Origin of the sequence: Abyssibius alkaniclasticus, assembly GCF_020447305.1 — a bacterium.
Lineage (GTDB): Bacteria > Pseudomonadota > Alphaproteobacteria > Rhodobacterales > Rhodobacteraceae > Abyssibius > Abyssibius alkaniclasticus.
Genome location: NZ_CP095732.1, coordinates 1473728 through 1531398, shown reverse-complemented (window position 1 = coordinate 1531398; position 57671 = coordinate 1473728). Strand labels below are relative to the sequence as shown.

Genomic DNA, 57671 nt, shown 5'->3' with positions numbered 1-57671 from the left:
AGGGCGGCTTTCAGGAAGTCGAGCAAATGGCGCTGTTCAAGGATATGGTCGCCTATCAGGAAGAGGTGCGCGACGCATCGCGCATTGCCGAAGTGCTGAACCGGGTAATCACCAAAGCGCGGCGCATGTCGGCCCCGGCGCAGATCAATATTCCGCGTGATATCTGGACGCAGATCGTGGATATCGAGCTTCCGGAAATTGTAGAATTCGAACCTTCTACAGGGGGCGCGCGCGCAATTGCCGCCGCCGCGAAACTTCTGTCTGAAGCGCGGTTTCCCGTTATTCTGAACGGTGCCGGCGTTGTTCTGGCGGGTGCAATCCCCGATGCTGTGGCACTTGCCGAACGACTGGATGCCCCGGCAGCTTGTAACTATCAGCACAATGACGCCTTTCCGGGCAGCCACCCGCTGGCCGTGGGCCCGCTTGGCTATAACGGCTCCAAAGCTGCGATGAAACTGATTGCGCAGGCCGATGTTGTTTTGGCACTTGGCACGCGTTTGAACCCGTTTTCAACCCTGCCGGGCTATGGAATGGACTATTGGCCCAAATCCGCCAAACTCATCCAGGTCGACATCAATGCCGACCGTATTGGCCTGACCAAAAGGGTTGATCTCGGCATTGTCGGCGATGCGGGTGCCGTGGCGCGCAGCATTCTGGCGCAATTGGGCGCGGCGGCTGGCGACATTGGGCGCAAAGAACGCAAAGACCTGATTGCGCAAACAAAATCGGCATGGGCGCAAGAGTTGACATCGCTCGACCATGAGGAGGACGACCCCGGAACAGACTGGAATGCGCGCGCACGCACCGCGCGGCCCGACTGGCTTTCGCCGCGCAAAGCCTGGCGTGCGATTACGGCCGCTTTGCCGAAAGAGGCGATCATCAGCTCGGATATCGGCAATAACTGTGCCATCGGCAATGCCTATCCCAGTTTCGAAGCGGGGCGCAAATATCTGGCCCCCGGCCTTTTCGGCCCTTGTGGCTATGGTTTTCCGTCGATTATCGGCGCAAAAATCGCCAACCCCGACACACCGGTTGTCGGCTTTGCAGGCGATGGTGCTTTTGGCATTTCCATGAATGAGATGGTCGCCATTGGCCGCGATGAATGGCCCCCGATCACGATGGTGATTTTTCGCAACTATCAATGGGGTGCAGAGAAACGCAACACGACCCTGTGGTATGCCGATAATTTCGTCGGCACCGAGCTGGACAGCAAGGTCTCATACGCCAAAATCGCCGATGCTTGCGGGCTAAAAGGTGTGCAGGTCGCAACGATGGATGCGCTTACCGAAGCACTTTCCGCGGCCCTGAAAGACCAGAAGGCAGGGCTCACGACCTTTATAGAAGCTGTTTTGAATCAAGAACTTGGCGAACCTTTCCGCCGTGACGCCATGAAAGCCCCGGTTTGCGTGGCCGGGATTGACGCTGCCGACATGCGGCCACAAAAGCGGGCCTGATCAATGGCAGGCCCGGCAGAACCCGGCCAAATTCTGGTGGTGAATGCCGGGTCATCCTCGATCAAATTCGCGGTGTTTGATGCGGGCTTTCAGCGCCACCTGTCGGGCATGGCGGCCGATATTCCTGGCACAGGCCGCCTGCAGATCGGGGGCGCTGAGCGCCCCGCGCGGTTTGATGATTATAGTTCAGCACTGAACATGATATTCGAATTGCTGGCGGAACGGGGAGTTCATCTTGCGAATCTGCGCGCAGCCGCGCATCGCGTCGTGCATGGGGGCGCAAATTTGTCGGCACCATGTGCCATTACCCCCGCCATTCGCAGTGAAATTGCAAATGCCGCTGCCCTGGCGCCACTGCATAACCCCGCAAACCTTGCCGCGATAGACGCCATAGCCGCACGCGCGCCAGATTTGCCCCAGTTTGCAAGCTTTGATACCGGCTTTCACACCACGAATTCACCCGAGGCAAGAACCTATTCACTTCCATCTGAATGGCGAAACAAAGGCCTGCAACGCTATGGATTTCATGGCATTTCCTTCAGTGCGCTGGTCGACAACCATCCAATGCCACTGCCCGCGCGCCTGCTGGCCTGCCATCTTGGCAATGGTGCCTCGCTATGTGCAATTAAAAATGGCTTGTCTTGCGCAACAACGATGGGGTTTTCGCCTGTTTCCGGGCTGAGCATGGGCAGCCGCACAGGTGACATAGACGCGATGGCCGTGCTGGCTATCGCCGATGAACTCGGGGTTGAAGGGACTCGTAAACTTTTAAACCATAAATCCGGGCTGAGCGCACTTGCTGGCAGCAACAACATGCGCCGCCTACTCGCTTCCGATGATACTGGCGCGCGCTTCGCCGTTTCCCACTTCATCCATTGGACAGTGCAACATGCCGGCGCGATGATCGCCACGATGGGCGGGCTCGACGCCGTTGCCTTCACCGGCGGCATTGGTGAAAATGCCCCGGAAATTCGCGCAGGAATTCTTGATGGGCTTGGCTGGCTTGGAATCAAGTATAACACTGAACTGAATCTGGAAAATGCGCGCAGGCTCCACAGTCTGGACAGCGCGGTGCAAGTCTATATCGTTCCAGCTGATGAAGAACTTCGTATCGCGCAGAACGCGGCTGCGTTAATGTAGGGGCCGATGGCACAACCAACCTTGAACACCTCGCCCAAAGTTGCCGACGAAATCCGGCAAACGACCTGCTATATGTGTGCCTGTCGCTGCGGCATCAACGTGCATTTGCGCGATGGCAAGGTCAGCTATATCGAGGGCAATCGCGACCATCCGGTAAACAAGGGCGTGCTTTGCGCCAAAGGGTCGGCGGGAATAATGCAACATTATTCACCCGCAAGATTGCAGACACCGCTGTTGCGCGTTGGCGCGCGCGGCGAAGGAAAATTCAAGGCGATCAGTTGGGATGAGGCGTTAAACCTGGCAACGGCCTGGATGGCGCCTTTGCGTGCCAAAGCACCGGAAAAGCTGGCTTTTTTCACCGGGCGCGACCAAAGCCAAAGCTTTACAGGCTGGTGGGCACAGGCCTTCGGCACCCCGAATTATGCCGCGCATGGTGGGTTCTGTTCTGTCAATATGGCGGCGGCAGGCATTTATACGATGGGCGGTGCGTTTTGGGAATTTGGCGCGCCCGATTGGGACCATACAAAGCTTTTCATGCTGTTTGGCGTGGCCGAAGACCATGATTCCAACCCGATCAAAATGGGGCTTGGCAAGCTCAAGGCGCGTGGCGCGCGCGTCATTGCCGTAAACCCCGTGCGCACGGGCTACAATGCGATTGCCGATGACTGGCTTGGCATTACGCCGGGCACCGACGGGCAGTTTATTCTGGCTTTGGTGCATTGCCTGTTCAAAGCCGGCAAAATCGACCTGCCCTATTTGCTACGCTATACAAATATACCCTTTCTCGTGAACCAGGACAGGAAAAGCAATGAATTTGGCCTGTTTTTGCGTGACGACAATGGCAAGGAGCTTGTATGGGACCGTGTCCGCCAGGCCGCTATCGCCTGGGATACGCCCGGTGCCCAGCCAGAATTACAGGGTAATTTAACGGTTAACGATACACTTTGCAGAACCGTTTTCTCACTTATGGCCGAACGGTATCTGGCCGATGAATACGCGCCGGAAACCGTTGAAAAATCTTGCGGAATCCCCGCCAAGCGCATTCGCCAGATTGCCGGAGAGCTTGCGCGCGTCGCCTTTGAGCAGGAGGTTGTGCTTGACCGGCCCTGGACCGATTGGCGCGGGCAGACGCATGACAAGATGGTCGGCCGCCCGGTTGCCTTTCATGCAATGCGCGGGATTTCCGCACATTCCAACGGGTTTCAAACCTGCCGCGCATTGCATATGCTGCAAATCCTGCTCGGTTCGGTTGAAACGCCGGGCGGGTTTCGCTTCAAACCCCCTTACCCGAAACCGTTCGAGGCGCATCCCAAACCCCATGCAAAGGCAAGCCCGGGCCAGCCGCTGGCCGGGCCGCATCTTGGCTATCCGCGCGGGCCGGAAGACCTGGCCATTGATGGTGAAAACCGGCCGCTGCGCATAGACAAAGCCTTTACATGGGAGAATCCGCTTTCGGCACACGGCCTGATGCATATGGTGATTTCGAACGCTGTTGCGGGCGATCCCTATGAAATTGATACGCTATTCTTATACATGGCGAACATGGCGTGGAATTCTTCGATGAACACGCAGGGCACAATGGAGATGCTGCGCCAACGGCGGGATGACGGTGAATATGCCATCCCCCATATCATTTACTCCGACGCCTATAGCTCTGAGATGGTGGCTTTTGCCGACCTTGTTTTGCCCGACACGACCTATCTGGAACGGCATGACTGTATCAGCCTGCTTGACAGACCAATCGGCGAGCCCGATCTGATGGGCGACGCCATTCGCTGGCCGGTGGTTGCGCCCGATCGCGATGTGCGCGGCTTTCAATCGGTGCTGCTCGATCTGGGTGCAAGGCTTGGCCTGCCCGGCATGGTCGATGATAGCGGCGCGCCCGTTTATAAAGACTATGCCGACTATATGCAGCGCCACGAACGGCGGCCCGGCATTGGCCCTTTGGCCGGGTTTCGGGGCACGGGCAAGGACAAGGGGCGCGGTGCGCCGAACAGCGACCAGATCGACGCCTATATTGAAAATGGCGGTTTTTGGGCCGACCATATTGCCCCCCAACACGCCTATTTCAAACCGTGGAACCAGGGTTACCAGAATTGGGCGGTTGAGCGCGGGCTGTTTGATGTGCAACTGCCCTATACGTTCAACATCTATCTGGAACCATTGCAAAAATTCCGCCTTGCCGCACAGGGAAAACACGCGCTGAAACCACCTGAACATATCCGCGACCGGTTGGAACATGCGATGGACCCGCTGCCGTTCTGGTATCCCCCCTTTGGCACGGCAGAAGGGTTCCCCCTGCACGCAATTACCCAGCGCCCGGCGGCGATGTATCATTCTTGGGGAAGCCAGAATGCGTGGCTGCGCCAGATTCACGGGCATAATCCGCTTTATATTCCAGCGACTGTTTGGAATGAACATGGGTTTTCGGCTGGCGACTGGGCGAAGCTGACCTCGCCCCACGGTGAAATCATCGTGCCTGTTGCGCGCATGGATGCGCAGAATCCGCACACATTATGGACATGGAACGCCATTGGCAAACGCCGTGGGGCATGGTCGCTGCAAGCTGGCGCTTCGGAATCTGAAAAAGGTTTTCTGCTAAACCATCTGATCAGCGAACTGCTGCCTTCCCAGGCCGATGGCCACCGCTGGGCAAATGCCGATCCGGTTACCGGCCAGGCCGCCTGGTATGATTTGCTCGTGAAAATTGAAAAAATTGAAGCCCCGGAAGGCCTGCGCAGCAAGCCCGACACCGGTCAGCAAACAAACCCGGTTGCAACATCTGCCAAATCGCTCGCCTATGGAAAGGAATGGACGTGACCACCCTGCCAAAACATAGCGAAAAGAAGCTTGGGCTGGTGATTGACCTTGACACCTGCGTCGGTTGCCATGCTTGCGTGATTTCCTGCAAGGAGTGGAACACAAGCCAGTATGGCGCGCCACTTTCCGACCAGAACCCCTATGGGGGCGACAATGGCGGCACCTTCCTGAACCGGGTTCACAGCTATGAAATTGCAAAAGAAAATGCGCCCAGCCAGGTGGTGCATTTCCCCCGTTCCTGCCTGCATTGCGAAGACGCGCCCTGCGTTACCGTCTGCCCGACAGGCGCAAGCTACAAGCGCGTTGAAGACGGGATTGTGCTGGTAAACGAGGCCGATTGCATTGGCTGCGGGCTTTGTGCCTGGGCCTGCCCCTATGGGGCCCGCGAGATGGATGCCGATGCCGGAGTCATGAAAAAATGCACCCTTTGCGTTGATCGGATTTATAACGAAAACATCCCCGAGATTGACCGGGTGCCATCATGTGTGCGCACCTGCCCGGCGGGGGCGCGTCATTTTGGTGATTTCGCCGATCCGCAAAGCAATGTCTCATTGTTAACTGCTGAACGTAATGGGGCCGCGCTGATGCCGGAACTTGGCACAAAGCCCGTAAACCGCTATCTGCCGCCACGCCCGCGCGACCAGATCGACATTCTTGCGCCTTTGCTTGATACCGAACCCAGCCAAGCAGGCGGTATTTTGGGTTGGGTTGACCGGATTTTGGAGCGTCTCTGATGCATCCGGCAAAGTCGATCATGGCGTTCACTTCGCTTTCTGGCCTTGGTTTCGGACTCATGGCGGTCATTGGCCTGGGGTATCCAGACGTTGCCGGCTGGGTCGCAATTGTGTATGGCGCCCTGGCGCTTGGCCTGGCAGGAATCGGCTTGCTTGCCTCATTGCTTCATCTGGGCAATCCGCAGCGGTTCTTGAAGGCATTCACCCAGTGGCGCACGTCTTGGCTAAGCCGCGAAGCCGTTCTATCCGTGCTGACAATGGCGCTGTTTGCGCTTTATATTGTGTTGCTTCTAACAGATAAGCGACTGATATTGCTTGGATATATCGTATCTACCCTTGCGGCGCTTACCGTAGTTTGCACGGCAATGATTTACGCGCAGTTGCGCACGATTCCGCGATGGAATACATGGTTAACCCCTATACTATTCCTGGCCTACGCGCTGGCCGGTGGCGCTTTGCTTGCAGGCCAGATCTGGGCGTCAGTCTTTGGCACAGTTGTGGTTTTGGCCCTACAAATCGCGCATTGGGCGCGGGGGCGGGCGGCACTTGCACGGTCTGGCAGCAATGCGGGCACGGCCACGGCTTTGGGTGGGCTGGGAACAGTGCGAATGCTGGAATCGCCGCACACGGCGCGCAACTATGTCACCAGTGAAATGGTGAACCATCTTGCCGCGACAACGGCCAAGAAGCTTAAACTGGTTGTGATCGTGCTGCTTGTTGGCCAAGGCCTTGCACTTGCCACACTGCCCATTGGCCATGTTATGGCCGGGGGTATGGTGGTGTTGCATCTTGCGGCTGTTCTCGTTGCGCGATGGCTGTTTTTCGCAGAATCCGAACATGTGGTGCGCCTGTATTACAAAGATTAGCGAATATTCGTTTTTTGCAATTTTCGGGTGCTGAAATTGCAAAAACACGAAAATACCATTCGGTTTGTAATATTTTCTTCCAGCCTACCAGGGCGAGATTGTGTAATCTTCACTGTTTCGCGCCACGAATCCTGCAATTTTCAAACGCTCTTTCAACGCGTCTGGCAAAGCTGAGAACGCCGCCGCCATGACCGCAGCAAGCGCATCGCGATCCGCGCCCTTGGCGCAGATCAGTGGCAGGGCGGGTGTTGGCTCTGTCATTGCGAGCAGTCTGAGGTTGCGGCATTCCCCCATCACGTCTTGCGCCATGCGCCAGCTGACAGCATCTATCGCGGCGATTTCAGCATCGCCTGTAGCTACCGCGCGGATAGATGCGGCATGAGCGCCGGTAAGCTGAAATGCCCCCAACTTGATACGCGCAAGCTCGGCAGCCCGCAACAATGCCGCATAGCCCGATTGCGAGTTGCGTGCATTCACGGCCGCCCGCGCGCCATGAAAGCCGGAAAGACTGTCGCGCGGGTCATTTTTGCGCACGACAAGCGCCGAACGGTATTGCCCCGGCGCGCAGCCCGTCAACCCGTGATCAAGCGCGCCGATAACCTGCACATGGCGCCACAGCCCCAAACGGAAGGGCATGGCACAGGTCTGGCTAAGCAGCAGGCCCGGACGTTTCCAATGGCTGTGCAGATCACGCGGTCGCGACAGGCGTTTTGGCGCATCAAAACCCGCCTGGCGCAAGGCCGTGGCAAGATGGGCCCAAAGCGCGTCATTCTGGGCGCGACAATGCGGCCAGTCATACATCGGCAGGCTTGCAATCATTCGTGGCGCAGCGGGTGGGGCACGGGCTCTTTGCGGCGCAGCGCATAATTGCGGAAAACCTGCGCATAAGAGCGATAGGTATAGCCGTGATTGCGCCGCAGAAAATGCACCCGGTTTTTGGCATAGACCTCGGGCAGTTCATACCAGGGCAATTTCGGATGCGCATGGTGAACGGCATGAAGGTTGTTGTTCAAAAACAGCCATGCAAGCGGCCCACGGTCTTCAATGATCACCGTGCGACCGGAGGCGCGCAAATGTGCCTGATGCTCCAGAAATGTGCGGATTTTCAGAACCGACAGGCCGAAATAGGCGGCGAGAAAATAGCCGCCGAGCGGCAAAAGCGCAAAGCGCGCAAGCAATATGACCAGACCCGCCGACAGGGCGATATGCACAAGCCAAACCCGCAAGATGGCCCTGTCGCCCGCCGCCATTTCGCGCAGATCGGCGCGCATGAAGGCGTATTGCGAAACAAGCGGGCCGATCAACATGCGCCCCAGCAGGGTGTTGTTGAACATCAGCACAAGCCGGATTGCGCGCGGCAGGCGCGCCCAAACGGGCGGGTCCATATAGGCGCTTTCCGGGTCGTCATAGGGGTCGGTAAGGTTGGAATCGAGATGGTGGTGCAGGTGCTGGTCACGAAACCGCTCATAGGGAATGCACAGACCCAGCGGCAGATAGACAAGTAGCATCGACCAAAAGCGCGACGGTAGTGGATGGCCGTGGATAACCTCGTGCTGCAAGGATGAATGCAGTGTCAGCACGGGTATGAGCAGCAAGACCGACAGCCAGACCGGCAAGGGAAGCACAAAAACAAGCAATGCCCAGAGGCCATAACAGCCTGCGATGATTGCCAGCGTCAGCCATTCGACACCGCGGCGCCGGTTACTGTCCATATATCCTCATTGAAAACTTTCGCGTTATTTACGCCTGTTCACGTAAAATTGCAACCAAAACTCTCGCAGAGACGTGAGCCAGGTTTTGAAACTTTTTGGGGAATCCGCCGTATTTAACAAGACAGAGACATGGAGTTGGTCACCAAAATGAAAGGATCCGCCATGAAACGCCGTTACTTCCTTGGGGCCTCTGCCCTTGCCAGCACCGCCGCCATTCTGGGTCTGCCAATGCGGGCCTCTGATGAGGCTTTTGAAATCACCCTGACCGAGGCGGAATGGCGCGCGCGCCTGACACCCGAGCAGTTTGCCGTGCTGCGCGACGAGGCGACCGAACGCGCCTTTTCCAGCCCATTGCTGAATGAGAAACGCGTTGGCACCTATAATTGCGCCGGATGCGATTTGCCGCTTTACGATTCGGCAACCAAATATGACAGCGGCACCGGCTGGCCCAGTTTTTGGGATACCCTGCCCAATGCCGTTGGCTATAAAGAAGACAATACCCTGTTTTCGCGCCGCACCGAAGAGCATTGCCGCCGCTGTGGCGGACATATGGGCCATGTGTTCAACGATGGGCCGGCGCCAACCGGCAAGCGGCATTGCATCAACGGGCTCGCGCTCAGCTTTTCGCCTGCATGACAAGCACGGTCGGCGCGGGCATCAGCCTGCGCCGCAGTTACCTGCCGCCCTAGCAGCCCCGCCAGACAGGGTCGCGTTTTTCGGCAAAGGCGCGCGCGCCTTCCAACTGGTCTTGCGAGCCATAAAGCCGGTCGACGGTCGCAAACTGCCGCTTGGATATACGGTTGAGCGCGTCCTGAAACTTCATATCCTCGGCCTCGCGCACCACCTCTTTTATCGCGGCATAAACCAGCGGCGGCCCGCTTTCGAGCAGGCGCGCAAGCGCCCAGGCTTTTGGCAGCAAATCTGCCTGGCTGGTGATCTCTTTCAGCAGGCCCCAGCGCAAGGCTTCCTCGGCATCAAACCAGCGCCCGGTCAGCAGCAGGTCCATCGCCACATGGTAGGGAATGCGCTTTGGCAGCTTGATGCTGGCGGCATCGGCCACCGTGCCCGAGCGGATTTCGGGCAGTGCGAATGTTGCGCTATCCGTGGCAAGTATAAGGTCGCAGCTCAGCGCCAGCTCCAGCCCGCCACCGCAGCAAATGCCATTCACGGCCGCGATGACCGGCTTGTTCAAATTGCCAAGCTCCTGCAGCCCGCCGAACCCGCCAATGCCATAATCGCCATCCACGGCATCGCCGGTGGCTGCCGCCTTCAAATCCCATCCGGGGCAGAAAAATTTCTCACCCTCGGCGCGCAAAATGGCCACGCGAAGCTCTGGATCGTCGCGAAACGCCATAAAGGTCTTGCCCATGATACGGCTGGTATGCAGATCAATCGCATTGGCTTTGGGGCGGTCAAGCGTCACCTCTAATATGCCACCCTCGCGCCGGGTTTTGATGGGGGAATCACTCATGTCGCCTCCTGTCGTGTCCAGATAACCGCATCCGCGGCAACCGCGCCCTGGGCGCGCAGCATCAGCGGATTGACCTCAATTTCTTCGATACGCGTATCATGCAGCAGCAGCTCTGCCATAGCCTGCACCGCATCAAGCGCCGCTTCAACATCAGCACGCGGGCGGCCACGATAGCCGTGCAGCAATGGGGCAAGCCGCAGACGGCCAAGCGCTGCGCGCATATCATCCCGCGCGCATGGCAGTATAAGTGTTTGCGTATCGCCCAGCAATTCCGCTGCCGTGCCACCCATGCCAAGGGTGAGCGTGGCGCCATAAACCGCATCGCGCCGTAGCCCCACCAGCAATTCGGCCACCGCGCCGTCGACCATCTCCTCAACCAGAAACAATTGACCGGGCATTTCGCGGGCGGCATCTGGCAGTTCCGAAGGCATCAGGCCCAGCTTCACGGCGCCCGCCTCGGATTTATGCGCCAGCCCCAGACCCTTCAGCGCCAAACGGCCCTGCAATGCGCCTGCCGCGCCAAAGGCGCAATCCCGCACCACCACGCCCCGTGGCACCGCCACAGACGCGCGCGCCAGCATCGCCTTGGCACCCGCCTCATCCACCAAATGCAGCGGCGCTGCGGGCAAAGGCGCAATCGGGCGCCATGTTTCTGGCCGCGCAAATGCGCCAATTGCGGCCGCGGCGGCAATTGCCTTCAATGCGGCGCGCAGCCCGTGCAAGGGCGCAACACCTGCCGCCATAAGCGCCTGTGCGCGCGCTTCCGGCAAATTCTCGGGCAAGCTCGCCACGGCAAGGGCAGGCACGCCGGTTTGCTGCGCCGCGGCGACCCAGGCCTCGACCGCTGGCTCCCAGGCCTCCAGCGAACAGCGGGCCACATGGGGGAAATCGATGACCAGCATTGCAGCATCATACCCGCCCTGCATCATGGTGGCATAGGTTGCCTGCATCCGCGCACCATCGCCCCAGATGAATGTGTGATAATCAAGCGGGTTGGAGATGGTGGGCAGCGGGCCAAGAATTTCGCGCAGCGCAACAGCGGTTTCCGGATATGGCAGATCCAGCTCCAGATCGCGGCAAAGGTCGGCGACAAGGCCAGCCTCGCCACCCGAACAAGAGAGCGAGGCCAGCCGTGGCCCCGGCAAGGGGCCGAACATATGCAGCAGCTTGAGCGTTTCAAGCATGACATCAAGCTCATCCACTTCGGCCACACCGCACGCCTGCAGAAATGCCGAACTCGCCGCCCCGCCCCCGGCAAGTGCTGCGGTATGGCTTGCTGCCGCCGCCTGCGCCATTGGCGATTTGCCGGATTTTACCGCCACAAGCGGCTTGCCCAGCGCCCGCGCCCGCGCTGCCATTGCATAAAACGCCTCCGCATCGCCAATACCTTCGATGTAAAAGCCAATGGCGGTCACGCGGGCATCATCCAATAGCCCATCGGCAATGGCCGCCATTCCGGTTTGCGCCGCATTGCCCACGCAAGCGATATAGGCCAAAGGCAGCCCGCGCGTCTGCATTGTAAGATTGATGACGATGTTCGAGCTTTGGGAGATCAGCGCAACGCCGCGCGAAACCCGCTGCCCGCCATGCTGATCGGGCCATAGCAATGCGCCATCAAGATAATTAATCACCCCATAGCAATTCGGCCCCAAAAGCGGCATATCACCCGCTGCGGCAACCAGTTCTGCCTGCAAATCGGCATCACCCGTTTCGGTAAAACCCGAGGCAAAGCAGATAACACCGCCCGCACCCATACCCGCCAATTCACGCACAATTTCGATGCTTGCATGGCGGTTGACACCCAGAAACACAGCATCGGGCGCTTCGGGTAAATCTGCCAGCGTTCGAAAAGTCGCCGCCCCGCCAATGTCAACACGTGTCGGATGAACAGGCCAAACCTTGCCCGAAAACCCCATTTTGCGGCATTGCGTAACAACGTTTTCCGCCCAGCCGCCGCCAAAGACAGCTATGTGGCGGGGGCGAAACAGGCGTGCCAGTGAAGCAGAGGTCATGATACGACAGGTTCCAAGCCGGGGGCTGTCTGCCCCCGGACCCCCGAGGATATTTCAAAGCAAAAGATGGGCAAGAAAACACCCTGCCCCGAAAACCGGAACAGGGTGCCATCTCTCGCTGCGGTCATCGGCGTCCCCGCCTGTACCGCCATGCCAGCCTGCCCAGACATGGTTAATATTCCGTTACATCTTTTGCTCATAAATATCCCCGCCGGAGGCATCATCACTTTATGCACCGCGTGCCCGCAGCATTTCGCGTGAAATGATATGCCGCTGGATCTCGCTGGTGCCCTCCCAGATCCGTTCAACCCGCGCGTCGCGCCAGATGCGTTCCAGCGGCAGGTCATCCATCAGCCCCATGCCACCGTGGATCTGGATCGCCTCATCGGCCACCATCGCCAGCACCTCTGTGGCTTTGAGCTTGGCCATCGACATATCGGATTCCGTTACCGTGCCCTGGTCAAATTTCCAGGCGGCTTCTCGTGTCAGCAACTCGGCGGCTTTGAGTTCCATCGCCATATCGGCCAGCTTGAAGGAGACGCCCTGAAACTTGCCGATTTTCTGGCCGAATTGTTCACGTTCTGCGGCATAATCAACGGCATAACCCAGCGCGCGTTCGGCGCGGCCAAGGCATGTTGCCGCCACCTGCAGGCGCGTGGCCCCGAGCCATGTATTGGCAACCTCAAATCCCTTGTGGACCTCGCCCAGCACGGCCGATTGTGGCAGTCGGCAGTCATTGAACTCCAACACCGCATTCGTATAGCCGCGATGGCTGACATTGCGATAGCCATCGCGCAGCTCAAACCCCGGCGTGCCCTTGTCGACAAAGAATGCCGTGATCCGCTTTTTCGGGCCGCGCGGGGTTTGCTCTTCGCCGGTCGCCATGAACACAATGGCGAAATCGGCGATATCGGCATGGCTGATGAAATGCTTTGTGCCGTTCAGGATGAAATCATCGCCATCGGCCTTTGCGCTGGCCTTCATGCCGCGCAAATCCGAGCCCGCGCCGGGTTCGGTCATTGCCAAACAATCCCATTTCTCGCCGCGGATGCAGGGAAAAAGGTAGCGCTCGCGCTGCTCCGGCGTTCCGGCCAGCAGGATGTTCGACGGGCGGGCAACGCATGTCCAGTGCAGCGCGTAATTGGCGCGGCCCAGCTCTTTTTCATAGAGCAGCCATGTTTGCGTATCGAGCCCGGCGCCGCCCACATCTTCGGGCATATTGGCGGCGTAAAGCCCCGCCTCGATCGCCTTGGCCTGAATCTCGCGCACAAGCTCCATACGCAAATGGCCGGTGCGCTCCACCTCGGCCTCATGCGGGTAAAGCTCGCGCTCCACAAAGGCGCGTGTTGTGTCGACAATCATCTGCTGTTCTTCGCTCAGCCCGAAATCCATAATGATTACCTTATGCTACGGCTTCTGGCCCACGGCACGCCCGGCCCCTTCGGGGCGCGGCATTGTGGCATGGGCCTTGGCATAATCGGCCAGTTTTGCAACCACGTCCGGCAAAGGCTCGCTTGTGGCGCGGCTGTTCAGGTTTACATGCAGCAGCAAATGCTCGCCGGTTGCCAGCAGTCGCGCGCCTTCGAATAGACTGTGGAACAGGTGCAGCTTTTTGCCCGCACCCGCCAGCACCTGGGTTTCGACCCGCACCCGCGCACCCGCATGAACCTCGTCAATATGGCGAATATGGGTCTCGGCGGTGAAATAGCTGTTGCCAGCGGCAATATAGTCTGCATCGGCACCGATGATTTCCATGAACCGGTCCGAGGCCGCGGCAAAAACCTCCAGATAATGCGCCTCGTTCATATGGCCGTTATAGTCGGTCCAGCTTTGCGGCACCTGCCGGTTTTGGGTCTCGACCAGGCCCAGCGCGGGCGCTGTTCGCCCCATACGCCTGTCCTGCGCGACCAAAAGCGCGCCCGCGCCCCAATTGTTGCGCTTGAGCGCGCGCATCATGCCGACAAGATTGTCATCGCGAATACGCTCAAGTTCACGGATAGAGTGCATTCCCGATTGCGCATCTGACTGGCTGGCCAGAGTCTCCACCAACTCGTCCGTCAGTTCAGGCACATCCATCAGCTTGGTCCAGGGCCAGGCCAGGCAGGGGCCGAATTGCGCGATGAAATGCTTCATCCCCGCCTCGCCACCCGCAATGCGATAGGTTTCAAACAGGCCCATCTGCCCCCAGCGCAGACCAAAGCCAAAGCGGATCGCGTCGTCGATTTCCTCGGTCGTGGCGATACCGTCCTTGACGAGCCACAGCGCCTCGCGCCACACGGCTTCAAGGAAACGGTCGGCGATATGCGCATCTATTTCCTTGCGCACAAGCAGGGGCTTCATGCCAAGCTTTTCAAGGGTATCAACACAGGTCTGGCGTATGGCCGGGTCGGCCACATCGCTGCCCACAACCTCGATCAAGGGCAGAAGGTAGACAGGGTTGAACGGATGGCAGACAAAAATCTGCCCGGGCCGGGCCGCGCCCTGCTGCAACTCGCTTGGCTTGAAGCCGGAGGTGGAGGAGCCGATCACCGCATCCGCGCGCGCATATGCCTGAATTTCGGCAAACACCCTGTGCTTGATGTCGAGCCGCTCCGGCACCGATTCCTGCACCCAATCCGCCCCCGCAACCGCCTCGGCAATGCTGGTGGCAAAGCTGAGCCTGCCTTCGGGCGGCATGGCCACATCGGCCAGCGCGGGCAGGCTGCGGCGGGCATTGGCCAGCACTTCGCCGATTTTGCGTGCGGCTTCCGGGTCGGGGTCGGAAATCCGAACATCCCAGCCATTCAGCAGGAAGCGCGCCGCCCAGCCGCCGCCAATAACCCCGCCGCCGATGATTGCTGCCGTTTTTGTCATATCGTGCCTCCGGAAATGCAGCGCATGATGCGCGCAGGATCAAACCCGTCTTATGCTGGTGCCCGCTTGGTCAGCCCCAGCTTTTCGCGCACCGCTTCCGGCCCGATCACCCGTGCGCCCATGCGCTCGATTATCCCGACCGCGTTTTCGACAAGCTGCGCATTGGTGGCCAGGTTGCCCTTGCCCAGCCACAGGTTATCTTCCAGCCCCACGCGCACATTGCCCCCGGCCAGAACGGCGGCAGAGACATAGGGCATCTGGTTGCGGCCCAGCGAAAAGGCGCTCCAGTTCCAGCCATCTGGCACGTTGTTCACCATCGCCATAAAGGTGTTGAGGTCATCCGGTGCGCCCCAGGGCACGCCCATGCAGAGCTGCACAAGCGCCGGGAATTTCAAGATGCCCTCGGCCACAAGCTGCTTGGCAAACCACAAATGCCCGGTATCAAAGGCTTCGATTTCCGGCAGCACGCCAGACTCCGTCATCATCCGGCCCATAGCGCGCAGCATTCCCGGCGTGTTGGTCATCACATAATCGGCCTCGGCGAAGTTCATCGTGCCGCAATCCAGCGTGCAAATCTCGGGCCGGCAATCCAGCACATGCGCCACACGCTCGGTTGCACCGGCCATATCGGTGCCCGCCACGGTGGGCAGGGGCTGTTCGACATCGCCAAACACAATGTCACCGCCCATGCCCGCTGTCAGGTTCAGCACAACATCGGTGTCGCTGTCGCGAATGCGCTCGGTCACTTCGCGGAACATGGCCGGATCGCGGCTGGGCTTGCCGGTTTCCGGGTCGCGCACATGGCAATGCACAATTGCCGCCCCGGCCTTGGCCGCCGCAATCGCGCTTTCGGCAATTTGCTGGGGCGAGCGCGGCACATGCGGGCTGCGCTCCTGGGTCGATCCCGAGCCGGTAACAGCGCAGGTGATGAAAACTTCCTGGTTCATGGACAGTGGCATTGGCTTCCTCCGGTTCCTGGGGCAAGTATCGCGGTCTTGCGGCAAAACAATTTATCTTTTACGCATGAAAATTGATGAAACACGCAAATATGATCTTCCAGCCCAGCGCAAAGCCGCTGCATGTCGGCCTGCTGCTGCTGCCCGAAAGCTCGATGATGTCGCTTGCCAGCACACTCGACCCGATGCGCGCCGCCAACCGCTTTGCCCGCCGCCCGCTGTTTTCCTGGCGCATCGTCACGCCCGATGGTCTGCCGGCCACATTGACATGCGGGCTGGACGTGGCCAGCGGCGGAAGCCTCGCAACCCTTGGCGCGGTCGATCTGCTTTTGGTGATTTCCGGCTTCAACCAGGCCCGCCACGCGCCTGCCCCGATCTTGCGCCAGCTGCGTCAGCTTGCGCCGCGCCTAGCCTGCCTCGGCGGGGTCGAGGCCGGAACCTGGGTGCTGGCACGCGCGGGGCTGCTGTCTGGCCAGCAGGCAACAACCCATTGGGAAGACCTTGAAGACTTTGCCGCCGCCCATCCCGAGGTCGATGTGCAGGGCGCGCGCTTTGTCATCACCCATAACCGCATCACCGCCGGTGGTGCGTCGCCCGCGATGGATATGATGCTGGAACTGATCCGCGCCCGCTATGGCGTGGCACTGGCGCTACAGGTGGCGGGTGTGTTCATCTATGAATCCGCCGCCGGCGGTGCCGACCGCCAGCCGCTCATGGCCCGCGCCCGCCTTGAACGCCGCGACCCGCTGGTCGCCCGCGCGCTCGATGCAATGGAGACCGCGCTCGATGAGCCGCTTTCTGTCACCAAACTCGCGCAAAGCCTGGGCGTATCACGCCGCGCGCTCGAAACCCGCTTTGCGCGCAGCCTGAACATGGCTCCCGGCCAGGCCTGTCGCAACCTGCGGCTGGAAAGCGCCGCCCGGCTTGTGCGCGACACCGCGCATCCGATGGCCGAAATCGCGCTGCGCTGCGGCTTTTCCAGCCCCGCCGCCTTCAACCACGCCTTTTTGGCGAAATTCGGCCAGAACCCACGGCAGATGCGCGCGCGCAGCTAGCATCTTTTGCTCTTAAATATCCCCGCCGGAGGCTCCTGCCCCGCGCTGCTATCCCGCCTTGTGCCAGTTTTCCATCACCTCGAAGGCTTCCGCCCCCGTCTCCACAAAACGGAACAGTTTGATGTCATCGGCGCTGATGGTTCCGGCATCGGCAAGCGCCTCCCAGTCGATGATCTTGTGCCAGAATGCCTTGCCAAACAGCAATATCGGCAGCGGCTCCATGCGGCCAGTCTGCACCAGTGTCAGGGTTTCAAACAGCTCATCGAGTGTGCCAAACCCGCCGGGGAAGACCGCAACGGCTTTGGCGCGCAACAGAAAGTGCATTTTGCGAATGGCAAAATAGTGGAAGTTGAAGCAAAGCTCTGGCGTGGCATATCGGTTTGGGGCCTGCTCATGGGGCAGCACGATATTCAGCGCAATCGACACGCCCCCCGCATCAACCGCGCCACGATTGCCCGCCTCCATCACACCCGGCCCGCCACCGGTGCAGACAACGGTGTCGCGCCCATAGGATTTGAGCGACTTTTCCGTGCAGAGCCGGGCAAATTCGCGCGCCGCATCGTAGTATTTCGACAGATCGGCCAGCGTCTTCGTGCGCGCCTTGTCCTTGAATTCAGGGTCGGGAATGCGCGCGCCGCCAAACAGCACCACGGTCGAGGTGATTCCGCGTTCAGCCAAGGCCATTTCGGGCTTGAGCAGTTCCAGTTGCAGGCGCACGGCGCGCAACTCGTCACGGCACAGAAACTCGCTATCGGCAAAAGCAAGCCGGTAGGCGGACGCGCGGGTTTGCGGCGTGTCGGGCACGTTCTTCTGGGTGGCCACATCCTCGCCCGCATCGGGAAACCGCTCCTGTTTCCATCGAATTTCTACCATGCCACGTCCTTTCAACTGGTGCTTTGGGACCATTTCTATAGTCTGCCGCACAGCATTGCCAGCAAGGGGAGAAAAATGGTGCATCACGATGAAATTACCGCCGCGGCTTTGCGCATTGCCCCCCATATCCGCCGCACACCTGTTGCCATGCTTGAGGGGCTGGGCTTGGACTATCCGATCGCCGTGAAGCTGGAACACATGCAGCATACCGGCAGCTTCAAGGCGCGCGGGGCGTTCAACACCCTGCTGTCGCAGCCGGTGCCAGCGGCGGGGGTTGTTGCGGCCTCCGGTGGCAATCATGGCGCGGCGGTGGCCTATGCCGCCACCAGTCTGGGCCATGCGGCGCATATTTTCGTGCCGGAATTTGCTGGAAAATCGAAAATCGACCTTATCCGCAGCACGGGGGCAAAGCTCAGCGTTCTGCCCGGCACCTATGCCGAAGCCCTGGCCGCCGCACAAGCGCATGAAGCCGCCACCGGGGCGATGCAAATCCACGCCTATGATGCGCCCGGCACTGTGGCAGGCCAAGGCACGGTCATGGCCGAATGGGAGGCACAGGGGCTGGAGGCCGATACCGTGCTGATTGCGGTTGGCGGGGGAGGGCTGATCGGGGGCGCAATGGCCTGGCTTGCCGGGCGGCGCAAGCTTGTCGCGGTTGAACCGCGCCTTGCGCCCACATTGCACAATGCCCTGGCCGAAGGGCCAGAAACCACGGTTGAGGTTTCCGGCGTCGCCGCCAACGCATTGGGGGCCAGAAAAATCGGCCGCATCTGCTATGATCTTGCGACAGCGCACAACATCACATCGGTGCTGGTCGAGGATGACGCCATTACCAGGGCGCAAACCCTGCTTTGGCAGCGCGCGCGGATTCTGGTGGAACCGGCCGGTGCAGCGGCGCTGGCCGCGCTCGTATCGGGCGCCTATACCCCCGCCATTGGCGAAAAAGTCGCCGTATTGCTGTGCGGCGGCAATATCGCGCCGGATCCGCTGGCCAGCGCGTCGCATTGAACCCATCGCGCCAAGCCGTTATAGCGCATCAAAAGCGAAACATTCCAGGAGCGACCCATGTCAAATTCAGCACTCGAAGCCGCCATCGAAGCCGCATGGGAGGCGCGCGACACGATCAGCCCAGCCACAACCGGCGAAACGCGCGAGGCGATCGAGCATACGCTGGATGCGCTGGACAGTGGCAAGCTGCGCGTGGCCGAACCGCGCGAAAGCGGTGAATGGCATGTCAACCAATGGGCCAAAAAGGCCGTGCTTCTGGGCTTTCGCATCAAGGATATGGAGCAGCAATCGGGTGGCGCGCAGGGCGGCGGCTGGTGGGACAAGGTCGACAGCAAGTTCAAAGGCTGGGGCGACACCCAGTGGCGATCGGCCGGTTTTCGCGCCGTGCCCAACGCGATTGTGCGCAAATCGGCCTATATCGCCCCCGGTGTGGTGCTGATGCCGAGCTTTGTGAACCTTGGCGCCCATGTCGATAGCGGCACGATGGTCGATACATGGGCGACTGTTGGCAGCTGTGCGCAAATCGGCAAGAACGTGCATCTTTCCGGCGGCGTTGGCATTGGCGGCGTGCTGGAACCCATGCAGGCAGGCCCGACCATCATCGAGGATAATTGCTTCATCGGCGCGCGCTCCGAGGTGGTTGAAGGCTGCATCGTGCGCGAAGGCTCGGTTCTGGGCATGGGCGTATTTATCGGCAAATCCACCAAGATTGTCGACCGTGAAACAGGCGCCGTGATGTATGGCGAAGTGCCCCCCTATTCCGTTGTTGTCGCAGGCGCGATGCCCTCCAAAAACGGCATCAACCTTTACTGCGCTGTAATCGTGAAGCGGGTCGATGAGCGCACCCGCTCCAAAACCAGCATCAACGAGCTTTTGCGTGACTGAGAAGAAACCCAAACGCCCACAGCAGGTGTTTACCCTGCTGGTTGAAGTCGGCCGCAGCGCCGATGATGACCTGCCCAAGGGGGCGACGGGGGCGGCGCTGATGATTTATGCCAGCGGAGTGGACGAGCAGGAAGCGGTGAATGAAACCGTGAATGTGCTGCAAACCGCCGGGCTGCACCCGCTCGATGTTTCGGGCTATGGCACGCTGGAAGAGCGGCTGGCCGATGGGCATGATATTTCGGATGAGGAGCGCGGCTTGATGGACCGTGCCTTGGCCGAGAACGCTGTCATCGTTGTCCAAATGACCCCGTTTTTCGAGGATGAAACCCCGAACGGCCCGCATTAGGATGCTGATATGAGCCTTGACCCCGTCGACCTCACCGCCAAGCTGGTGCGCTGCGCCTCGGTCACACCAGAGGAGGGCGGCGCGCTGGTGCTGCTTGAGGATCTGCTTGGCAAGGCAGGTTTTGCCTGCACGCGCATCGACCGTGGCGGGGTTTCCAACCTGTTCGCCCGCTGGGGTGCGCCCGGCAATACCCGCGCCTTTGGCTTTAACGGCCATACCGATGTGGTGCCGGTCGGCAGTCGCGATGACTGGACGCATGACCCGTTTGGCGCGGAAATCCACGATGGCAGGCTTTACGGGCGCGGCGCGGTCGATATGAAATCGGGCGTGGCGGCCTTTGTGGCGGCGGCGGTGGATTTCGTGGCACAAACCCCGCCCGATGGCAGCATCACCATTACCATCACCGGCGATGAGGAGGGCGATGCGCTTGACGGCACCGTCGCCATTCTGGACTGGATGGAAGCGCAGGGCGAGCGTATGGACCATTGCCTTGTGGGCGAGCCGACCTGCCCCAACATAATGGGCGAGATGATGAAAATCGGGCGGCGCGGCTCGATGACAGCTTACTTTGTAGCGCGTGGCCAACAGGGCCATTCCGCCTATCCGCACCGCGCGCGCAACCCTCTGCCCGCGCTTGCGCGGCTGATGGACCGGCTTGCCAGCCATGAACTCGATGCAGGCACCGACCATTTTGATGCTTCCACCCTTGCGATAACCACAATCGACTGCGGCAACCCGGCCAATAACGTCATCCCCGCCAGCGGGCGCGCCACGGTCAATATCCGCTTTAACGATGCGCATTCATCCGACAGCCTCACCGCGTGGATGCAGGCTGAGGTTGACAAAATTTCTGCCGAAACCGGCATTGATTTTGACATGCAGGTGAAAGTTTCGGGCGAGAGTTTCATTACCGAGCCGGGTGCATTTTCCGAGCTTGTGGCCGATGCGGTGGCCGAGAATACCGGCATCCGCCCGGTCTATTCCACCTCCGGCGGCACATCGGATGCGCGTTTTGTGAAGGCCCATTGCCCGGTGGTTGAATTCGGGCTGGTCGGGCGCGGAATGCACCAGGTTGATGAAAGCGTCGAGCTTGCGCAAATCACCCAGCTCAAAGCCATTTACGCAGGCATTTTGCGCCGCTACTTCACCCGCTGATGCGCCCGCGCCTTGTTGTCATGCTGAAAGAACCCCTGCCCGGCCGCGTCAAAACCCGGCTGGGGCAGGAGATTGGCATGACAGGCGCCGCCTTCTGGTTCCGCCATCAGGTTGCGCGGCTGTTGCGCGAAATTGCCGATCCGCGCTGGCACTGTGTGCTGGCGGTTTCGCCCGACCGTGCCGGCCTGTCCAGCCGTGTCTGGCCCGCGCAATTTGCGCGCATTCCACAAGGTGGTGGCGATCTGGGGGCGCGTATGGCGCGGCAACTGGCGGCGCATCAAGGCCCTGTGCTGATCATTGGCGCCGATATTCCCGGAATCACCCGCGCCCATATTGCAAAGGCTTTCGCCGTGCTGGGGCGAAAGGACTTTGTTCTGGGCCCGGCGGGCGATGGCGGCTATTGGGCGATAGGCGCGCGCAATCTGGGCCGCCCCTTGCCGAAAACGCTGTTCAGCAACACGCGCTGGTCCACGCAATATGCGCTGGCCGACACGCTGGCCAGCCTTGGCAGCGCCAGCCACGGGCTTTGCGCCACGCTTGATGATGTCGACACTTTGGACGACCTTAGGCGCCTCAAACACTAACCGGCCATAGGCTGAAAGTAATATTCACCCAAATGGTTGACTATCTGTGACTCCGGAGTATATTCACCCATATGGTTGAACATGACGAATCCCAGCGCCTATCAGACATCCTGAAAGCGGCAAGTGATGTTACACGACGCGCCATTCTGACCCTGCTCGTGCAGCAGGGGCCGACGCGCGTCACCGCTCTTGCCGAGCATTTTGATACCAGCCTCAATTCGGTCTCAAAGCACATCAAGGTTCTGGAATCCGCCGGGCTTGTCAGCCGCAAAACGCTTGGCCGCGTGCATCTGATCGAGGCGAATATGGCCCCAATCCGCGAAATAGATCGCTGGTTCGGGCAGTTGCGCCTTCTTTGGGATATGCGGCTGGAACGTCTGGATGAAATCCTGCAACCCGGAGATAAAGATGACTGAACTTTCACTGCGTGTTACCCGCACCATCAACGCCCCGATCGAGGCCGTTTTCAACGCCTGGCTCGACCCGGCCATGCTGGTCAGATTCATGACCCCCGGCGAAGGCGTGACCGTGCCAAAGGCCGAAACCGATGCCCGCGTTGGCGGGCGGTTTGATATTGTCATGACAGCGGGGAAAAAGAACTGCCCCATAGCGGCACCTATCTGACCATAGACCGCCACAGCAAGCTGGTATTCACATGGGAATCGCCCAATTCCGACGCGGGCAGCACGGTTACGCTGAACCTTGCGCCAAGTGCGGCGGGCGGCACCGATGTCGAACATTTGCACGTAAAATTCCCATCCGAGGAAAGCCGAAACAACCATGAGGCGGGTTGGGGGGCCATTCTGGCCACGCTTGACGGCGTTCTTGCCTATAGCCTTACCTGAACGGCCGCAATCTCTGTTAGGCTTGGCGGCATACGACCAATAACACATGGGGGATATTATGGAACTGAACTGGTTGGCATTTATCATTGGTGGCATTGCGGCCTTTATGGCGGGCTGGGCGTGGTATAGCCCCATGCTCTTTGGCAAGGGCTGGGCGGCGGGCTCGAAGGTAGAGCTTGGCAGCGCATCATCCATGCCGGTCTTTGCGATGGTCGCACAGCTTGTGGCGGTGTTTTTACTGTCGTTTGTCGTCGCGATTACCGCCACGACCGATGCGCTCATAACCGCCATCGCAGCCATTCTGGCGGCATCGGCCTTCGTCGTCTCCTCGGGCGCATTCGTCAAAAAATCGACCTATGCGCTTTGCGTTGATGGCGGCTATATCATCCTGTCGGGTGTGATCATGATCGCGATCCACGCCATCATCTAGCCAGCCATGCGGCGATTTGCGTCTTGTCGTGCGCCGTGAAAATGGCATAGCTGGTTGGCGAAATCAGGGGGATACCATGATAGGACGCCTAAACCACGTAGCCATAGCCGTGCCCGATCTTGGCGCGGCTATCGCCCTTTACCGCGACGCGCTTGGCGCCGATGTTGGCGCGCCGCAAGACGAGCCTGAACATGGCGTAACCGTTGTCTTCATCACCCTGCCCAATACCAAGATCGAACTGCTTCATCCGCTGGGCGAAAACTCGCCCATTGAAGGTTTTTTGGGCAAGAACCCCGCGGGCGGCATCCACCATATCTGTTATGAGGTTGCCGATATTCTGGCCGCGCGCGACAAGCTTGCAGCCAGCGGTGCGCGCGTTCTGGGCGGAGGTGAGCCGAAAATCGGCGCGCATGGCAAGCCGGTTCTGTTCCTGCACCCCAAAGACTTCAACGGAACGCTGATCGAATTGGAGCAGCTATGAGCATTATTTCCTTCATCGTTCTGTTCGCCGTGGTCTGGTTCATGACCCTGATGATCGCGCTGCCCATTGGCCTGCGCACACAGGGCGAAGACAATGACACGGTCAAGGGCACGCCCGCATCGGCGCCGTCAAACCTGCGCCTGGGGCGCAAGATGCTCATCGTCACGCTCGTCGCCGTGCCCGTCTGGCTGGGGCTGAGCGCCATTATCGAATATGACGTGGTAACGGTGGCCGATTTTGACTGGCGCGGTGTGCTGTCGCGCTAGCTGCGCATCCAGCTTGTTTTCGCGGCAATATCCGGGCGCGGGCGTTCGGGCGGCGCGGCCCGCTCGGTGCCGATATGGATGAAGCCGGCCACGAATTCATCGGGTGTCAGCGCAAGACCCTGCTGCAAGAACGGCGCATCAAGCGCCATCCAGCCGGTCAGCCAGTTCGCCCCCCAGCCCGCAGCGGCAGCGGCATTCAGCAGCGACAGGCACACCGCCCCTGCCGAAAGCGTCTGTTCAACCTGCGGCACTTTTTCGCTGATCACCGGCGAGGATATGACCGCGACAACCAGCGCCGCATCGGCAAACTGGCTTTTGGATTTTGCGATCCGCTCGGCGTCATGCCCCATTTCGGCGGCGCGCATCTCGGTCAGCGCCGCAAGCCGCGCCAAGGCCGCCTGTTCCAGAATGATCAGCCGCCAGGGCTCTAGCTTGCCATGATCGGGCACACGCAGCCCGGCCTCCAGGATCGGGGCAAGCGCGGCCTCATCGGGCACCGGCAGGCCAAGCGATTTTGCGGGGCGCGAGCGGCGGCTGCGCAGAAAGGCAAGAACTTCGGGCATGGCATCTGGCATAGCTGGCTCCTGTTGATTTCGACTAGGCGCCAAGCTGGGCAAGGAACCGGCTGCGCAACGCGTCCAGACCTGTCCAATTGGCGGATTTAGCGGCAAAAAGCGTGGCCTGACTGGCCAGTATTGGCGCATCGCCAATAATTTTCAAATGGTTGGCGGCCAGCGTTTCGCCCGATGACGTGATATCGGCAATCGCCTCGGCAGTCTGGTTGCGCACTGTGCCCTCGGTTGCACCCTGACTGTCGACAAGCTGATAATCGGCAATCCCGGCCCGCGCCAGATAGTCGCGCACGATCACGTGGTATTTGGTGGCGATGCGCAACCGAAACCCGTGGCGCGCCCGAAACTGCGCGGCGATGGCGTCAAAATCATCGAGGCTGTCGCAATCGACCCAGGCGCGCGGCACGGCCAAGATCAGGTCGGCATGGCCAAAACCCATAGGCGCAATCACCTCAACGGCGCTGGAATGGGCCGGAATTTTCTCATGCACCAGATCAAGCCCGGTAACGCCAAAATGAATGCGCCCGGCCGCAAGTTCACGCGGAATTTCGCCCGCCGAAAGCAGTTGCAAATCCAACCCGTCAAACCCGTCTACCTGGCCGGCATATTCGCGGCCGGAACCGCTGCGCGCCAGCGTCACGCCGCGTTCGGCAAACCAGTCAAAACACTGTTCCTGCAAGCGCCCCTTGGAGGGCACGGCCAAGCGGATGCGCATCATTTGCCCCCTTTCGCGGCCAAAAGCGCCTCGGGGCGCAGAATGCCGCCAATGGCCGGAATGCCCTGACCCTGACCAAGCACCGCCGTCATAGCATCATAGCGCCCACCCTGGGCGATTTGCGGCAGGTCGGGCCGGTTCAGCGCCTGAAAGCCAAAGACAAAACCGTCGTAATATTCTAGCGTCGTGCGCCCGAAACTGGCTTCAAACGGCAGGCGCGCAGTATCAACGCCCGCTTTGCGCAAAGCGGCGGCACGGTCGGCAAACTGCGCGGCGGCGCTGCCAAGCGCGGGACGTTTTTCAGCCAGGGCATCCAGCTTTGGTGCAATCTCGTCGACCATGCCAGCAAGGGCCAGCACGTCGTTCAGCACAGCAACTTCGCCCGCATCCAGCGGCGGTTGCGCGGCCTCATCCACCAGCACAGCGGCGCGGGCTTCGATATCTTCAAAGCTGCGCAGCCCGATAAGTGGCGCGGCACCCGCCACCAACTCACCCAATCGCCCTGCATGGACCGCCTCAAGCAGAGCTTTGCGTGGCTCTGACGGCCGCGCGGGCGCGCTGTAGCGTTCAAGCAAATGTTTGAACCGTGCAGGCCGCCACATATGGCGCATCAGTGCAGCGCGGCGGGCATCGGATGTGGTTAAGCCCTGAACGGCTGCGCGCAAAATCCCCAGATCGCCGGTGGCCGCCTGCACGGGCAAATCGCCCAAAGCGGCCTGCATCAGGCAAAACACCTCGGCATCTATCGCCGCGGCGTCGCCGCGGTCGAACCGCTCGAACCCCACCTGCAAATACTCGTTGGGCCGTGTCGAGCCTGCCGCCTGACGCCGCCAGACCTGCCCGGAATACATATAACGCGCAGGCTCGCTGCCATCGCGCATATGCAGTTGAACCACGGGCACGGTAAAATCGGGGCGCAGCAGCATTTCGCCCTGTGCCGGGTCGGTCATGGTATAGGCGCGCGCGCGAATATCCTCGCCGTAAAGGTCGATCAGCACATCGGCGGGCAGCAAAGCGGGCGGGTCCAGAAATTCGGCCCCCGCCTTTTCAAACAGCGCCAGAAGGCGGCCCACCTCGGATTGCAGCGCCTGCAAGCCAGCACCGGTGCGCGCGCCCGGCAAATAGGCGCGGTCAGTCTGCATTTGCGGCGCGTGCAATCATCTTTTGCACCTCGGCAACCAGATCTGCCCGCTTCACGCTAAGCTGCGCGGGCTGGGCTTTCCATTCCTCGTTCGTGGTTATGTTCGCCGCCAAAGCTGCGCCAAGCGCAAGGTCTTTGAGCTGCACAATACCGTCGGCGCGCTCCTGACTGCCCTCGATCACCGCAACCGGGCTGTTGCGCTGATCGGCATATTTAAGCTGGCGGCCAAGGTCTTTGGGGTTGCCCATATACATTTCGGCCCGAATGCCGGCCGCGCGCAACTCGCCCACCATCGCCTGATAATGCGCCAACTGGTCCTTGTCCATCACGCTCACCACCACTGGCCCCAATGCCGTGCGGCGGCTTTGCCCTTTGGCCACGAGCGCCGCCAGCAACCTGTCGACCCCGATGGATACACCTGTTGCAGGCACATCCTGACCCGTAAAGCGTTTAACCAAATCATCATACCGCCCGCCACCAGCGACCGAGCCGAACTGCCTTGGCCGCCCCTTCTCGTCGGTAATCTCAAAGGTCAGTTCCGCCTCGTAAACCGGGCCGGTATAATAGCCAAGGCCGCGCACGACCGAAGGGTCGATCAGCACACGATCACCGCCATAGCCCTGGGCATCGGCCAATGTCGCAATGGTTTCAAGCTCATCCACCCCGGCCAGCCCCGTGGCCGAGCCCGCAACCGCAGCGCGCAGATTTGCCAGCGTTTTTGCAGCGTCATCGGCGCGCGAAGTCAGAAAGGCCAGCACGGGTGCGGCCTGATCATCCGAAAGACCAACACCATCGATATAGGCGCCCGAAGCGTCGAGCCTGCCCTTGCCCAGAAGCTGGCGCACACCGGCCTCGCCCACCTTGTCGAATTTATCGATCGTGCGCAAAACCGCATCGCGCCGGCCTGCATGTTCAGCGGTAATATTCATGGAATCGAGAATGCCGTTCAGCACTTTACGATTGTTGACCCGCACCACATAGTCGCCGCGCGCAATGCCAACGGCCTCCAGACAATCGGCGAGCATCGTGCAAATTTCGGCATCGGCCGCCACGCTGGGCGCGCCAACGGTGTCGGCATCGCATTGGTAAAACTGGCGAAACCGCCCCGGCCCCGGCTTTTCGTTGCGCCAGACCGGGCCAAAGCTGTAGCGCCGATAGGGGCTGGGCAGCGTGTTGCGATGCTGCGCATAAACGCGGGCCAGCGGCGCGGTCAGGTCATAGCGCAGCGCCATCCAGCTTTCATCTTCATCCTGCCAGGCGAACACACCCTCGTTCGGGCGGTCAACATCGGGCAGGAACTTGCCCAAAGCCTCGACCGTTTCCACGGCGCTGCTTTCCAGCGGGTCAAACCCGTAGGCGTGGTAGACATCGGTGATGCCGCGCAGCATATCGGCCCGCGCGGTTACATCCGCCCCGAAATAATCCTGAAACCCGCGCGGCGTTTCTGCGCGCGGGCGGCGTGGCTTGCCCGATTTATTCTGTGCCATAGCGGCCCCCGGCCTGAAAACTCTCTCGCGCAGTCCTATCGCAAAGCCGCGCGCGGGGGCAAGGCCACATCAGGGGCAATCTATTAACCACGAATTAACCGATTCATAGGATTTTATTAAACTAGTCGCGGTTTTGGTGGGGTGAATGTGCCGAGTTTCATGGTCTATACGGGGCAAGATCTGGGCCTGAGCGGCGGATTTGGCGACCCGTTCGGCATTTACCCGACATTTGGCAGCACCCGAATTACCACCGCCGCAGCGGGCGCGGCACCAACGCTGGTAACGGTCACCGATGATGACGCGGCGCTCAATGTCGAAAGCCCCACTAATAACCAGTTGCTGAGCAGCGCGATTGATATGGACGGCACGGTGATCGGCCCGGCCGGCACCAGCGTTACGATTTTGGGCACCTCGGTAGTGGTCAACGCCACAACGCTTGAAACGGGCGTGCTGGCCATTGTGCAGATCAACAATGTCGATGGCGTGGCCGGGAACAATATTGCCATTGGCTATGCAACCACGATTGATATCAGCCCCGGCGACCAGCTGACAATCATGTCCTGGAAAAACTCGCCGCGCAGTGTCAACTATGATGACCTGATCGGCGCGCCTGTTTGTTTTGCAGCCGGAAGCCTTGTGCAATGCCCTGAAGGCTGGCGCGCCATTGAAACGCTGCACGCGGGCGACAGGGTTTGCACCCGCACCGGCCCGCGCCCTATTGTCTGGCGGGCCGAACGGCATGTCAGCGGGCTTGGGCCGCTCGCCCCCATTTGCCTTGCCCCCGGCAGCCTGGGGGCGAATGCGCCGCTGCTGCTGTCACCCGACCATCGTGTCCTGCTTACGGGAAATCTGGCGCAGCTTTTGTTCGACACCGCGCATATCTGGGTGCGCGTCGCCGATTTATGTAATGATCGCAGCATAATACGCCAGCCTCAGCGGCAAATATCCTATCATCATCTTTTGCTGGAAGGCGGGCACCATGTGCTGAACGTGCAGGGCGTGGCGGCCGAAAGCCTTGACCCGCTCGCCGCATCAGACCCAACCGTTCTGGCCAGCATTCCTGCGCATTTGCTGGCCGAAAGCTATGTCAGCCACCCCACGCTCAGCGCACTTGAAGCCCGCGCCGCCTCGGCCTATCAAGGGGTATGGAAAACCGCCTGACCCAGCTTGAAGAAACCATCGCCCACCAGCAATCGGTGATTGATGATCTGAACGCCGTTGTCACCGATCAGGCTGCGCGGCTCGCCGTGCTTGAACGTCGCGTGCAAATGCTGCTGCAAGCCGCCGCCCAGGCCGAAGCCGATGGCCAGCTTGCGGCCCCGCCCGCCGACCAGCGCCCACCGCATTACTGAAGCCCGAGCGCGGTTGTCGCTTTCACTTCCTTCAGCACAAAACTTGAAACCACGCTGCGCACATAGGGGCTGCGCAGCAGGTTATGCGTCATGAAATCCTCATAGGCCTCCACATCGGCCACGCGGATTTTCAGCATATAGTCCGACGTGCCCGAGACTTTGAAGCATTCCTGAATATCGGCATGAAGCTGCACCATGCGCGTGAACCCCTCAATCGCCTCGGCAGAATGATCGGCCAGCGAAATATGCGCCAGCACGCAAAGCTTGCGCCCCGCCAAAGCCGGGTTCAGCAGCGCGACGCGCGCCGAAATCAGCCCCGCCCGCTCAAATTCCTGCATTTTGCGCCACGCGGTCGATTGCGCCATGCCGCAGCGGCTGGCCAGCGCATTCAGCGACAATGTGCTATCGCGCTGAATTTCCCGCAGCAAAGCGCGCTCCTGGTCTGAAAATTTCATATTCTGCCAAAATGTGGATAAGTTTGGCCATATATACGCGAATTTCTGCGATGATTGAACCTGTTTCTCACCCATTTTGGCCTATACTCGCCTTAAGGCAACCCATAGGTGCAGCATGGCGCAACAACCCTACGAATCCAAATTCCCCGATGCCGGTGGCATTTACAGCTATTCCAAAACCGAGGATGACACCTGGCAGCGCCTTGTTGGCCGCCAGATTGCGGCGCTTGGGGGCCTTGCGGTTGATGCGTATTTTGATGGCGTCGAGATCCTGAAGCTTGATCAACCCGCCGTTCCACAGGTGGCCTATATCAACGCAGCCTTGGGAAAAGCCGCCGGTTTCGGCGTGGAAGGCGTGCCCGCGCTGATTTCGCCAAAACGCTTTTACGAGCTGCTGAGCGAGCGCAAATTCCCCGTCGCCACCTTTCTGCGCCGCCCCGAAGATATGGATTATCTGGAAGAGCCGGATATTTTCCACGAGGTTTTCGGCCATTGCCCGCTGCTCACCAACCGCGCCTATACCGATTTTGTCCAAGCCTTCGGCAAGGCAGCAGGCAACCTGGGCAAGGGCTATTCCTGGCACATGTTCCGCCTGTTCTGGTTCACGGTCGAGTTCGGGATGATCCGCACGGCCGAAGGGCTGCGCGCCTATGGGGCGGGCATCGTCTCCTCACCTTCCGAGCTTGAACACGCCTTCTCCGACGCCTCCGAGAAGCTCGATTTCGACCTGCAAACCGCGCTGCGCACACCCTATCGCATTGACATCGTGCAGCCGGTCTATTTCGTGATCGACAGTTTCGAAGCCCTGCCGCGCATTCTGGACTGCGACATCAAGGCCGAGATCGACCGCGCAAAAGAGCTTGGCGACCTGCCCCCGCGCTTTGAGCCAGCAAAGAAAGACGTGGCGTGACTGCGCGCGTCGCCCCGGGCTTGACCCGGGGCCTCTACCTTCGTCACAAGAGGTCCCGGATCAAGTCCGGGACAGCGCAGCGATAAACCCGCAGTCGCGTCAAAACTCCTCCACCGTCACAACACCGGGTGTGGAGCGTATGGCACCCTTGATCTGCGGTGAGACGGCGTAATCGCCCTTCAGCATGATCTCCACCTCGCCCGGCAGGTCTGGATGGGTCAGCACCAGGTTGACCGGCCCGCGCGACCCCGGCCCGCCGCGCTCCAGAATGCCGGCCACCATTGAAAACGCGTCTTCTTCATTCACGAAAACCCGCAGCCCGGCGCTGGCGACACCGGCAATGGCGCTGTCAATCGCCTGAACCTTGCGCGCCAGCAGTTTGAGGTTGTCGCCCTGCACTTCTGCCTCGACCGCCAGCACCACATTCTGGCCAGGGCTCAGCAATTCGCCCGCAGCTTCCAGCGTGTCGGAAAACACCGTCACCTCATACATCCCGCTCGGATCGGACAGCGCCACAAAGGCAAAGCGGTTCCCGCGCGATGATTTTCGGCTTTGTATGCTGGAAACCGTGCCGGCAATCTTGCCAATGCTTGCCCCCGTGCGCGCGGTTTGCGCATGAAGCTCCACAAGCGTCAGCACCGGCGGGCGCTGGCGTTTCAGCGGCCCCATATAATCATCGAGCGGATGGCCCGACAGATAGAACCCAACCGCCTGATGCTCCTGCCCCAACCGTTCAGTGGCTAACCAGTCCTCGGCCGTGGGCAGGCGCGGCGCTGGCAAATCTTCACCCGCCTCGCCAAACAGGCTGACTTGCGCACTGGCGCGCGCCTCATGCGTGGCGCTCGCATAGGCAACCAGAGTGTCAAGACTGGCCAAGACCCGCGCGCGGTTGGAATCGAGCTGATCAAACGCACCTGCCCGCGCCAACATTTCCAGTGGGCGCTTGCCCACGCGCTTCAAATCCACGCGACGGGCAAAATCCAGTAAATCCTTGAACGATCCATCGGCACGGGCGGCGACAATCAGCTTCATCGCTTCAACGCCCACGTTTTTCAGCGCGCCCAGCGCATAGACGATTTTGCCATCCTCAACACCAAAGGTCGCGCCCGAACGGTTCACGCAAGGCGGGATGATCTCGATCTCGAGCCGGTCAACCTCTTGTTTATACACGGCTAATTTTTCGGTCAGGTGCAAATCGCAGTTCATCACCCCGGCCATGAACTCGACCGGATAATTCGCCTTCAGCCAAGCCGTTTGATAGCTAACCACCGCATAGGCCGCCGCGTGTGATTTGTTGAAACCGTAATTCGCGAACTTCTCCAGCAGGTCAAAAACCTCGCTGGCCTTCTTCTCTGTGACGTTGTTCTTCTTGGCGCCTTCGATGAATTTGGGCCGTTCCTTGGCCATTTCCTCGGCGATTTTCTTACCCATCGCGCGGCGCAGCAAATCAGCGCCACCCAGCGAATAGCCGGCCATTTCCTGGGCAATCTGCATCACCTGTTCCTGGTAAACAATAATGCCCTGCGTTTCGTCCAGAATATGGTCAATGCTCTCGTGCAGGTTGTCGCGCTTTTCCAACCCGTTCTTAACCTTGCAGAATTTCGGAATATTCTCCATCGGGCCGGGCCGATACAGCGCGACCAGCGCCACAATATCCTCGATGCAGGTCGGCTTCATCTGGCGCAGCGCATCCATCATGCCCGCCGATTCCACCTGAAACACGGCCACGGTGCGCGCAGCGGCATAAAGCTCGTAGGTCTTGGCGTCATCCAGCGGAATAAGGCCAATATCCACCGCCACGCCGCGCTGTTTCAGCAAATCGAGCGCGTTCTGAATGACTGTCAGGGTCTTCAGGCCCAGAAAGTCGAACTTCACCAGCCCGGCCTGCTCAACCCATTTCATATTAAACTGTGTTGCGGGCATGTCCGAGCGGGGGTCGCGATACAGCGGCACCAGCTCGTCCAGCGGACGGTCACCAATCACCACACCGGCGGCATGGGTTGAGGCATTGCGCAACAGCCCCTCGACCCGGCCCGCATAGTCGAGCATCCGCGCCACAACCTCTTCGCTTCGGGCTTCCTCGCGCAGGCGCGGCTCGTCCTGCAGCGCCTTGTGGATGCTGACAGGCTTTACACCCTCAACCGGGATCAGCTTGCTCAGCCGGTCCACCTGCATATAGGGCATTTGCAAAACGCGGCCGATGTCGCGCACCGCCGCCTTGGACAGAAGCGCGCCAAAGGTAATGATCTGCCCCACCTTGTCGCGGCCATATTTCTCTTGCACATAGCGGATCACCTCCTCGCGGCGATCCATGCAGAAGTCGATGTCAAAATCGGGCATCGACACGCGTTCGGGGTTCAAAAACCGTTCAAAAAGAAGGGAATAGCGCAGCGGGTCAAGGTCGGTAATTGTCAGCGAATAAGCAACAAGCGAGCCTGCCCCCGAACCACGCCCCGGCCCCACGGGAATGTTCTGCGCCTTGGCCCATTTGATGAAATCGGCCACGATCAGAAAATAGCCGGGAAAGCCCATTTGCTCGATCACACCCAGCTCGAAATCGAGTCGCGCCTCGTAATCCGCAACCTCGGCCGCATGGGGGATTACCTTCAGCCGCTCCGCCAGCCCTTCATGGGCGGCGCGGCGCAGTTCCACCACCTCGTCATCGGCGAATTTTGGCAGAATCGGCGCGCGTGTGCGCACCCGAAAGCCGCAACGCCGCGCAATCTCTACCGTATTTTCCACCGCTTCCGGCAGGTCGGTAAAGAGCTTAACCATTTCGTCCTGCGACTTGAAGTAATGGGCTGGCGTCAGGTGGCGGCGCGGCGTTTGCTGGTCAACATAGGCGCCTTCGGCAATGCAGATCAGCGCATCATGGGCGGCGTAGAAATCAGGTTCGGGGAAGAACACCTCATTGGTGGCCACCAACGGCAATTCCAGCGCATAGGCCAGGCCGATCAACCCCGGTTCGCTGGCCGCTTCGCGCGCCATGCGCGGTGCATCGCCATCGGGGTGGCGCTGGATTTCAATGTAAAGCCTGCCGGGGTAAATCTTTGCAAGATGCTTGGCCAGGGCGCGCGCGGCCTCCGCCTGCCCCTCGGCGCACAAATAGCCAAGCGGGCCTTCCGCCCCGCCCGAAAGCGCGATCAGCCCTTCGGAATGCGCCTCCAGATGCTGCATCGTCACATGCGGCAGCGCATCGCCACAATCCAGAAAATTGTGTGAATTCAGCTTCATAAGGTTGTTATAGCCCGCCTCGTTCTGCGCGAGCAGCACAATCGGGCGGGCCGGTGGCGGTGCTTCGCCCTGGCGCGCGGGCGGCGCATAGGAAAGCGCCAACTGGCAACCGATGATCGGCTGCAAACCCGCCTTTGCGGCATATTCCGAAAATTCGAGCGCACCAAACATATTGCCGGTATCGGTCACGGCAATCGCGGGCATGTCGGCGGCTTTGGCAAGCGCGATCAGCCGCTTCAGATCAACCGCACCTTCCAGCAGGGAATAGGCACTATGGGTGCGCAGATGGATGAATCGGGGGCTGTTCATGGCGCAAGTCTAGCCACAAGCAAAGGCGCGCGAAACCAGCAAAGCACAACGGCCACGACGATTTCCGCAACAGGCGCTGCGGGTGCATCGCGGCGCGCGACCGGGGTTGCACCAGGCGCCACACCGGCCGCGCCGCCACCGCCCGCAATAAAAAACGGCCCGCAACGCGGACCGTTTGATGTTGCGGGCCATACGCGCCTATTGCGGAATATCGCCGGTGATGCCTTCAACATAAAAGTCCATCGTGGCCAGCGTGGCGTCATCGGCCACTTCGCCTTCGGCCAACCAGGGCGAACCGTCCTGGCGGTTGATCGGGCCGGTGAAGGGGTGCAATGTGCCCGCTGCAATCGCATCGATTGCCGCCTGCGCTTCGGCCACCACCTCGGCGGGCAGGTTTTCGTTGAACGGTGCAAAAGCCACCATGCCAGCGGCAATACCATCCCAGGTTGCGGTGCTTTCCCATGTGCCGTCCATGCCGGCCTGAACGCGCGCAATATAGTAGGGATCCCAATCATCCATGATCGAGGTCATCTGCGCATTCGGCCCGAAATTCGCCATGTTCGAGGCCTGGCCAAAGGCCAGAACGCCGCGCTCTTCGGCAATGGTCATCGCGGCGGGGCTGTCGGTATGCTGCATGATCACATCGGCACCCTGGTCGATCAGCGCATTGGCGGCTTCGGCCTCCTTGCCCGGATCAAACCAGGTAAACGCCCATACCACCTTGAATTCCACATCGGGGTTGACCGATTTGGCGGCAAGATATGCGGCGTTGATGCCACGGATAACTTCGGGAATCGGGAAGGACGCGATATAGCCGATTGTGTTGGTTTCGGTCATGCGGCCGGCCATCAGGCCAATCACATGGCGACCTTCGTAAAAGCGTGCCGAATAGTTGGAAACATTGTCGGCCAGACGATAGCCGGTTGCATGTTCAAACAACACATCGGGAAATTCTTCGGCAACGTTGATCGTCGCATCCATATAGCCGAACGAGGTGGTGAAGATCATGTCGACACCCGAGCGCGCCATCTGGGTAATCACCCTTTCCGCATCGGCACCTTCGGGAACCGATTCAACATAAGAGGTTTCAACCGCATCCCCAAAATAGTCCTGCACGGCCTGGCGGCCCAGATCATGCTGATAGCTCCAGCCAAGGTCGCCCACCGGGCCGACATAGACAAAGCCAACCTTGTAGGGCTCTTGCGCCTGGGCGCCGGTTGCCAGCCCCAATGCAAGCGCGCTGGCAGCCAGTGTTTTCATCAATCTCATAAAATCCTCCAATGCGGTTTTGCTTCAATGCGAAGCGTGGAAAGAACGGCCAAGCGAGGCCGGAGCGTTTAGCGATGCCCGCCGACGATCGGAGGACATGATCACCAATACGATAATGGTGACAAGGTAGGGAGTCATCTTCAAATATGCAGGCGAGATGCCCGCACCGGCGATTTGCAGGTTAATTTCCAGAACCGAGATGCCCCCGAACAGATAGGCGCCAATCAGCAGCCGCCCGGGCTTCCAGCTTGCAAACACCACCAGCGCCAGCGCAATCCAGCCCGCACCTGCCGTCATGCCCTCTGTCCATTGCGGCACGCGGATCAGGCTGAAATAGGCGCCGCCCAAACCGGCCATAGCCCCGCCGAACAGGATGGCGCCCATGCGGATCATCACCACGTTGTAACCAAGCGAATGCGCGGCATCATGGCTTTCACCCACCGCGCGCAGCACAAGCCCGGCGCGGCTGCGGTTCAGGAACCACCACAGCGCCACGACCATGAAGATCGAGAAATAGACAACCGCATCATGGTTGAACAGAATCCGCCCCAGCACGGGAATATCGGTTAAAAAGGCTATGTCGAGCTTGGCCACGGCGGGGGGTTTAAGCCCGGTATAGGAATGGCCAAGCAAGGCCGCCAGGCCAAGCCCGAACAATGTCAGCGCTAGCCCCGTCGCCACCTGATTCGACAGTAAATATTGCGTCAGAATGCCAAAGAGCAGGGCCAGAACCGCACCGGCGCCCATTGCGGCGAGCATTCCCAGATAGGGGTTTTCGGTTTCAACGGCCATCGCAAAGCCGGCAATGGCCCCGATGATCATCATCCCCTCTACGCCAAGGTTCAGCACACCCGATTTTTCAACCACCAGCTCGCCCAGCCCGGCCAGCAATATGGGGGTTGCGGCAATCATCAGGCTGGCGATCAGCGAAATCGGGTCGATTGACGATAGATCCATTACTTCGCCTCCTTTTTCAGCACAAAGCGATAGGCCACCAGCACATCCACGGCCAGCAGGAAGAACAACAGCATTCCCTGGAACACCCGGATGGCGGCGGCAGGCACTTGCAGTGCGAATTGCACGGTTTCACCGCCCACATAGGTGGCGGCCATCAGAATGCCCGCAAGGAAAACGCCGATCGGGTTGAGACGCCCCAAAAACGCCACGATAATCGCCGTGAAGCCATAGCCAAGCGGAAAATTGGTTGTCAGCTTGCCGGCCGGCCCCACCAGTTCGAATAGCCCCGCCACGCCGGCAAGCGCGCCGGAAATGCCCATTGTGGCGGCTACAATCACCCCGGGTTTGACCCCGGAGAACCGCGCCGCTCGCGGCGCTTGCCCGGTCAGCTTGATCTGGTAGCCAAGCCTGTGGCGCGCCAGCAGCGCATAGGCCAGCACGACGGCGCCGATCGCCGCCAGACCGCCCACATTCAGCCCGGCAGACTTGATCAGCATCGGCATTTCGGCGCTGGCATAATCGGCCAGGCTGCGGCTTTCGGGAAAACCGCGCCCATCGGGGTTTTTCAATGCGCCCGTCACCATTGCGCGCAAAAAGTTTTCGGCCACATAGACCAGCATCAGGCTGACCAGAATTTCGTTGGCGTTGAACTTCACCCTCAGGAACGCCGGAATCATCGCCCAGGCAAAGCCGCAGAACGCGCCGGTCAGCGCCATCAGCGGCAGCACCCAGATGCCGGGCGTGCCATAAAGCGCAAGGCCCACCGCCCCGCCGCCAATCGCCCCCATGATGAACTGGCCCTCGGCGCCAATGTTCCAGACCCCGGCCCGAAAGCCAAGGCTCAGCCCCACGGCGATCAGAATAAGCGGGCCGCCCTTGATCAGCAATTGCCGCTGCGAATAGCTGTCGGTAAAGGGTTCGATGAAAATCATCTGGATGGCGGCAAACGGGTCTTTGCCCAGCAGCGCAAACAGGATACCGCCAAAGATCATCGTCAGCACGACGGCCAGCACGGGGGTCAGCCACAGCATGGCCGTCGAGGGGGCCTTGCGCCGTTCGAGCCGGATCATATCGTTGCCCCCGCCATTGGTTCCATACCGTGGGTTCCGCCCATCATCAGGCCGATTTCCTCAATGCTCAGCCCTTCGGCGGGCCGTGGTTTTGAAAGTCGGCCTTCGGCCAGGACCGCGAATGTGTCCGACATTTCCATCAGCTCGTCCAGATCCTGGCTGACCACCAGAACCGCCGCGCCATTTGCCGCCAGATCGCGCAGGGCCTGGCGGATGGCAGCCGCCGCCGCCGCATCAACCCCCCATGTCGGCTGGTTCACCACCAGCACATCGGGGCTTTGCAGCACCTCTCGTCCTATGACGTATTTCTGCAAGTTTCCGCCCGACAAGGCCCTTGCAGCCACGTGATTGCCAGGAGTGCGCACATCGAAACGTGCAATGATCTCGTCGGAAAAACTGGCGGCTTTTCGCATATTCAGCCAGCCATTTCTGGCCAGCTTGCGCCGTGTCTGCGCGGTCAGCACGGCATTGTCGACAAGCGACATATCGGGTGCTGCGGCATGGCCCAGCCGTTCTTCCGGCGCGGTCAACATTCCCAGCGCGCGCCGCGTTTCGGGCTGAAAATGCCCAATGGACACGCCCTTCAGCGCGACCATCTCGCGCGCCACGCGGCGTTCGCCCGACAAGGCCAGCAGCAGTTCATCCTGCCCGTTGCCGGCCACACCGCCAATGCCCATCACCTCGCCCTTGCGCAGCGCAAGGCTGACATCGCGCAGGCTGGTGCCGAACGGATCAAGGCTTGGCAGGTTCAAACCCCTAAGCTCCAGCGCCACCTCGCCGGGCTGATAATCGCGCGCGCCGGGCATGGCCAGTTCCGCGCCGATCATCATTTCCGCCATGCTGCGTGCGGTTTCCTCGGCGGGCACACATTTGCCCACCACCTTGCCCAAGCGCAAAATCGTGGCGCGGTCACAGAGCGATTTGATCTCTTCGAGCTTGTGGCTGATATAGAGAATCGCCACGCCTTCGCTGGCCAGTTTGCGCAAGGTGGCAAAGAGAATCTCCACCTCTTGCGGGGTCAGCACCGAGGTCGGCTCATCCATGATCAGCAGCTTCGGGTTCTGCAAAAGGCAGCGCACAATCTCAACGCGCTGGCGCTCGCCCACCGACAGATCACCGATCAGCCTGTCCGGGTCGAGCGGCAGGCCATAGGCGGTTGAAACCTCGCGGATCTTGGCGGCCAATGCGCGGCGGTCGGGCGCATTCTCCATGCCCAGCGCAATGTTTTCGCCCACATTCAGCGCCTCGAACAGCGAGAAATGCTGGAACACCATCGCCACGCCGGCGCGCCGCGCCTCGCCCGGTTTTGGTGGTGCATAATGCGCGCCAAGCAGGGTCATACTGCCGGTATCGGGCCGCACCAGCCCGTAAATCATCTTTACCAGGGTTGATTTCCCCGCGCCATTCTCACCCAGCAGCGCGTGAATCTCGCCATGCTGAATGTCAAATGACACAGAATCATTGGCTTGCACGCCCGGATAGGCCTTTGATAGCGCGTCGATCCGCAATAATGGTTCCATAACACTCCCCAATGTCTTGGCGCCCAATCTTCGTTGATGCTACCTTTGACCAATTGGTAAAATTTTGACCGCCATCACCTCATCTGGCAAGTCTTTTATTTCATGTGTTATCGCAGGATCGTTGCAGCACTTTCAATATAATCTTAAAAATCCAGCCATAAAATCACTCCACGGTCACAGATTTGGCAAGATTGCGCGGTTGGTCAACATCAGTGCCTTTTTCTTGGGCAGTGTGATAAGCCAGTAGCTGTGCAGGCACGGCATAGAGGATCGGGGCGACCAGCGGGTGCGCCTCGGGCAGGATAATGGTTTTCCACGCGCCCTCACCCACCTCGGCAGCCCCTTTGGCATCGGTCACCAGCAGCACACGGCCACCGCGCGCCATTACCTCATGCATGTTGGAAATGGTCTTTTCAAACACCGCATCGAAGGGCGCAAAGCAGATCACCGGCACATGCTCATCAATCAGCGCAATCGGGCCGTGTTTCAACTCGCCGCTGGCATAGCCCTCGGCATGAATATAGCTCAGTTCTTTCAGCTTCAGCGCACCTTCCAGCGCCAGCGGATACATCGCGCCGCGCCCCAGAAACAGCACATCGCGCGCGCGGCTCAGATCGCGCGCCGCGGCGGCCATTTCCGGCTCCTGCCCCAAAGCCTCGGCCACAAGGCGCGGGGCGGTCGCCAAAGCGGCCAGCAGGCTGGTTTCCTGCTCTGCCGTAACATGCCCGCGCTGGCGGCCCGCCAGAATGGCCAAATTCGCAAACACCGCCAGCTGGCATGTAAACGCTTTGGACGAGGCGACCGAAATCTCCACCCCCGCCTTGATGGGCAGCGCCAAACCACTTTCGCGCGCAATCGTGCTTTCGGCCACATTCACCAGCGCCAGCACCTGCCCGGCCTTGCCCTGCACATAGCGCAGCGCCGCCAAAGTATCGGCCGTCTCCCCCGACTGGCTGACAAAAATCGCCCCGTCACGCGCCGAAATCGGCGGCTCGCGATAGCGGAACTCGCTGGCGACATCAATTTCCACCGGAATGCGGGCAATGCTTTCAAACCAGTATTTCGCCACATGGCAGGCGTAATAGGCCGTGCCGCAGGCAACCATCACCAGCCTGTCCACTTTCGCAAAATCCGGCGCGCCTTCGGGCACCTGCACGGCATCGCGCCCCGCGGTTTGGTAATGCGCCAGCGCGTAACCCAGAACCGAGGGTTGTTCATGAATTTCCTTGGCCATGAAATGCCGGTAATTGCCTTTATCCACGCGCACCTGGTCCACATTCACCACCCGCATTTCGCGGTTGGCCAGGCGCCCTTCGGCATCGTAAACCGTCACACCGGCACGGCTTAGAACCGCCATGTCACCCTCTTCCAGATAGGTGATGCGCCCGGTCATCGGCGCCAAAGCCAGCGCATCCGAGCCCAGATACATTTCCCCCACGCCATGCCCCACGGCAAGGGGCGAGCCGCGGCGTGCGCCGATCATCACATCGTCATGACCCGCAAACAAAAAGGCCAGCGCAAAGGCCCCGCGCAGCCGCGCCAGCGTGGCGGCAACCGCCTCTTGCGGGGTTTTGCCATGCGCCAGAAACTGCGCGCAAAGCTGGGCAATCACCTCGGTATCGGTATCCGATGCGAACACGGCTCCACCGGCGCGCAACTCGTCCCGCAGGGGCGCAAAATTCTCGATAATCCCGTTATGCACCACGGCCACCGGCCCAGCCACATGCGGGTGGGCATTGGCTTCGGTCGCTGCGCCATGCGTGGCCCAGCGCGTATGGCCGATGCCCGCAAGCCCGGCCAGCGGTGCGGCATTCAGGCTTTCATCCAGCGCCGCCAGCTTGCCCACGGCGCGGCGCGTTTCAATCGCGCCACCGTTCAGCGTGGCAATGCCGGCACTGTCATAGCCGCGATATTCCAGCCGCTTCAGCCCGCCCAGAATGCGCGGCGCAACCGCCTCTGCCCCCAAAATCCCGATTATTCCGCACATGCTCTGCCTCTGGCCTATCTGCTCGTTTGGCCCCTTGTGGCGCGGCGCTTGGCCAAATTCAACCGCACAACCGCGCCTGAAACAGTTCCGACACGAAACGTGACACGGCCATGCACCCGACGAATCATTGCAACCATGCGCCCTGCTGGGCAGTTTGGCCCAAACAAGGGGGATGCCATGAAGCTACGCGATCTTGAGGTGTTTGTCGTTGGCAACCCGCCACCCGGTTTTGGCGGGCGCTATTTCATCTTCGTGAAACTCGTCACCGATACCGGCATTGTCGGCTATGGCGAGGTTTATGCCGCCGCCGTCGGCCCCATTGCCATGCAAGCGGTCATCGAGGATGTCTTCGCGCGCCACATGCTTGGCCAATCGCCCGACCGCATCGAGCAGATGTTTCGCAGCACCTATTCCGCCGGCTTCACCCAGCGCCCCGACCCCACCGTCATCGGCGCGTTTTCCGGGCTTGAGATGGCCTGTTGGGATATTGTCGGCAAGGCGCTAAACCGCCCCATCCACGCCCTGCTTGGCGGGCAGGTGAATGACCGTTTGCGCAGCTATACCTATCTTTACCCCACCGAAGACCAAGACCCGCTTACATTCTACAACAACGCCGAACAATCCGCCGCCTGTGCCGCGCGCATGGTCGACTTGGGCTTTACGGCGGTCAAGTTCGACCCGGCCGGCCCCTACACCATCATGGGCGGCCACCAGCCGACAATGGTGGATATCGCGCGCTCGGTCGAGATTTGCGCCGCCCTGCGTGACGCCGTGGGCAGCCGGGCCGATCTGCTGTTCGGCACGCATGGCCAGTTCACCACCGGCGGCGCGCTGCGTATGGCGCAAGCCATCGCCCCCTATCAGCCGCTCTGGTTTGAAGAACCCGTGCCGCCCGACAATATGGCCGCGCTCGCCCGCGTGGCAAATGGCTGCGCGCTGTCCGTCGCCACCGGCGAACGCCTGACCACCAAGGCCGAATTCCTGCCCGCCCTGCAAGCTGGCGCCACCATCCTGCAACCGGCATTGGGCCGCGTCGGCGGCCTGTGGGAGGCCAAGAAAATCGCCGGCATGTCCGAGGCCTTCAACGCCCAGATGGCCCCGCATCTTTACGCTGGCCCGATTGAGTGGGCCGCCAATATCCAGCTTGGCGCGAGCCTGCCCAACCTGCTGATGCTCGAGCAAATCGGCACCGGCAACCCCTTTCACCAGCACCTCCTGACCACCCCCATCCACTGGGAGGATGGCTATGTCCATGTCCCCACCGCCCCCGGTCTGGGTGTGGAGCTGAATGAGGATGTCGCCCGCGCCCACCCCTATACCGGCACCCGCCTGCACCTTGAAATGCAGGCCACGCCGCACCCCACGGCTGGCGGGCTTTGGGCGGGGGGCTAGGGTAGCAATAGCATTTGTCATAGAAGCACATCCCTTGGGCCACAGCGCGAGTTCCCGATCAGGCTCCGGCCCAAACCCGCATCCGGCAAATCTCTAGCTCCGGAAATATGTTTATGCCCGCGCGCAACGAAATCTCAGCCGAACAACATGGGCGCGGCCCGATGACCCCGCCCAGCCTGCGCGCTTTGTTCGCCACCTTCACCCGCATCGGCCTGCTCTCCTTCGGCGGCCCTGCTGCGCAAATCGCGCTCATGCACCGCGTGCTGGTCGAAGACCGCCGCTGGCTGAGCGAGGCACAATATCTTTCCGCCCTTGGCTTTTGCATGTTTTTGCCTGGGCCAGAGGCAACGCAGCTTGCCACCTATGCGGGCTGGAAGCAGCGCGGTGTGCCGGGCGGGCTGATTGCCGGGCTGCTGTTCGTGCTGCCCGGTGCGCTGGTCATGCTGGCGCTGGCAATGGCCTATGCCGCCTATGGCAACATCCCCATAATCGCGGCGCTGTTTCTGGGCATCAAGGCCGCCGTGCTGGTCATTGTCATCGAGGCTTTGCTGCGCATCGCACGCCGCGCGCTCAGGCGCCACATGCACTGGGCCATTGCCGCGCTCGCCTTCATCGGCATCTTTTTCTTCGCACTGCCCTTCCCGCTGATCATTGCGCTGGCCGCCCTGCTTGGCATGTTCACCGCCCGGCCAGCACCGGCCGCGCCAGATCCGCCCACCGCCGCAACGCCGCTTGGCCAAACCCTTGCCACCATTGCCATATGGTTGGCCATCTGGCTGCTGCCACTCGCGGCCCTGCAGCTCTTTTTCCCCGGCATTCTGGCGCAAATCGGCTGGTTCTTTGCCAAACTCGCGGTCGTCACCTTTGGTGGTGCCTATTCCGTGCTGGCCTATATGGCGCAGGAGGTCGTAACCGCGCGCGGCTGGCTTACCGCCGGGCAAATGATGGATGGTCTGGGTCTGGCCGAAACCACGCCCGGCCCGCTCATTCTTGTCACCGAATTTGTGGCCTATACGGCAGGCTATGGCGCGGGTGGCCTCTGGCTTGGCATTGCCGCCGCTTTGGTCGCCCTTTGGGCCACCTTCGTGCCCTGCTATTTATGGATATTCGCCGGCGCGCCCTATATTGAATGGATCGGCGCCCAGCGCCGCCTTTCCGCCGCCTTTGCCGCGATCACCGCCGCCGTGGTCGGCGTCATCCTCAACCTGTCGCTCTGGTTCGCGCTGCATGTGCTGTTTGGCGAGGTCACGCGCAGCACGCTCGGCCCGCTCACCCTGTGGCAACCCACGCTTTTCAGCGTCGACTGGCGCGTTGCCGCCATCGGCCTGCTCTCGGCCTATCTGCTGCTGGCGCGGCATATGAACCTGCTCTGGGTGCTGCTGACCGCCGCGCTTTGCGGGGCGGCGATCAGCGCATTCACCTAATGCTGCGCGGCAATGAATGTGCCGTTGTTCAAATCACGCATCGCCTGCTGGATTTCGGCGGCCGTGTTCATCACAATCGGCCCGTGCCAGGCCACCGGCTCCTCAATCGGGCGGCCCGAAACCAGCAAGAACCGCACGCCATCCGGCCCGGCCTGCACCGTCACCTCATTGCCCGTGTCAAATTGCACCAGCGTCCGGTTGCCCGACATATCGCGGATGTTCAGCTCCTGCCCGCGCACCTCTTTTTCCACCCGCACCCCAATGGGGTTCGAGGCGGCCCGAAAGCTGCCCGCACCGCCGAAAACATAGGCAAATACCTGACGGTAAGTATCCACCGGAAAACTCTTGCGCGTATTCGGCGGCACCGAAATATCCAGATATTGCGGCTCGGCGGCAATGCCGTCGACCGGGCCTTTATAGCCCCTATAATCGCCGGTAATGATCTTGATCACCGTGCCATCATCATCAAGCAGCTCGGTAATATCGCTACCCTTGATGTCCTGATAGCGCGGCGCGGTCATTTTCTGGGCACTCGGCAGATTGGCCCAAAGCTGGAAGCCGTGCATCTTGCCCGCCGCATCGCCGCTGGGCATTTCCTGATGCAGAATGCCCGACCCGGCGGTCATCCATTGCACCGAACCCGCGCCAAGCCGGCCCTTGTTGCCCAGCGAATCCGCATGTTCCACTGTGCCTTCCAGCACATAGGTAATGGTTTCGATGCCGCGATGCGGATGCCAGGGAAACCCCTTGGCATAGGCGCGCGGGTCATCATTGCGAAAATCATCGAGCAGAAGGAACGGGTCGAAATCGCGCGGATTCCTGAAGCCAAAGGCCCGATACAAACTCACCCCGGCCCCTTCAATTGTGGGCTGGGCAAGGGTTTCCGATTTTACAGGACGAAACGACATAGCAACCTCTCTTTCAATCCCCAAGATAGGTGGCAGCATATAACGTTGCAATTCACCACAATCGCGCAAGACTGTCCGCAAAACGGAAACAACCCGATGCACCCAAGCGCATTTCCGACGATGCTGTCGCAATTCTGCTTGCGCTCTTGCACGAATCCACCATCCTGCCATGAAATTATCGGAGAGATTTTCATGCAGATCGGATTCATCGGCCTGGGCAATGTCGGCGGCAAACTGGCCGGCAGCCTGCTGCGCAACGGCAAAAACCTCATGGTGCGCGACCTCGATCCGGCGCTTGTTGCCAGATTCACGGCGCGCGGTGCCACATCGGCCAGCAGCCCGGCCGAGATGATGCAAGCCTGCGATATCGTCATCACCTGCCTGCCCAGCCCTGCCGCCTGCGCCGCCGTGATGGAGGGCGACGACGGGCTGCTGCAATCGGTCACGACCGGCAAAATCTGGCTGGAAATGTCCACCACCGATGCCGGCGAGATCAAGCGCCTTGCCCAGGCCGTTATCGCCAAGGGCGGAGCGGCGGTCGATTGCCCGGTTTCCGGTGGCTGCCACCGCGCCGATACCGGCAATATCTCCATTTTCGCGGGCTGCGACCGGCCCACATTCGAACGCGTCCTGCCCATTCTCACCATTCTTGGCCGCCGCGTGCTGCATACCGGCCCGGTTGGTTCAGCCTCCATCCTGAAGGTCATGACCAACTACCTCGCCACCGCCAACCTGCTCACCGTCTGCGAAGCAATGGTCACCATGAAGGCCGCCGGCCTTGACCTTGGCACCACCTATGAAGCCATCAAAATCTCTTCCGGCACCAGCTTTGTGCATGAAACCGAAAGTCAGGTCATTCTGAACGGCAGCCGCGACATCAACTTCACGATGGACCTTGTGCTGAAGGATATCGGCCTGTTCCAGAGCATCGCCGAAGCCGCCAATGTGCCGCTCGAAATCTCACCGCTGATGATCGAAATTTTCAAGGACGGCCAGAAACGCTACGGCACCCGCGCCCAGTCCGATGACATCATCCGCCGCCTGGAAGACGCGACCGGCCTCACCATCACCGCCCCCGGCTTCCCCGCCGAAATGGTCGATGATGAACCCGAAGAGCCGGGCTATGAGGTGGTGCCAGCCGGGCGCGCGGCCCTTCCTACTTGACCCGCCGCGCAAACTGCCCCATGCCCGCTTCATGAGTATCGTCATCGCACATATGTATGTCTCGCCGCTGCGCCGCTTTGTCGGCCTGGCCCTGCAACTGCTCATGGGCGCGGGGCTGATCCTGATCGCCGCCGCCCGTCCGCCCGCAAGCCCTGTCTATCTGCTGCTTTTGCTCGTCATCGGCGGGGCCATGCTGTTCAGCGCCTGGCGCTTCTGGCAGGCCACATCGGCCGGGCTTGTCCTTACCGATACCGATTTGCGCGACACCAACGGCACGATCATCTGCACGCTCGATGAGATCGACAAGATCGAGCGCGGCACCTTCGCCATCAAACCCGCCAACGGCTTCACCTTGCGCCTGAAATCGCGCCAAAGGCGCGGCTGGGCACCGGGCCTGTGGTGGCGGCTTGGCAAAATGGTCGGCATCGGCGGGGCCACCAACCGCAACGCCGCCAAATCGCTGGCCGAGGCGATCGACGTGCTTAAAAGCCCGCGCGGCGCCGAGCTTGTCGCCCAGGCGCGCAGCGACCAACCCCAGGAATAGGGCCAGCGCAGCCCCTGCACCGGCCCCATCTTTTGCTCATAAATATCCCCGCCGGAGGCATCCGACAGCAGCCAGAAGCGCCTACAGCCCCTTGGAGCGATAACTCGCCGCCACGCGCCCGATCGACACCAGATAGGCCGCCGTGCGCAAATCGGTCACATCATTGCGCGAATGCCAGACCTCGCGCATCGCCTGATAAGCCGCGCGCATCGTGTCATCCAGCCCCGAGCGCACAAGCTCCAACTCGCCCGCGCCCTTCAGATAGCGCGTCTTGAATTTCGGGTCGATCTCCCATTTCAGCCCGCGATCTGCCGAAAGCCGCTCCAGCTCTTCCACCAGCAGCATATGCCGGCTTTCCTCCTGGCGGCGCTGCATCCGGCCAAAACGGATATGGCTGAGGTTCTTCACCCATTCGAAATAGGACACCGTCACACCGCCGGCATTGGCATACATGTCCGGAATAATCACCACGCCCTTGTCACGCAGAATATCATCGGCCCCCGCAGTGACCGGCCCGTTTGCCGCCTCGATCAGCAGTTTCGTCTTGATCCGCTCGGCATTGTCAAGGTTGATCACCGCCTCCATCGCCGCCGGAATCAGGATATCGCAGTCTTCCTCCAGCACAGCGGCGCCGTTCTCGACAAAACGGCCACGATAGCCCTTCACGCCGTTCTGCGCGGTTACATGCGCCTTCAGCTCTTCAATATTCAGCCCGTTATCATCCATGATCGCGCCATCGCGCTCGATCACCCCGATAATCTTGCAGCCCGATTCCTCGCTCAGGAATTTCGCGGCATGATAGCCCACATTCCCCAGCCCCTGCACAATCACCCGCTTGCCCTCAAGCGTGCCGGAAAGCCCGGCAATGGCCATATCCTCGGGGTGGCGGAAAAATTCTTCCAGCGCATATTGCACCCCGCGCCCCGTCGCCTCGACCCGGCCCTGAATCCCGCCGGAATTCAAGGGCTTACCCGTCACACAGGCCGCGCCGTTGATGTCGGTGGTGTTCATGCGCTTGTACTGGTCGACAATCCACGCCATCTCGCGCTCACCCGTGCCCATATCGGGGGCCGGCACGTTCTGGGCGGGGTTGATCAGGTCGCGCTTGATCAGCTCATAGGCAAAGCGGCGCGTGATCAACTCCAGCTCATGCTCTTCCCATTCGCGCGGATCAATGCACAGCCCGCCCTTGGAGCCGCCAAACGGCGTTTCCACCAGCGCGCATTTATAGGTCATCAGCGCGGCCAGCGCCTCGACCTCGTCCTGGTTGACCGACATCGCAAAGCGAATCCCGCCCTTGACCGGCTCCATATGCTCGGAATGCACCGAGCGATAGCCGGTAAAGGTCTTGATCTGCCCGCGCAACCGCACGCCGAACCGCACGGTATAGGTAGAGTTGCAAACGCGGATCTTCTCTTCCAATCCGGGCGACATATCCATCAACTTCGCAGCGCGGTTGAACATCAAATCGACGGATTGGCGGAAACTTGGTTCTCTGGTGGATGACATATTCCTCGGGCCTTTTTGTTGTTCCCGTGCCATTTTCGGCACCTATGGGCGGCGGCCCCTGGCAACATGCGCGAAATCACAGCCCCGCTCCCAAAGGCCCGCCTCCCCCGACCCTAGCGCCAGACGCAAAAGTAAACAACTGGGGTGTTTGGTGAACGCAGTTGCAATTAAAAAGTATGCACCCGCAGCTTTCGTGCTGATTTCACGATCCAAACAACGCAGCCAAACACCCGGGCCCAACGCCGTCCCGGGCTTGACCCGGGACCTCGACCGCAATAGCCAGAGGCCCCGGATCAAGTCCGGGGCGGCACTGCACCGGGGAGAAGCCACCCCAACCCTACGTCCCCCGCGGCTTAACCCGCCGCGTCGCCTCTGCCTCGGCAGGGTCTTCCGGCCAGTGGTGGCGCGGATAGCGCCCGCGCAAATCCCACCGCACATCACCATAGGAACTCGCCCAAAACCCCGGCAAATCGGCGGTAATCTGCACAGGGCGCTGCGCGGGTGAGAGCAGCTCGATCAGCAACGGTTGGCGTTTGGGGCCAATACAGGGGTGGCTCGTTAGCCCGAACATCTCTTGCAGGCGCACCGATATACTGGGCTGTGCGCCGCCATAATCTATCGCGAGCCGCGTGCCTGTGGGGGCCGAAATCGCCTCCGGTGCCAGATCATCCAACGCCGCCTTGCCCGCCCAGCCAAGCCGCGCGGCCAAGGCCTCCATCAGCGCCACGCGCCCCAAATCCTCGGCCCGCCGCAACCCGTTCAGCCAGGGCGCAAGCCAGTCGGCAAGTTCGCCCAGCAGTGCTGCATCCGAGAAATCGGGCAAATCCGCCCCCTGCCCCCGCGCCCATTCCACCCGCGCCACGAAATAGCGGCTGGCCTTGGTCCAGGGCAAACAGCCCAGCCCAGGCTGCGCCACCCCCTCGCACAAAGCCGCCGCAACCGCCTCGGCAGGGGCATCGGGCCAATGCGCATCGCTCAGCACCAGCGCATCAAGCTGGCGTTGGCGGCGCGCCAGCACCGCGCGGTCGCGACGCGACCATGTGCAGACATCCACCTCGGCAATCCGGTGTCCATGCAGCGCCTCGATCTCGCCAATCCCGATCGCCGCCGCCAGCCGGATTTTCGCCGAACGCGCGTCGCCATCCAGATCCGCCGCCACCAAAAACCCCTGCCCGGCCAGCCCGCCACCCTGTGGCAGCACCGCCTCCTTGCCGCCGGCCATCAGGTAGCGCCCGTCGCCCCCCGGTCGCGCCATCGCAATCCGGTCGGGATAGGCGAGCGACAGCAGCGCCCCCGCACCCAGCCCTCGCTCTGCCCCCGCGAATTTCGCCAGCCGCCTGGCCTCGGCCTGCCCCGCGCCACTGCGCATGGCGCGCAGGCGCGGCGCAATATCCACCCCCGCCTCGCGCATCGGCACCCGCAGCGACAGCAGCGCCGCAAGCTCGGCGGCCAGCGCACCACCGCCTGCCACCAGCATATGCGCAAGGCGCGGATGCGCGGGCACCTCGGCCAAAGCGCGGCCATGCGCAGTAATCCCCCCCGCCGCATCCAAAGCGCCCAAATGCTGCATCAAATCCACCGCCGCTGCCCAGGCAGGCGCGGGGGGCGGCGTTAAAAACCGCACATCATCGGGGCTGCGCGCACCCCACATGGCCAGATCCAGCACCAGCGGTGCAAGGTCGGCGGCGGCAATTTCCGGCGGGGCAAAGGCCGCCAGCGCCCCCTCCTCGCCCTTGCTCCAGAGCCGATAGCAGCGCCCCGGCCCCACGCGCCCCGCCCGCCCCTGCCGCTGCGTGGCCTCGGCCCGGCTTGCACGCTCGGTCAGCAACCGCGCCATGCCCGAGGCGGCATCATAGCGCGACCGCCGCGCCAACCCCGCATCGACCACAACCGAGATATCCGGAATCGTGACCGAGGTTTCGGCAATCGCACTCGCCAGCACCAGCTTGCGCCCCTTCACCGGCGCCAGCGCGCGGCGCTGTTCACCAAAGGGCAGTGCGCCGTAAAGCGGCAGCATCTCCACCCCCTCGGGCAGGTTCGAAAGCATCCCCATCACCCGGCGAATCTCCCCCTCGCCCGGCAAAAACACCAGCACACCGCCCGCACTCTCCTCCAGAATCGCGCGCACCGCACCCGCCACCACCCCCTCCAGCCGCGGCGCGCGCCCGCGCACAGGCGGTGCCGGCTTGTGGATCACCTCAACCTCAAAGCTGCGCCCCTCGGCCGTGATCAGCGGCGCATCCAGCAATTCTGCCACCGGCCCCGCATCCAGGGTGGCCGACATCACCAGCAGCTTCAAATCCGGCCGCAAAGCCCCACGCATTTCCATGCACAAGGCAAGCCCCAGATCGGCATTCAGGCTGCGCTCGTGGAACTCGTCGAAAATTACACAGCCCACACCCGCAAGCGCCGGGTCATGCTGCAGCATCCGAGTCAAAATCCCCTCGGTCAGCACCTCGATGCGGGTCTCGCGTGATAGCTTTGCCTCACCCCGCATCCGGTAGCCCACGCGCCCGCCCACCGCCTCACCAAGGCTCGATGCCATCCGTTCCGCCGCCGCCCTTGCCGCCACGCGCCGGGGCTCCAGCATCAAAATGCGCCCGTCAATCCCGCCCCAATCCAGCAGCGCCAGCGGCAGCCGCGTCGTCTTGCCCGAACCGGTCGGCGCCTGCAAAACCGCGCAGCCGCCATCGCCCAGTGCTGCAATCAGCGCCGGCACGGCCTCATCCACAGGAAAATGCCCATCCATGCCCCTAGCTACCAAGCCCGCCCGCGCCCATCCAGCCCCCATCTTTTGCTCTTAAATATCCCACGGGGGTCCGGGGGTGTGAAACCCCCGGCTACCAGCATCGGGTCCGGGGGCGCAAAGCCCCCAACCCCAACATTCCCATTGCACCCCGCCCGCCCGCTTTGCATTATCCCCCGACTCAACCTCGGATCCTTTATGCCAGATTACGACTTCATCATCATCGGCGCGGGCTCTGCGGGCTGCGTGCTGGCCGACAGGCTCAGCCGCAGCGGCAAATACCAGGTCGCAATCGTCGAGGCCGGCGGGTCCGACAGCCACCCCTATATCAAGCTGCCCATCGGCTATGGGCGCACGTTCTTCAACCCGAAGATCAACTGGAAATTCACCGCCCAGCCCGATGCGGGTCTGGCAGGCCGCGCCGCCTATTGGCCGCGCGGCAAGGTGCTTGGCGGCTCCTCCTCGATCAACGCGCTGGTCTATTGTCGCGGCCTGAAACACGATTTTGAAGACTGGGCCATGCCGGGATGGGATTGGCCGGCCATCCAGACCGCCTATCGCGAAATCGAAACCCGTATCGCGCCCGATGGCACACAATCCGGCACCGGCCCGCTGCATGTCACCAATGTTGCCAGGCGCGCGCATCCGATCAAGGAAAACTACCTTGCCGCCGGCCGTGCCCTTGGCCTGCCGATCAGCGACAGTTTCAACGGCGATGCGCCCGAAGGTCTGGGGCTTTACGAGATCACCACCAAATCCGGAATGCGCCATTCCGCTGCCGCAGCCTTCCTGCGCCCGGCGCTGAAGCGCCCCAATGTCACGCTCATCAAGAACCAGCTGGTCGACACACTCACCTTCACCGGCGCCCGCGCCAACGGCCTGAAACTTGCCAGTGGTCAAACCCTGACCGCCCGGCGCGAGGTTATCCTTTCGGCAGGCGCCATCGGCTCGGTGCAAATCCTGCAACGCGCGGGTATCGGCCCCGGCGCAACCCTGCAAAAGCTCGGCATCCAGACCCGCATCGACAATTCCAATGTCGGCGGCAATCTGCAAGACCATCTCGGCATCAACTATTACTATAAATCCACCGTGCCCACGCTCAACAACCGGCTCGCGCCGTGGTGGGGCAAGGCGCTGTGCGGGGTCCAATACCTGGCCACACGTGGCGGCCCGCTCTCGCTTTCCGTCAACCAGTGCGGCGGTTTTGTGCGCGCCATGCCGGGCAGCGGCCCGGCCGATACGCAGCTCTACTTCAACCCCGCCACCTATACGACCGCGCCCGATGGCAGGCGCGAAATCATCAACCCCGACCCGTTTGCAGGCTTTCTGATCAGCTTTCAGCCCTGCCGCCCGCAAAGCCGTGGCCGGGTCGATATTTCGGCCCCCGCCCCCGAGGCGCCGCCGCTGATCAACCCCAACTCGCTGGCCACCGATCATGACCGCGCCGAGGTGCTGGCCGGCGCCCGCCTTGTGCAGCGCCTCATGGCCACCGCACCGCTTCAGGCCATCACCAAAGCCCCGCTTGGCCCCACCCCCGACCAGCTTGACGATGCTGCAATCCTTGCCGATTTCGCCCAGCGCGGCGGCACGGTCTTTCACCCCGTTGCCACCTGCCGCATGGCCGCCAATGCCGAAACCGGCGTGACCGATGCCCGGCTGCGCCTCTTTGGCGCCACCGGCCTGCGCGTGGTCGATGCCTCATCCATGCCCAATCTCACCTCGGGCAATACCAACGCGCCCACCATCATGCTGGCATGGCGCGCCGCCGACCTCATCCTCGCCGACCAGGCCTAGAACGGCAGGTTCAGCGCCGCGCTGACGCCAATCGCCTGATAGTCGGCTGTGCCCAGCCCGTCATAGCTCAGCGCAAGGCTCAGCGCGCCGCCGCTAGGCAGGGCGTAATCCGCACCCATACGCAGCCGCCCGCGCAGACCTTCAAAAGCCGGTATAAGCCCAAGGCTGGACCCCGACGCGCTCCACACGGCATCGGCGCCGAAACGCAGCGCCAGCGCCCCCAGCGGCACATCGAGCTTTGCACCGGCCGCGATCTGCGTCAGCGAAACCGTCTGCGCGGCCACCGTATTGCTGGCCCCATCAACATATTCGCGCTGCCGGTCCTGCGTCCAGGCAGCGTTCAGTTGCGGGCTCAGCGTGCCCCAACCCAACGCGATATCACCGCTCACATTCACCATCGCCAGCCAGCGCTGCGTGGTGAAATCGTCGGTATAGCTGCCCAGCGGCGAGGCCTGGTTATAGCTTTGCCCATAGAGCAGCCGTGCATCAAAATACAGCGGCTGGTCTGGCAGTTTGGCCACCAGATACGGCCCCACAAGCCAGCCCCAACCCGAAATTTCAGCCAGCCCGTCAACCTCTTCCATATAGTCCAGTTCCAGCATCACACCGGCCAGCAGGTTATCGCCAAACCGGCGATGCGCACCGATCGTGCCCAGAATATACGTATCCTCTGCCGTGCCCGAGGTGGACCAGCTGGCCGCAACATCAGCCCAGAATGGCCCCGCCCCGCCGGAATAGAAATCCACCATGCCCTGCCCGCTGGTAATCTCGGCATTGAAATGCCCCGCATCGCCGCGCAGCAGGCCCGAAAGGTCGGGCTGGTTCGCCAGCAACTGGTTGGCACGGTTGAGCATGAAGCGCGCATTGGCCTCCGAGCCGATGGCCGCCGTATCCAGCGCCGCGCTCGCCTGCGCCGCGCCGCTATCGCGCAAAACACCATCCTGCGCCGCACCAGCCGCCACCGATATGCTCAGATCGGCCACACCGCTTGGCGTAACCGTTGCCGTATACACAGCAGGGCCACCCTGCAAATTCGCAACGCTCCCCCCGCTCACCGCGATATCGCCAAGCGCGAAGCCCGTCACATCCTCGCTAAAGGCAAAGGTCACGACAATCGGCGTTGCATCCACGAAACTTGGCGGCAGGCCGGAAATTTCGAGCGTCGGCGCCAGCAAATCCGCCCGCCCGCTCAGCGTGTTTGACGCCACATTACCGTTATTGTTGCCATCCACCACCATATCGGCGCCCAACTGCACCGACACAGCGCCATCTGCAACCGGCGTCACCGTAAAGCTGTAACTATCCCCGCTGCCCATCGGCGCCGAGGCGATCAGGTTGTTCAGCGTCAGGTCGCTCAGCGCAAACCCTGTAACCGGCTCGTCAAAATCCAGCGTTACCGTCTGCGCCCCCGTCATCACGTTTTGCGCCCATGCCAAAGTCGGCGTCGGGTCGGTCCGGTCATAATTGCCGCCATCCATCGAAAAAGCGACCAGATCATGCCGATAGCCCGTCGCATTCACCGGGTCTGCCCCCGCATATACGTCAAACTGGCCGGTCACGGTTCGACCATTTGCATCGGCATAGCTGACCGTGCAGGTATACCGGCCCAATGGCAATACAAAGGTGGGCGATGTCGTCCCCACGACAACCGTTCCGCAACCATACCGCGCAAATGCATTGGCGCCATTGACCAGCGCGCTCATGCTCACCCGAAACGTGCTTTGGGCCGGGTTGAATGTGGTCTGCACGACAAAACCATTCGTCGGAGCCACTGGCGTCGCCGGGTAAAAACCATTCGTGCAAGCGCGCGTATCGGCATCGGAGGTGATAAAGATCCAGCCATCACCGCTTAGCGAGCCAATGCGCGACCCGCCCGGACAGGTGGTTTGCGCAGCAGCGCCACCCGCCTGTAACACAACAAGAATCGCAAGAAACAGACCACTGACCAAAACCCGCATATCGCTCGTCCTTTACCGCTTACACCCCGGCCAGTAGCTATGCTTTGGGGCAGTGGGAATTGCGTCTGGCCTATTTCATTAAATAGCTATTTATTGTTCAGGCGCCCTTCGCGGGTCAACTCATTTCCGGTGCCGCATGAAGATTACCCAGCTTGAAACCTTCGCCACGCAAAACGTCGCCTTCACGCGGCTCACCACCGAAGATGGCGGCCAGGGCTGGGGGCAGTTATCCACCTATCATGCCGACATCACCGCGCAGGTTTTCCACCGCCAGGTCGCGCCCTATGCGCTTGGCCGCTCAACCGATGATCTCGACTATCTGCTCGGCAAAATCCCCGAACACGAGCATAAATTCCCCGGCTCCTATCTCTACCGCGCGCTTGGCGGGCTCGATACGGCAGTGTGGGACCATCGCGGCAAGGCGGCGGGCAAGCCCGTCACCTCGCTCATCGGCGGCAGCCCGGGCAAGTTGCGCGCCTATGCCAGCTCCATGAAGCGCAACATCACACCCGCCGATGAAGCGGCCCGCTTCCAACGCCTGCGCGATGCGCATGGTTTTGACGCCTTCAAATTCCGCGTCGCCGCCGAATGCGGCCGCGATACCGATGAATGGCCCGGCCGGACCGAAGCCATCGTCCCCACCATTCGCCGCGCGCTGGGCGATAGCGCCACCCTGCTGGTCGATGCCAATTCCGGCTTTTCCCCCGCCCGCGCCATCGAGGTCGGCCATATGCTGCAAGACAGTGGCGTTGTGCATTTCGAAGAGCCCTGCCCCTATTGGGAAATGGAACAAACCAGGCAGGTGACTGCAGCACTCAGCCTCGATGTGACCGGCGGCGAGCAGGATTGGGATATCCACCACTGGTCCCGCATGATCGCCATGCGCGCGGTCGATGTCATCCAGCCCGATATCATGTATATGGGCGGCCTCACGCGCACGCTGCAGGTTGCGGCAATGGCGGCGGCGGCGGGCCTGCCCTGCACCCCGCATTGCGCCAATCTCTCCGCCGTCACCCTCTTCACAATGCACCTGCTGCGCGCCCTGCCCAATGCCGGCCCCTATCTGGAGTTTTCCATCGAGGGCGCCGATTATTATCCTTGGCAGCAAGGCCTCTTCGTGCAAGACCCCTATGCAATAACCAACGGCCAGGCCGAAGTGACCGACATGCCCGGCTGGGGCTTTACGGTTTCACCCGACTGGCTGGCCAGATCCACCTATCAATCCAGCGCGCTCTAGCCCATCTTTTGCTCTCAAATATCCCCGCCGGAGGCACCCGCCCTCGCCAAATATCCGGCGCGTCGCATAAAGGCATATAATGAGATTTCTTCTCGCGGCCCTCTGGCTTCTCGCCGCCTGCACGCGCCCGGGTTTCGGGCCCGTCACCCCCGAGGACAGGATCACCCTTTCGCTCAGCGGCAGCACAACCGGCGGCTACAGCCTCATCGTCACCCCGGATGACCGGGTGGTCTACGATGCCTATGCCAACCGCGCCGCGCCAAACCTGCCCGGCTGGCGCTGGGGCGATGCGCAGCGCGTCTCCGGCCAGGCCGCAACCATCTCGCCCGGTGCCTATCGCCGCGCGCTGGCGCTGCTTGCTGGTGCGCGATCCGCGCAATCCTGCCCGCCGTCAACCGCTGCCAGTCGGGGCAGTATCCGCCTCACGCGCGGGGCAAAAACCCTTTATCAGCAGTTAACACCGCAGGGCGACTGCCGTGAAGGATTCGAGGCGCTAGACGCCGCGCTGCGCAGCGCGACCCTGCCCGAAGGCTGGTTGCAAAACCTGCCCTGAAATGGCCTTGGCAGGCCCGTTTTGCACGAAAATGCGGTTACAGTGTAACTTTATGGGGCCGAAATTGCGGTTACAATGTAACTCAAAGCGCCACGGTGCCGCGAATGAGAATATGCGTCTGCCCACCGATATAGACCTGCCCCTCACCCACAGGGTTGATGAAGACCCGCCCCAGACGCCCGATTTTCTGCCCCTGCCCCACGACAATCGGCGCGGCCAGCCGCCCCTGGGCCTGCAACCAATGCGCCAAAGCCGCGTTCAGCGATCCGGTAATCGGGTCTTCCGACATGCCGCTTGAAGGCGCCAGCATCCGCACCTCAAATTCACAATCCTGCCCCGCCGGATACGCCCCGATCAGCCCGATCGACTGGAAGTTCGGCCAGCGCACACGCGCAGATTCCACCGCAAGAACATCGGCCGCACTTGCCAGTTCCAGCACATTCCAGATCGGCCCGTTGTTCAGCCGCACGGTATTGACCACACGCTCCGTGTCCAATCCCAAAGCGTTTTCAATGGCTTGCAGGTCTTCATCGGGCATGGGCTGCTGCAGGGTCACCGGCGCCAGAAAGGCGGGCACCGGGCCGGTCTGGTCAATCTCGACAATCCCGCCCACGCATTCCTGCCGCACCAGCCCGGCCTGTTTTGGCACACCGTCCGCATCCAGCCACACGGCACAGGAGCCAAGCGTCGGGTGGCCCGCAAAGGGCATTTCGCGGCTGGGGGTGAAAATCCGGATCCGGTAATCGGCCTTCGGGTCTTGCGGCTTTTGCAGAAAGGTCGTCTCCGCCAGATTGGTCCAGGCCGCAAAACGCTGCATCACCTCATCCGACAGCCCGTCACCATCCACCACAACGGCCAGGCCGTTGCCACGCAGCGCCTCGGCCGAAAACACATCGCATTGCACAAAACGTCGCCTCACAGCGCCCTCCTTTACCAACGAATGCCGTAACGCAAGGCATCATAAATTGCCGCATGGATATTGCGCGATGCGGTGGCATCACCAATGCGGTAAAGCGCGAACGCTCCTTCTGCATTCACTTCAGGAAACAAATTCCCTTTCCCTGTCAATGCCTTATGGTCAACCGCCCCAAGGTTGCGCGACAGCGGCTTCAGCTCGAAATACAGGTCTTCCGCCGGGGCCGTGCCATGTTCCACAACCACCTGATCAACCGTCAGCACCTCGCGCCAACCGGGCTCGTAATCCGAGACAAACGCCGCCTCGAGCTGGTTGCCGACCCGGCGAATCCCCTCCAGCCGCATGGCAATGCGCAGCCGCACACCGTGGCGCTGAAAGGCGGCCATATAGGGCGCGTGGTTCATGCCGCCAACCTCGGGCGCAAAAAACCGCTCGGGGCTGACAAGCGCCACCTGGCTGCCCGCCTGCGCCAGAAACTCCGCCGCCGACATGCCCTGGTGCCCACCCAGATCATCATAAACCAGCACCGATTGTGCGGGCTTTACCGTGCCGCCCAGAATATCCCATGACGAAGCGGCAAGCTCTGCCCCCTGCGCCATCGG

At 61.2% G+C, this 57671-nt stretch carries 53 protein-coding genes (2 of these 53 running past the window's edge); 28 read left to right on the top strand and 25 right to left on the bottom strand.

Translation table 11 applies throughout. The features are described from left to right. The 5 genes in view from xsc to LGT41_RS07705 are tightly spaced (at most 6 nt apart) and all read left to right on the top strand, a layout consistent with a single transcriptional unit that may run on beyond the window. A protein-coding gene (xsc, locus tag LGT41_RS07725) for a sulfoacetaldehyde acetyltransferase (RefSeq protein WP_274129548.1) crosses the window boundary here: on the top strand, positions 1-1454 show its 3' portion. It extends 322 nt beyond the left edge of the window; the window shows 1454 of its 1776 coding nt (coding positions 323-1776); its start codon lies off the left edge, out of view; the stop codon is at positions 1452-1454. 3 nt (positions 1455-1457) lie between these two features. Beyond that, entirely contained in the window at positions 1458-2594 is a 1137-nt protein-coding gene (locus LGT41_RS07720; RefSeq protein ID WP_274129546.1) for an acetate/propionate family kinase, read from the top strand. A 6-nt stretch (positions 2595-2600) separates the two neighbouring features. Then, positions 2601-5414, top strand: coding sequence for a molybdopterin-dependent oxidoreductase (locus tag LGT41_RS07715; RefSeq protein WP_274129544.1), 2814 nt, complete (start codon positions 2601-2603; stop codon positions 5412-5414). Next, positions 5411-6148 carry a 4Fe-4S dicluster domain-containing protein gene (locus tag LGT41_RS07710; protein WP_274129688.1) on the top strand — a complete coding sequence of 246 codons (738 nt, stop codon included), beginning with the start codon at positions 5411-5413 and terminating at the stop codon, positions 6146-6148. The genes LGT41_RS07715 and LGT41_RS07710 overlap by 4 nt, the downstream gene beginning before the upstream one ends. After that, entirely contained in the window at positions 6148-7014 is an 867-nt protein-coding gene (locus tag LGT41_RS07705) for a dimethyl sulfoxide reductase anchor subunit family protein (RefSeq protein WP_274129543.1), read from the top strand. The genes LGT41_RS07710 and LGT41_RS07705 overlap by 1 nt, the downstream gene beginning before the upstream one ends. A gap of 84 nt (positions 7015-7098) precedes the next feature. Here the strand turns inward: LGT41_RS07705 and LGT41_RS07700 are convergent, their stop codons facing one another. Next, positions 7099-7833, bottom strand: coding sequence for a phosphate/phosphite/phosphonate ABC transporter substrate-binding protein (locus LGT41_RS07700; RefSeq protein ID WP_274129542.1), 735 nt, complete (start codon positions 7831-7833; stop codon positions 7099-7101). Continuing rightward, complete coding sequence (locus tag LGT41_RS07695; RefSeq protein WP_274129540.1) at positions 7830-8726, bottom strand: fatty acid desaturase; 897 nt, start codon at positions 8724-8726, stop codon at positions 7830-7832. Before LGT41_RS07695 ends, LGT41_RS07700 begins: the two co-directional genes overlap by 4 nt. A 162-nt stretch (positions 8727-8888) precedes the next feature. Here LGT41_RS07695 and msrB point away from each other — a divergent pair, with 162 nt between their 5' ends. Then, the gene (msrB, locus tag LGT41_RS07690) at positions 8889-9362 is read left to right on the top strand and encodes a peptide-methionine (R)-S-oxide reductase MsrB (protein WP_274129539.1); all 474 of its coding nucleotides are present in this window, start codon (positions 8889-8891) and stop codon (positions 9360-9362) included. Between the two features lie 49 nt (positions 9363-9411). Here the strand turns inward: msrB and LGT41_RS07685 are convergent, their stop codons facing one another. From LGT41_RS07685 to bcoG, 5 genes are all read right to left on the bottom strand, one after another. Further along, positions 9412-10197 carry a carnitinyl-CoA dehydratase gene (locus LGT41_RS07685; RefSeq protein WP_274129538.1) on the bottom strand — a complete coding sequence of 262 codons (786 nt, stop codon included), beginning with the start codon at positions 10195-10197 and terminating at the stop codon, positions 9412-9414. Next, a complete protein-coding gene (locus LGT41_RS07680; RefSeq protein WP_274129537.1) occupies positions 10194-12209 on the bottom strand; it encodes an acetate--CoA ligase family protein in 2016 nt (671 codons plus the stop codon). The genes LGT41_RS07685 and LGT41_RS07680 overlap by 4 nt, the downstream gene beginning before the upstream one ends. Positions 12210-12437: 228 nt before the next feature. Beyond that, positions 12438-13601 (bottom strand): acyl-CoA dehydrogenase family protein, encoded by a 1164-nt coding sequence (locus LGT41_RS07675; protein ID WP_274129535.1) that lies wholly within the window; start codon positions 13599-13601, stop codon positions 12438-12440. A 15-nt stretch (positions 13602-13616) separates the two neighbouring features. Beyond that, on the bottom strand, positions 13617-15062 hold the full coding sequence (locus LGT41_RS07670) for a carnitine 3-dehydrogenase (protein ID WP_274129534.1): 1446 nt from the start codon (positions 15060-15062) through the stop codon (positions 13617-13619). A gap of 50 nt (positions 15063-15112) precedes the next feature. Then, positions 15113-16021: a 3-dehydrocarnitine:acetyl-CoA trimethylamine transferase BcoG gene (gene bcoG, locus LGT41_RS07665; protein ID WP_274129533.1), complete on the bottom strand. Its 909-nt coding sequence runs from the start codon at positions 16019-16021 to the stop codon at positions 15113-15115. 74 nt (positions 16022-16095) lie between these two features. On the opposite strand from bcoG, the gene LGT41_RS07660 reads away from it, so the two are divergent. Continuing rightward, a complete protein-coding gene (locus LGT41_RS07660; protein ID WP_274129532.1) occupies positions 16096-17073 on the top strand; it encodes a GlxA family transcriptional regulator in 978 nt (325 codons plus the stop codon). Positions 17074-17121: 48 nt separating this feature from the next. Here the strand turns inward: LGT41_RS07660 and LGT41_RS07655 are convergent, their stop codons facing one another. Beyond that, positions 17122-17946 (bottom strand): LOG family protein, encoded by an 825-nt coding sequence (locus LGT41_RS07655; RefSeq protein ID WP_274129531.1) that lies wholly within the window; start codon positions 17944-17946, stop codon positions 17122-17124. A gap of 75 nt (positions 17947-18021) precedes the next feature. Between LGT41_RS07655 and LGT41_RS07650 the strand changes: the two genes are divergently transcribed. The 11 genes from LGT41_RS07650 (at position 18022) to LGT41_RS07600 (ending at position 23946) form a co-directional block, all read left to right on the top strand. Then, complete coding sequence (locus LGT41_RS07650) at positions 18022-18954, top strand: threonine/serine dehydratase (protein WP_274129530.1); 933 nt, start codon at positions 18022-18024, stop codon at positions 18952-18954. Between the two features lie 57 nt (positions 18955-19011). After that, positions 19012-19839: a 2,3,4,5-tetrahydropyridine-2,6-dicarboxylate N-succinyltransferase gene (gene dapD, locus LGT41_RS07645; protein ID WP_274129529.1), complete on the top strand. Its 828-nt coding sequence runs from the start codon at positions 19012-19014 to the stop codon at positions 19837-19839. Further along, positions 19790-20185, top strand: coding sequence for a hypothetical protein (locus LGT41_RS07640; RefSeq protein ID WP_420720205.1), 396 nt, complete (start codon positions 19790-19792; stop codon positions 20183-20185). Before dapD ends, LGT41_RS07640 begins: the two co-directional genes overlap by 50 nt. A 9-nt stretch (positions 20186-20194) precedes the next feature. After that, on the top strand, positions 20195-21340 hold the full coding sequence (gene dapE, locus LGT41_RS07635; RefSeq protein ID WP_274129526.1) for a succinyl-diaminopimelate desuccinylase: 1146 nt from the start codon (positions 20195-20197) through the stop codon (positions 21338-21340). Then, positions 21340-21924 carry a TIGR04282 family arsenosugar biosynthesis glycosyltransferase gene (locus tag LGT41_RS07630; RefSeq protein WP_274129525.1) on the top strand — a complete coding sequence of 195 codons (585 nt, stop codon included), beginning with the start codon at positions 21340-21342 and terminating at the stop codon, positions 21922-21924. Before dapE ends, LGT41_RS07630 begins: the two co-directional genes overlap by 1 nt. 71 nt (positions 21925-21995) lie before the next feature. Then, entirely contained in the window at positions 21996-22340 is a 345-nt protein-coding gene (locus LGT41_RS07625) for an ArsR/SmtB family transcription factor (protein WP_274129523.1), read from the top strand. Then, positions 22333-22548 carry an SRPBCC family protein gene (locus LGT41_RS15960; protein ID WP_274129522.1) on the top strand — a complete coding sequence of 72 codons (216 nt, stop codon included), beginning with the start codon at positions 22333-22335 and terminating at the stop codon, positions 22546-22548. The genes LGT41_RS07625 and LGT41_RS15960 overlap by 8 nt, the downstream gene beginning before the upstream one ends. Then, positions 22524-22769, top strand: a complete 246-nt coding sequence (locus LGT41_RS15955) for an SRPBCC domain-containing protein (protein ID WP_476366407.1) — start codon at positions 22524-22526, stop codon at positions 22767-22769. Before LGT41_RS15960 ends, LGT41_RS15955 begins: the two co-directional genes overlap by 25 nt. A gap of 58 nt (positions 22770-22827) precedes the next feature. After that, positions 22828-23199, top strand: a complete 372-nt coding sequence (locus LGT41_RS07610; protein ID WP_274129521.1) for a DUF1761 family protein — start codon at positions 22828-22830, stop codon at positions 23197-23199. Between the two features lie 76 nt (positions 23200-23275). Then, on the top strand, positions 23276-23680 hold the full coding sequence (gene mce / locus LGT41_RS07605; RefSeq protein ID WP_274129520.1) for a methylmalonyl-CoA epimerase: 405 nt from the start codon (positions 23276-23278) through the stop codon (positions 23678-23680). Next, on the top strand, positions 23677-23946 hold the full coding sequence (locus LGT41_RS07600) for a DUF1467 family protein (protein WP_274129519.1): 270 nt from the start codon (positions 23677-23679) through the stop codon (positions 23944-23946). Before mce ends, LGT41_RS07600 begins: the two co-directional genes overlap by 4 nt. Here the strand turns inward: LGT41_RS07600 and LGT41_RS07595 are convergent. From LGT41_RS07595 to hisS, 4 genes are read right to left on the bottom strand one after another with little or no spacing between them, the layout of a single operon-like run. Continuing rightward, complete coding sequence (locus LGT41_RS07595) at positions 23943-24521, bottom strand: nitroreductase family protein (RefSeq protein WP_274129517.1); 579 nt, start codon at positions 24519-24521, stop codon at positions 23943-23945. The genes LGT41_RS07600 and LGT41_RS07595 overlap by 4 nt on opposite strands. 22 nt (positions 24522-24543) lie before the next feature. Then, positions 24544-25233, bottom strand: coding sequence for an ATP phosphoribosyltransferase (hisG, locus tag LGT41_RS07590; protein WP_274129686.1), 690 nt, complete (start codon positions 25231-25233; stop codon positions 24544-24546). After that, positions 25233-26375, bottom strand: coding sequence for an ATP phosphoribosyltransferase regulatory subunit (locus LGT41_RS07585; protein WP_274129516.1), 1143 nt, complete (start codon positions 26373-26375; stop codon positions 25233-25235). Before LGT41_RS07585 ends, hisG begins: the two co-directional genes overlap by 1 nt. Next, the gene (hisS, locus tag LGT41_RS07580; RefSeq protein ID WP_274129515.1) at positions 26365-27861 is read right to left on the bottom strand and encodes a histidine--tRNA ligase; all 1497 of its coding nucleotides are present in this window, start codon (positions 27859-27861) and stop codon (positions 26365-26367) included. Before hisS ends, LGT41_RS07585 begins: the two co-directional genes overlap by 11 nt. Positions 27862-28008: 147 nt before the next feature. Between hisS and LGT41_RS07575 the strand changes: the two genes are divergently transcribed. Beyond that, positions 28009-29022: a Hint domain-containing protein gene (locus LGT41_RS07575; protein WP_274129514.1), complete on the top strand. Its 1014-nt coding sequence runs from the start codon at positions 28009-28011 to the stop codon at positions 29020-29022. Then, entirely contained in the window at positions 29007-29213 is a 207-nt protein-coding gene (locus tag LGT41_RS07570) for a SlyX family protein (RefSeq protein WP_274129513.1), read from the top strand. The genes LGT41_RS07575 and LGT41_RS07570 overlap by 16 nt, the downstream gene beginning before the upstream one ends. On the opposite strand, the gene LGT41_RS07565 is transcribed toward LGT41_RS07570, so the two are convergent. Next, on the bottom strand, positions 29207-29668 hold the full coding sequence (locus LGT41_RS07565) for an Lrp/AsnC family transcriptional regulator (protein ID WP_274129512.1): 462 nt from the start codon (positions 29666-29668) through the stop codon (positions 29207-29209). The genes LGT41_RS07570 and LGT41_RS07565 overlap by 7 nt on opposite strands. Before the next feature lie 115 nt (positions 29669-29783). On the opposite strand from LGT41_RS07565, the gene LGT41_RS07560 reads away from it, so the two are divergent. Beyond that, positions 29784-30578 carry a phenylalanine 4-monooxygenase gene (locus LGT41_RS07560; RefSeq protein WP_274129510.1) on the top strand — a complete coding sequence of 265 codons (795 nt, stop codon included), beginning with the start codon at positions 29784-29786 and terminating at the stop codon, positions 30576-30578. Between the two features lie 99 nt (positions 30579-30677). Here LGT41_RS07560 and dnaE read toward each other — a convergent pair whose 3' ends face one another. The 6 genes from dnaE to glmS form a co-directional block, all read right to left on the bottom strand. Continuing rightward, entirely contained in the window at positions 30678-34121 is a 3444-nt protein-coding gene (gene dnaE / locus LGT41_RS07555) for a DNA polymerase III subunit alpha (RefSeq protein WP_274129509.1), read from the bottom strand. 198 nt (positions 34122-34319) lie between these two features. Further along, complete coding sequence (locus LGT41_RS07550; RefSeq protein WP_274129507.1) at positions 34320-35390, bottom strand: BMP family ABC transporter substrate-binding protein; 1071 nt, start codon at positions 35388-35390, stop codon at positions 34320-34322. Positions 35391-35414: 24 nt separating this feature from the next. After that, positions 35415-36347 carry an ABC transporter permease gene (locus tag LGT41_RS07545; RefSeq protein ID WP_274129506.1) on the bottom strand — a complete coding sequence of 311 codons (933 nt, stop codon included), beginning with the start codon at positions 36345-36347 and terminating at the stop codon, positions 35415-35417. Next, positions 36347-37417, bottom strand: coding sequence for an ABC transporter permease (locus tag LGT41_RS07540; RefSeq protein WP_274129505.1), 1071 nt, complete (start codon positions 37415-37417; stop codon positions 36347-36349). The genes LGT41_RS07545 and LGT41_RS07540 overlap by 1 nt, the downstream gene beginning before the upstream one ends. Beyond that, entirely contained in the window at positions 37414-38937 is a 1524-nt protein-coding gene (locus tag LGT41_RS07535) for an ABC transporter ATP-binding protein (RefSeq protein ID WP_274129504.1), read from the bottom strand. The genes LGT41_RS07540 and LGT41_RS07535 overlap by 4 nt, the downstream gene beginning before the upstream one ends. A gap of 163 nt (positions 38938-39100) precedes the next feature. Continuing rightward, a complete protein-coding gene (gene glmS, locus LGT41_RS07530) occupies positions 39101-40924 on the bottom strand; it encodes a glutamine--fructose-6-phosphate transaminase (isomerizing) (RefSeq protein ID WP_274129503.1) in 1824 nt (607 codons plus the stop codon). Positions 40925-41101: 177 nt separating this feature from the next. Between glmS and LGT41_RS07525 the strand changes: the two genes are divergently transcribed. Continuing rightward, the gene (locus LGT41_RS07525) at positions 41102-42316 is read left to right on the top strand and encodes a mandelate racemase/muconate lactonizing enzyme family protein (protein WP_274129502.1); all 1215 of its coding nucleotides are present in this window, start codon (positions 41102-41104) and stop codon (positions 42314-42316) included. A 113-nt stretch (positions 42317-42429) separates the two neighbouring features. Further along, positions 42430-43740: a chromate efflux transporter gene (gene chrA, locus LGT41_RS07520; RefSeq protein WP_420720204.1), complete on the top strand. Its 1311-nt coding sequence runs from the start codon at positions 42430-42432 to the stop codon at positions 43738-43740. Here chrA and LGT41_RS07515 read toward each other — a convergent pair. Continuing rightward, a complete protein-coding gene (locus LGT41_RS07515; RefSeq protein ID WP_274129501.1) occupies positions 43737-44648 on the bottom strand; it encodes a pirin family protein in 912 nt (303 codons plus the stop codon). The genes chrA and LGT41_RS07515 overlap by 4 nt on opposite strands. A 192-nt stretch (positions 44649-44840) precedes the next feature. On the opposite strand from LGT41_RS07515, the gene LGT41_RS07510 reads away from it, so the two are divergent. Beyond that, positions 44841-45812, top strand: coding sequence for an NAD(P)-dependent oxidoreductase (locus tag LGT41_RS07510; protein WP_274129500.1), 972 nt, complete (start codon positions 44841-44843; stop codon positions 45810-45812). 31 nt (positions 45813-45843) lie between these two features. Continuing rightward, on the top strand, positions 45844-46356 hold the full coding sequence (locus LGT41_RS07505; protein WP_274129499.1) for a hypothetical protein: 513 nt from the start codon (positions 45844-45846) through the stop codon (positions 46354-46356). 81 nt (positions 46357-46437) lie between these two features. Here LGT41_RS07505 and LGT41_RS07500 read toward each other — a convergent pair whose 3' ends face one another. Both LGT41_RS07500 and hrpB read right to left on the bottom strand, forming a co-directional pair. Next, positions 46438-47865 (bottom strand): Glu/Leu/Phe/Val family dehydrogenase, encoded by a 1428-nt coding sequence (locus tag LGT41_RS07500; protein WP_274129498.1) that lies wholly within the window; start codon positions 47863-47865, stop codon positions 46438-46440. A gap of 337 nt (positions 47866-48202) precedes the next feature. Then, complete coding sequence (gene hrpB / locus LGT41_RS07495; protein WP_274129497.1) at positions 48203-50614, bottom strand: ATP-dependent helicase HrpB; 2412 nt, start codon at positions 50612-50614, stop codon at positions 48203-48205. Positions 50615-50809: 195 nt separating this feature from the next. Here hrpB and LGT41_RS07490 point away from each other — a divergent pair, with 195 nt between their 5' ends. After that, positions 50810-52405 (top strand): GMC family oxidoreductase, encoded by a 1596-nt coding sequence (locus LGT41_RS07490; RefSeq protein WP_274129496.1) that lies wholly within the window; start codon positions 50810-50812, stop codon positions 52403-52405. On the opposite strand, the gene LGT41_RS07485 is transcribed toward LGT41_RS07490, so the two are convergent. After that, positions 52402-54363 carry an Ig-like domain-containing protein gene (locus LGT41_RS07485; RefSeq protein ID WP_274129495.1) on the bottom strand — a complete coding sequence of 654 codons (1962 nt, stop codon included), beginning with the start codon at positions 54361-54363 and terminating at the stop codon, positions 52402-52404. The genes LGT41_RS07490 and LGT41_RS07485 overlap by 4 nt on opposite strands. 136 nt (positions 54364-54499) lie before the next feature. Here LGT41_RS07485 and LGT41_RS07480 point away from each other — a divergent pair, with 136 nt between their 5' ends. Together LGT41_RS07480 and LGT41_RS07475 are read left to right on the top strand one after the other, a co-directional pair. After that, positions 54500-55600, top strand: a complete 1101-nt coding sequence (locus tag LGT41_RS07480; RefSeq protein WP_274129494.1) for a mandelate racemase/muconate lactonizing enzyme family protein — start codon at positions 54500-54502, stop codon at positions 55598-55600. Positions 55601-55679: 79 nt separating this feature from the next. Further along, positions 55680-56153 (top strand): hypothetical protein, encoded by a 474-nt coding sequence (locus LGT41_RS07475; RefSeq protein WP_274129493.1) that lies wholly within the window; start codon positions 55680-55682, stop codon positions 56151-56153. A gap of 82 nt (positions 56154-56235) precedes the next feature. Here LGT41_RS07475 and LGT41_RS07470 read toward each other — a convergent pair whose 3' ends face one another. Together LGT41_RS07470 and LGT41_RS07465 are read right to left on the bottom strand one after the other, a co-directional pair. Beyond that, positions 56236-57072, bottom strand: a complete 837-nt coding sequence (locus LGT41_RS07470) for a PhzF family phenazine biosynthesis protein (protein ID WP_274129492.1) — start codon at positions 57070-57072, stop codon at positions 56236-56238. An 11-nt stretch (positions 57073-57083) separates the two neighbouring features. Beyond that, a protein-coding gene (locus tag LGT41_RS07465) for an NADH:flavin oxidoreductase (RefSeq protein WP_274129491.1) crosses the window boundary here: on the bottom strand, positions 57084-57671 show its final stretch. The gene runs 1452 nt beyond the window's last position; only the last 588 of its 2040 coding nucleotides appear in the window; the start codon falls outside the window, past its right edge — the gene reads right to left on this strand; its stop codon occupies positions 57084-57086.

Coding starts and splice junctions, on each gene's coding strand:
- LGT41_RS07490 (WP_274129496.1), top strand. CDS start 50,810: ATGCCAGATTACGACTTCATCATCATCGGCGCGGGCTCTGCGGGCTGC.
- dnaE (WP_274129509.1), bottom strand. CDS start 34,121: ATGAACAGCCCCCGATTCATCCATCTGCGCACCCATAGTGCCTATTCC.
- LGT41_RS15960 (WP_274129522.1), top strand. CDS start 22,333: ATGACTGAACTTTCACTGCGTGTTACCCGCACCATCAACGCCCCGATC.
- LGT41_RS07545 (WP_274129506.1), bottom strand. CDS start 36,347: ATGGATCTATCGTCAATCGACCCGATTTCGCTGATCGCCAGCCTGATG.
- LGT41_RS07560 (WP_274129510.1), top strand. CDS start 29,784: ATGGCGCAACAACCCTACGAATCCAAATTCCCCGATGCCGGTGGCATT.
- LGT41_RS07655 (WP_274129531.1), bottom strand. CDS start 17,946: ATGGTAGAAATTCGATGGAAACAGGAGCGGTTTCCCGATGCGGGCGAG.
- msrB (WP_274129539.1), top strand. CDS start 8,889: ATGAAACGCCGTTACTTCCTTGGGGCCTCTGCCCTTGCCAGCACCGCC.
- LGT41_RS07660 (WP_274129532.1), top strand. CDS start 16,096: ATGAAACACGCAAATATGATCTTCCAGCCCAGCGCAAAGCCGCTGCAT.
- LGT41_RS07505 (WP_274129499.1), top strand. CDS start 45,844: ATGAGTATCGTCATCGCACATATGTATGTCTCGCCGCTGCGCCGCTTT.
- LGT41_RS07700 (WP_274129542.1), bottom strand. CDS start 7,833: ATGATTGCAAGCCTGCCGATGTATGACTGGCCGCATTGTCGCGCCCAG.
- LGT41_RS07510 (WP_274129500.1), top strand. CDS start 44,841: ATGCAGATCGGATTCATCGGCCTGGGCAATGTCGGCGGCAAACTGGCC.
- LGT41_RS07715 (WP_274129544.1), top strand. CDS start 2,601: ATGGCACAACCAACCTTGAACACCTCGCCCAAAGTTGCCGACGAAATC.
- bcoG (WP_274129533.1), bottom strand. CDS start 16,021: ATGCCACTGTCCATGAACCAGGAAGTTTTCATCACCTGCGCTGTTACC.
- LGT41_RS07540 (WP_274129505.1), bottom strand. CDS start 37,417: ATGATCCGGCTCGAACGGCGCAAGGCCCCCTCGACGGCCATGCTGTGG.
- LGT41_RS07475 (WP_274129493.1), top strand. CDS start 55,680: ATGAGATTTCTTCTCGCGGCCCTCTGGCTTCTCGCCGCCTGCACGCGC.
- dapE (WP_274129526.1), top strand. CDS start 20,195: ATGAGCCTTGACCCCGTCGACCTCACCGCCAAGCTGGTGCGCTGCGCC.
- LGT41_RS07630 (WP_274129525.1), top strand. CDS start 21,340: ATGCGCCCGCGCCTTGTTGTCATGCTGAAAGAACCCCTGCCCGGCCGC.
- LGT41_RS07565 (WP_274129512.1), bottom strand. CDS start 29,668: ATGAAATTTTCAGACCAGGAGCGCGCTTTGCTGCGGGAAATTCAGCGC.
- LGT41_RS07680 (WP_274129537.1), bottom strand. CDS start 12,209: ATGACCTCTGCTTCACTGGCACGCCTGTTTCGCCCCCGCCACATAGCT.
- LGT41_RS07550 (WP_274129507.1), bottom strand. CDS start 35,390: ATGAGATTGATGAAAACACTGGCTGCCAGCGCGCTTGCATTGGGGCTG.
- LGT41_RS07485 (WP_274129495.1), bottom strand. CDS start 54,363: ATGCGGGTTTTGGTCAGTGGTCTGTTTCTTGCGATTCTTGTTGTGTTA.
- LGT41_RS07670 (WP_274129534.1), bottom strand. CDS start 15,062: ATGACAAAAACGGCAGCAATCATCGGCGGCGGGGTTATTGGCGGCGGC.
- LGT41_RS07675 (WP_274129535.1), bottom strand. CDS start 13,601: ATGGATTTCGGGCTGAGCGAAGAACAGCAGATGATTGTCGACACAACA.
- LGT41_RS07695 (WP_274129540.1), bottom strand. CDS start 8,726: ATGGACAGTAACCGGCGCCGCGGTGTCGAATGGCTGACGCTGGCAATC.
- LGT41_RS07705 (WP_274129543.1), top strand. CDS start 6,148: ATGCATCCGGCAAAGTCGATCATGGCGTTCACTTCGCTTTCTGGCCTT.
- hisS (WP_274129515.1), bottom strand. CDS start 27,861: ATGGCACAGAATAAATCGGGCAAGCCACGCCGCCCGCGCGCAGAAACG.
- LGT41_RS07610 (WP_274129521.1), top strand. CDS start 22,828: ATGGAACTGAACTGGTTGGCATTTATCATTGGTGGCATTGCGGCCTTT.
- dapD (WP_274129529.1), top strand. CDS start 19,012: ATGTCAAATTCAGCACTCGAAGCCGCCATCGAAGCCGCATGGGAGGCG.
- chrA (WP_420720204.1), top strand. CDS start 42,430: ATGCCCGCGCGCAACGAAATCTCAGCCGAACAACATGGGCGCGGCCCG.
- glmS (WP_274129503.1), bottom strand. CDS start 40,924: ATGTGCGGAATAATCGGGATTTTGGGGGCAGAGGCGGTTGCGCCGCGC.
- LGT41_RS07595 (WP_274129517.1), bottom strand. CDS start 24,521: ATGCCAGATGCCATGCCCGAAGTTCTTGCCTTTCTGCGCAGCCGCCGC.
- hisG (WP_274129686.1), bottom strand. CDS start 25,233: ATGCGCATCCGCTTGGCCGTGCCCTCCAAGGGGCGCTTGCAGGAACAG.
- LGT41_RS07500 (WP_274129498.1), bottom strand. CDS start 47,865: ATGTCATCCACCAGAGAACCAAGTTTCCGCCAATCCGTCGATTTGATG.
- LGT41_RS07585 (WP_274129516.1), bottom strand. CDS start 26,375: ATGCAGACTGACCGCGCCTATTTGCCGGGCGCGCGCACCGGTGCTGGC.
- LGT41_RS07600 (WP_274129519.1), top strand. CDS start 23,677: ATGAGCATTATTTCCTTCATCGTTCTGTTCGCCGTGGTCTGGTTCATG.
- LGT41_RS07650 (WP_274129530.1), top strand. CDS start 18,022: ATGGTGCATCACGATGAAATTACCGCCGCGGCTTTGCGCATTGCCCCC.
- LGT41_RS07720 (WP_274129546.1), top strand. CDS start 1,458: ATGGCAGGCCCGGCAGAACCCGGCCAAATTCTGGTGGTGAATGCCGGG.
- LGT41_RS07685 (WP_274129538.1), bottom strand. CDS start 10,197: ATGAGTGATTCCCCCATCAAAACCCGGCGCGAGGGTGGCATATTAGAG.
- mce (WP_274129520.1), top strand. CDS start 23,276: ATGATAGGACGCCTAAACCACGTAGCCATAGCCGTGCCCGATCTTGGC.
- LGT41_RS07525 (WP_274129502.1), top strand. CDS start 41,102: ATGAAGCTACGCGATCTTGAGGTGTTTGTCGTTGGCAACCCGCCACCC.
- LGT41_RS07640 (WP_420720205.1), top strand. CDS start 19,790: ATGAGCGCACCCGCTCCAAAACCAGCATCAACGAGCTTTTGCGTGACT.
- LGT41_RS07570 (WP_274129513.1), top strand. CDS start 29,007: ATGGAAAACCGCCTGACCCAGCTTGAAGAAACCATCGCCCACCAGCAA.
- LGT41_RS07480 (WP_274129494.1), top strand. CDS start 54,500: ATGAAGATTACCCAGCTTGAAACCTTCGCCACGCAAAACGTCGCCTTC.
- LGT41_RS07535 (WP_274129504.1), bottom strand. CDS start 38,937: ATGGAACCATTATTGCGGATCGACGCGCTATCAAAGGCCTATCCGGGC.
- LGT41_RS07515 (WP_274129501.1), bottom strand. CDS start 44,648: ATGTCGTTTCGTCCTGTAAAATCGGAAACCCTTGCCCAGCCCACAATT.
- LGT41_RS07625 (WP_274129523.1), top strand. CDS start 21,996: ATGGTTGAACATGACGAATCCCAGCGCCTATCAGACATCCTGAAAGCG.
- hrpB (WP_274129497.1), bottom strand. CDS start 50,614: ATGGATGGGCATTTTCCTGTGGATGAGGCCGTGCCGGCGCTGATTGCA.